This window comes from Mycobacterium sp. 1465703.0 (assembly GCF_001672975.1).
Lineage (GTDB): Bacteria > Actinomycetota > Actinomycetes > Mycobacteriales > Mycobacteriaceae > Mycobacterium.
Genome location: NZ_LZKU01000083.1, coordinates 1 through 41,402 on the forward strand (window position 1 = coordinate 1; position 41,402 = coordinate 41,402).

The window sequence follows — 41,402 nt, forward strand, 5'->3', positions numbered from 1 at the left end:
GCACACCGCCGAGGGCTGGTCGACGTCGTTCACCGGGGCCCAAATCGGCGCTGACGCAATGGAAACCTGGTCGCGAGGGCTGGAGCGATTCAACACCGCGCGCGCCAAATACAAGCCGGCCCAGTTCTACGACGTCGACTACAAGGAATTGATCGCCGACCCGATGGGTATTGTCGCCGATATCTACCGGCACTTCGGGCTGACGCTGACCGAAGAGGCCAAAGCCGCGATGGAAAAGACCCACGCCGACAGCCAGTCCGGCGAGCGGGCGCCCAAGCACACCTATTCGCTGGCCGACTACGGACTCAGCATCGAGACGGTCAAGGAGCGCTTCGCGGGGCTGTAAGTCACAGGACCCACAGGGGTTTCCGCGCCCGGGCAGCACCTCTTTTGCCCACCTTTGAGCGACAACGCCGTAGACGGTTCCGGCGCTGCCGTTTTGTCGCTCAAAGGTGGGCAAAACACCAAATGCTCTCGGGCTTGGGCGCAGGTGTGCGGACGGCCGGGCGCGGACGAATGCGGACGGCCGGGCGCGGACGGATGCGGGCGCGGGCGAACCGGACCGTCGCTCAGTCTTCGTCTGGACCGTTGTCCAGGTAGCCCTCGGCGACCGCATGTTCAATGCTGTCACCGAGTTTGGGGCATGACCGGGTGCGCGCGGTGTCGCCTCCGGACTCGCGACCAGGTTTCCATTGCGTCAGCGCCGATTTGGGCCCCGGTGAACGACGTCGACCAGCCCTCGGCGGTGTGCTGCGCCAGCGAGCACATCGAGGCCATGATCGTTTCGACCGGACGGTGAGTCTGGATCACCAATGCGTCGGGGTAGGTCGCCATCAATGCGTCCAAGGCGAACAGGTGGCTCGGATTTTTCAGCACCCAGCGTTTGTCGGCATCGTTGAGTCCGATCAGCTGAAGGTTCTTGCGGTGCCGCCGATATGACGGCGTCCAGTCCTGCTCGGCCAACCACTGCGCGTAACTCGGGATGTGCGCCAGCGTTTCGTAGGACACCGAATGCAGCGACTGGCGCAGCAGCTGCCAGCACTCCTCCAGCTCGTATGCGGCCATGAAATGCAAGCCGGTGTAGCCGGGGTTTTCCTGGTGGTGCTGGGTGAATTGCGCGTCGAGTTGACGATACAGCGGGTGCGACTCCCAGGTCTCGCGCGGCGGGCGGGGCTGCGGGAATTCAGCCAGCCACATGTGCAGGCCCTGGTGTGCGGGATCGGCCCCCAACAACCGGTGCAGCGCCGTAGTCCCGGTGCGCACCAGGCCGGTGACGAAAATGGGACGTTCGATGTTGACGTCGGCGTACTGCGGGTACTGCTTCCAAGCGGACTCGGACAGCAACCGCGCCACCAGCGCGCCGCGCAGAAAGAAGCGATTCATCTTGCTGCCCAACACGGTTAGGCCGGCTTCGGTCCGGTAGGAGTCCAGCAGCACTCCCAGCGCCTCGCGATAGTTGTCATCGTCGACGCCGAAGTCATCGAGCCCGGTCAGCTTGGTAGCCGATGCGTGCAGCTCGTCGACGGTCCCGATATCGGTGCGACCGGACATCAGACGTGGTACTCCCCGCAGTTGACGTCCAGCGTCTGCCCGGTAATGCCACTGGACAGATCGCTGGCCAGGAACAGAATGGCCGACGCCACTTCTTCTTCGGTGGGCAACCGCTTGAGGTCAGAATTTGCCGCCGTAGCCGCATAGATCTCGTCGACCGTGGTGCCGTACTTGCCCGCTTGGTGCTCGAAGTATGCCTGCAAGGTATCGCCCCAAATATAGCCCGGAGCAACGGAATTGACCCTAATGCCCTTTTCACCCAGCTCGGTGGCCAGCGATTGGGACATGGAAAGCAGGGCCGACTTGGCCATCTTGTAGGCGCCGTATTTGGCCTGCGAGTGACGCAGCACCATGGAGTTGACGTTGACGATTGATCCCTGCGACGTCTCGAGCGCGGGCGTGAAAGCCTGGATAAGTCGCAATGCGCCCAGCGCACTGAGCTCGATCGCGTCGCGGATGTGCTGAAAACTGGTGCCGGCCAACGGCTTCATCGACGGCACCCTGAACGCGTTGTTGATCAGCACGTCGACCTTGCCGTAGCTGGCCATGGTGGTCTCGACCAGGTAGGCCACCTCGTCGTCATCGGTGATGTCGGTGCGCACCGCCAACGCCTTGCGGCCGGAGTCGTTAACCTGCTTGGCAACCTCGTCCAGCCGTTCGACGGTCCGCGCCGCCAGCACCAAGTCAGCACCATTGCCGGCACATCGGTGTGCCAGCGTGGTACCGAGACCCGGCCCGACGCCACTGATGACCACTACCTTGCCGTCGAGCATCCCTGACATCGTCACCCCAGCATCCTTGCCGCAATTTGTTGTTGGCGCAGCGTAATTCGCGCACGCCATTCGTCGTCGGAAATCTTGTTGTGCTCGAAGTACGGCAGCGTTGTCGGTACGGCGTCCACGTCGACCAGTTCGACAGTGGGGCCGTCGGCTTCGGTGAGCTGACGCGAAACCCGCTGCCAGCGGAATTGCAGAATGCCCTTACGGTGGCCCAGCGTCTCTACCCAGTTGGTCACGCCCGGGTTCTGGTCAGCGACGACGATGCGTACCTTGCCGTCCGGATCCGCTTGCGCCTGAGTGTTGTTCAGCGACGTCTGGTGATTGATGTAGTCCAGCGAGATGTACCACAGGCTGCCCAGCTGGAAGCCGAGATAGGGCGCATCGGTAACCGGAATGGTGATCACCAGCGCCTGGTCGGGCCGCAGCTCGTAGTGGCCCACCGACGAGTACTGGGTCGCCAGTCCGCCGGGTGTCAAACGGGGCGCGACCATCGTGTTCACCGGAATGTTGAAGTAGAACCACTGCGGAAACTGCAGCCACGTCTTCACCCGATTGACGAGTTGCCTTCCCGCTGTGGCATAACGCTTTTCGATGGTCTCACGAGTCAGCGGCGGCGGCGCGGTACCCGCGGTGTCCAACCGGGAGATGGCCAGCGTGCCGCGCTGCGCCGCCCAGTCGCCGTACACCTCGCGGATGACCAGTTGCCCGGGACTGGTGGGCCGCACCCGCCACTCGAAGCTGCCGTCGGCAGCGATCTGCAGTTCCCGGTCGTCGAACGCGGCCTGGCTGGCGGGCACATTGTCGTCGGTGTACTCACCGCCGAGCAGCTGGAAACTCAGGTCGGTGGTGGTGCCGCGGCGGCCGGTGACCACGTAATCGTGATCGGCGTGCACCCGGGTGCCGAAGTACAGCGTGTCCGGATTGTCCAGACCCATCTTGGTGAACGGCCCAGTACCCGACTGCAGGAACGGATGGTCGCGCTCGTAGTCGAACGACAGATGAATACACCCGGCGATGCAGCCCGCCAGGTACTGCAGCCCTTCGAGCAGGTCGGCTTCGGTCTCGATGTGAGGGGCCGCGGCCACCAACTTTTCGGCTTCGGCGATGGCGGAGGTGAGCGGGCCCGAGACGGATTCAGAGAACACGCCTAGACGCTAGAACGTGTTCTACTTTTTCGTCAATGGCGAACGTTCCCGCGCGTCGGCCGCGCGGTTCAACGACGAGGCGGGCTCGCTAGGGTGGGCAGGCGTGCGACAGGTCGATCAGGTGCTGGCGCACGTCGGGATGCCGGTTCAGGTAGTCGATGACGTTGCCGTTACCGCCCTCCGCCTGCGACTTGGCCTGCAGCTGCTGGTGGAGGTCGGGATGGCGCTGCAGGTACGAGTCGATGGATGCGCCCACGTCCTGATTGCACGGTTGGGCGCTGGCCACCGGCAGCGCGATCATCGTCGCAGCGGTAGCGGTTAACAGCCCCCCGGCGAGCAGGCCGACTTTCTTCGATGTCGTGCTCATACCACGTGAGAATACTCGCGATAGCTATGCGCGGCCTGTGCGGCGCGTCGCCGAATCCGCAGGCTATGTAGTAGCTGCGGCGCCGCTTTGTTGTTCGCGCTTGATTTGCAGCGCGATGTCGATGAGCTGATCTTCCTGGCCACCGATGAGTTTGCGCTGACCGGCGCGGTGCAGCAGCTCGTGAGCCGGGACCCCGTAGCGCTCGCCCTGACGGATGGCGTGCTTGAGGAAGCTCGAATACACCCCGGAATAGCCCATGATCAGGGCGTTGCGGTCGAGCAGGCACTCGGCGGGCATGGCCGGGGCGACCACCTCTTCGGCGGCGTCGGCGATGTCGAAGAAGTCGATCCCGGTCTTGACCCCGATCTTGTCGAACACCCCGATCAGCGCCTCGACAGGCGCATTGCCGGCACCGGCGCCGAACCGCCGGCACGAGCCATCGATCTGCTTGGCGCCCGCCCGGACGGCTTCGACACTGTTGGCCACGCCGAGCCCGAGGTTCTCATGGCCGTGGAAACCCACTTGGGCGTCGTCGCCGAGTTCGGCGACCAGTGCCGCGACCCGATCACGCACACCCTCGAGGACCAGCGCTCCAGCCGAATCGACCACGTAGACGCACTGGCAGCCGGCGTCGGCCATGATGCGAGCCTGGGCGGCCAGCTTCTCGGGCGAAATGGTGTGGCTCATCATCAAGAACCCGACGGTTTCCAGGCCGAGTTCGCGGGCCAGGCCGAAGTGCTGGATAGACACGTCTGCCTCGGTGCAGTGGGTGGCGATCCGGCAGATCGAGCCGCCGTTGTTCTGGGCCTCTTTGATGTCTTCTTTGGTCCCGACTCCGGGCAACATAAGAAAGGCGATCTTGGCTTCTTTGGCGGTCTCGGCGGCGAGCTTGATCAGTTCCTGCTCGGGCGTCTTGGAGAACCCGTAATTGAAGCTGGAGCCACCCAGGCCGTCGCCGTGCGTGACCTCGATGACCGGCACTCCCGCGCCGTCCAGGGCGGCCACGATGGCGCCGACCTCGTCCTTGGTGAACTGATGACGCTTGTGGTGGGAGCCGTCCCGCAACGACGTGTCGGTCATCCGAACGTCCCAGATCGGATTGAAGAAGATGTCGGTACTCATGCCTGCGCTCCTCCGGCCGTCGCGCTCAACGACTCCTTGGCGATCTCCTCGCCGACCTTGGTCGCCGCGGCGGTCATGATGTCCAGATTCCCAGCGTAAGGCGGCAGGTAGTCGCCCGCACCCTCCACTTCGACGAACGTGGTGACCAGCGCCTGGCCGCCGGAGTTGATCGACGGGTCGTCGAACTGCGGGTCGTTGAGCAGCCGGTATCCGGGCACATAAGTCTGCACCTCGGCCACCACGTCATGGATGGACTTTGCGATCGCATCCCGGTCGGCGTCCTCGGGGATGGCGCAGAAAATGGTGTCGCGCATGATCATCGGCGGGTCGGCCGGGTTCAAGATGATGATCGCTTTGCCGCGCTTGGCGCCGCCGATGGTCTCCACGCCCCTGCTGGTGGTCTTGGTGAACTCATCGATGTTGGCCCGGGTGCCGGGGCCGGCCGACAGCGAGGCGACCGACGCGACGATCTCGGCGTAGGGCACGCCACCTATGTCGGCGACGGCACGCTGGACCGCGTACACGATCGGGATGGTCGCCTGCCCGCCGCAGGTGATCATGTTGACGTTCGGCGCGTCCAGATGCTCGCGCAGGTTGGCCGGCGGGATCACCGCGGGACCCACCGCGGCCGGCGTCAAATCGATGGCCCGGATCCCGGCGGCCTCATACTTGGGTGCGGCATCGCGGTGCACGTAGGCACTGGTCGCCTCGAACACCAGGTCGGGCTTCTCCGACTGCGCCAATAGCCAGTCCACACCCTCGTGGGTGGTCTCCAAGCCCAGCTTGCGGGCCCGGGCCAAGCCTTCGCTTTCCGGGTCGATACCCACCATCCAGCGGGGTTCCAGCCAGTCCGATCGAAGCAGCTTGTAAAGCAGGTCAGTGCTGATGTTCCCCGACCCGACAATGGCCACAGTCGCCTTAGTCGGCATGATGCTCCTTTTCGAAGCTTTGAGATTTAAGTTAGTCGATTTAATTCGAGCCTATTCGAACGATAACCGCACCGAACCGAGGCCCGCGAAGTCGGCGACGAAGTCGTCGCCGGGGTGGGCGTCGATCGCCTTCGTGCAGGATCCGGGCAGCACCAGGTCGCCCTTGCGTAACCGGACGCCGAAGCCGTCCACCTTGCGAGCCAGCCAGGCCACCGCCGTGACCGGATTGCCCAGCACCGCGTCGGTACGGCCCTCCGCGACGACCTCACCATTGCAGCGCAGCGTGGCGTCGATCCCCTTGATGTCGATGTCGCGGGGGGAAACGCGCGCCTCACCGATCACGAAACCCGCGGACGAGGCGTTGTCGGCGATGGTGTCGCACAGTTCGATCTTCCAGTCGGTGATCCGGGTGTCGATCAACTCGATGGACGGCACCAGCGCCTCGGTGGCCGCCAGCACGTCGTCCTCGGTGCAACCGGCTCCCGGCAGGTCTGCGTTGAGGATGAAACCGACTTCGACCTCGACCCGGGGGTACAGGTAGCGGTTCGCCTTGACCGGGGTGTCTTCGAACAGCTGCATCTCGTCGAGCAGGTGTCCATAGTCCGGCTCGTCGACGCCCATCATTTGCTGGATCGCCAACGAGGACAGTCCCACCTTGTGGCCCAATACCCGGGCCCCCTCCGCGACTCTCTGACGGATATTGATCAGCTGAATCTCGTAGGCGTCGACGACGTCGATGTCCGGATAGGCGGTGGTTAGCGGGGCGATCGGCTCGCCGCTCCGCTCGGCTTGCGCCAAGTCGGCAGCCAGCTCGTCGCGGGTAGCAACACTGAGCATTTTTCCAAGTCTCCTCGTACGGTCGACCGGGCAAGTAGCGGCCGCCCTGGGCAATTCTATAACGTGTTCTACATGTCAGCGCAGGAGTACGACGTCGTCGTGGTCGGAAGCGGCGGAGCCGGCATGGTGGCTGCCCTTACCGCCGCTCACCGGGGTCTTTCCACCATAGTCATCGAGAAGGCCCCGCACTTCGGCGGTTCCACAGCTCGCTCAGGCGGCGGTGTTTGGATCCCAAATAACGAAGTGCTCAAGCGTGACGGAGTCCGCGACACCGCCGAGGCCGCCCGCACATATCTGCACGGGATCGTCGGCGATGTCGTCGAGCCGGAACGCATCGACACGTACCTGCAACGCGGGCCGGAAATGCTGTCGTTTGTGCTCAAGCACACCCCCTTGAAAATGTGCTGGGTGCCGCGTTACTCGGACTACTACCCCGAGTCGCCGGGCGGGCGCGCTGAGGGCCGATCGATCGAGCCCAAGCCGTTCGACGCGCGCAAGCTCGGCCCCGACGAGTCCGGCCTGGAGCCGGCGTACGGCAAGGTGCCGCTGAACGTCGTCGTGATGCAACAGGATTACGTGCGGCTGAACCAGCTCAAGCGCCACCCGCGCGGCGTGCTGCGCAGTCTGAAGGTGGGTGCGCGCACCATGTGGGCCAAAGCGACCGGCAAGAACCTCGTCGGCATGGGCCGGGCGTTGATCGGGCCGCTGCGGATTGGGTTGCAGCGGGCCGGAGTTCCGGTGGTGCTCAACACCGCTCTTACCGACCTGTACGTCGAAGACGGTGTGGTGCGGGGGATCTATGTGCGCACCGCCGGTGAATCCGAGTCGGGTGAGCCTCAGCTCATCCGGGCGCGCCGTGGCGTGATCCTCGCCAGTGGCGGTTTCGAGCACAACGAACAAATGCGGGTCAAGTACCAGCGCGCGCCCATCACCACCGAGTGGACCGTGGGCGCGATAGCCAATACCGGCGACGGGATTCTGGCAGGTGAAAAGCTTGGGGCTGCATTGGATTTGATGGAAGACGCCTGGTGGGGGCCGACCGTCCCGCTGGTGGGTGCACCGTGGTTCGCGTTGTCCGAGCGCAATTCGCCGGGGTCGATCATCGTCAACATGTCGGGCAAGCGGTTCATGAACGAATCGATGCCCTACGTCGAAGCCTGCCATCACATGTACGGCGGGGAATACGGTCAGGGCCCCGGCCCGGGCGAGAACATTCCCGCGTGGCTGGTGTTCGACCAGCAGTACCGGGATCGTTATATCTTTGCCGGATTGCAGCCCGGACAACGTATTCCGCGCAAGTGGCTGGAGTCAGGGGTCATCATTCAGGCCGACACGCTGACGGAGTTGGCACAGAAGGCCGGCCTTCCGGCAGACGAACTCACCGCGACCGTGGAACGTTTCAACGGCTTCGCGCGCTCCGGCGTCGATGCCGACTATCACCGCGGCGAGAGCGCCTACGACAAGTACTACGGTGACCCGACGAACAAGCCGAACCCCAACCTCGGCGAGATCAGTCACGCGCCGTACTACGCGGCCAAGATGGTGCCCGGCGACCTGGGCACCAAGGGCGGCATCCGCACCGACGTCCACGGCCGGGCGCTGCGCGACGACGGCAGTATCATCGAAGGCCTTTACGCCGCGGGCAATGTCAGCGCTCCGGTGATGGGCCACACTTATCCCGGTCCGGGTGGCACCATCGGCCCGGCCATGACGTTCGGCTACCTGGCGGCGTTGCACATCGCGGAGGAGTGCTGAGATGCCCATCGACGTAGACGTAGCACTGAATGCTGAGCTGGATCCCATCGAATTCTCTTGGACCAGCAGTGATGTGCAGCTCTATCACCTCGGGCTGGGCGCGGGCGCAGACCCGATGGACGCCCGAGAGCTGCGCTATCTGATCGACGACACCCCGCAGGTTCTGCCGACGTTCGGGAATGTGGCCGCCACATTCCATGCCACCAAGCCGCCGACGGTGCGGTTCCCCGGCATCGACATCGAATTGAGCAAGGTGCTGCACGCCAGTGAGCGGGTCGAGGCGCCGGCTCCGTTGCCGCCGTCGGGCTCGGCCAAGACCGTCACCCGGTTCACCGACATTTGGGACAAGGGCAAGGCCGCGGTGATCTGGAGCGAGACGACGGTCACCGCACCGGATGGCACGCTGTTGTGGACGCAGCGGCGGTCCATCTTCGCCCGCGGCGAAGGCGGATTCGGCGGCGAACGCGGTCCGTCGACGTCGGACGGCGCGCCCGACCGGGCTCCCGATCTCGAGGTCGACGTGCCGATTCTGCCGCAGCAGGCGCTGCTCTACCGGCTGTGCGGTGACCGCAATCCGCTGCACTCAGATCCCGAATTCGCCGCTGCTGCAGGCTTTTCCCAGCCCATCCTGCACGGGCTGTGCACGTATGGCATGACCTGCAAGGCGATCACCGACGCGCTGCTCGACGGCGACGCCGGCGCAGTGGTGGCCTACGGCGCGCGCTTCGCCGGGGTGGCCTTCCCCGGCGAAACACTCAAAGTCGGCATCTGGAAGGACTCAACGTCTTCTGAACGCCGCTTCCTGGCCAGCGTTGTCGCGCCTTCCCGCGACAACGCCGTCGTCCTCTCCGGCGTCGAACTCGTCCCGGCTTAGGGGCTTTTTGCCGAGCGCCTTCTCTTGCCGAATGTGCGGCTTGCCGCACACTGGGTCTCGGATGTGCGGCTAGCCGCACATTCGCCGGGCCAATGCGCCACGCACACGGCTGATGATTTCTGCGGGTCGGTCCCCCGCGACCACTCGCACGACAATCCAGCCGAGCCGCTCGAGCGTTTCCAGTCGCCGGAGATCCCAGGTGTATTGCTTCCGGTCACGACGATGCTGCTCACCGTCATATTCGACGGCCACCTTTAGGTCTTCCCATCCCATGTCCAGATATGCGATCGCACTGCCGAATTCATTCAGCACCGGAATCTGTGTTTGCGGTCTGGGCAAGCCTGCCCGGATCAACACGACGCGTAACCATGACTCTTTCGGAGACTGCGCACCTGAATCGAAGAGGTCGACGGCCTGACGTACTCGAGCAGTACCTCTGCGCCCCAGGTATCGACGGGCTAGCAACTCAATATCGGCGGCTTTGATCTCGGTAACCCGGGCAAGTGCATCAATTGCCGCTACCGCTGTCATGAGCGGATACCAACACCCGATGTCCAGCGCCGTCCTGACTGGCGAAGTGACCGGCATGCCGGCCACTAGCTCGATCTCGTCCTGCTCGATGCGGTCTCGGTGGGTCCGCAATCCCAACGGGCTCCGGGGATTGTCGTGAATCAAGTCCACTACCGGCGCGTCGTCGGCCCACTTGCTGCCGTGTAGCGCGGCAGCGGCGAAACCTGCGACCACACCTCGATACCCGGTCCACAGCCAGCCGGCTTTCGTGCGGAGTTCGGCTGTGATCTCGACGTCGCGCTCCACATAGATGTCGGGGAACAGTCGATGAAAGCGCGTAGCTAGTTGCGACTTGGTCAACACCCCAGCAGCGATAGCCTCGCTGCCAATCAAAGGCCCCACCATGAGCACGCAGCGTCGCATGAGGAGCCGCAGGCGTCACTTCAGTCGTCGAGTGTGCGGCCAGCCGCACCGTCGGCGTCGAGTGTGCGGCTGGCCGCACACTCGAGGCAAACCTCGCTAGCCGAGGATCAAGCCGGAGGTCGGCACGCCGGTGCCGGCGGTGACGAGGACGTGCTCGACGTCGGGCACCGGATTCACCGAGGTGCCCCGCAGTTGCCGCACACCCTCGGCGATTCCGTTCATGCCGTGGATGTAGGCCTCGCCGAGCTGACCGCCGTGCGTATTGATCGGCAGCCGCCCACCGATCTCGATGGCGCCGTCCGCGATGAAGTCCTTAGCTTCACCCTTGCCGCAGAATCCCAACTCCTCCAACTGAATCAGGGTGAACGGGGTGAAGTGGTCGTAGAGCACGGCGGTCTGGATATCGGTCGGCTTCAGACCGGATTGCTGCCACAGCTGCTGGCCCACGACGCCCATTTCGGGCAGGCCGAGCTCCGGCCGGTAGTAGCTGACCATGGTGTACTGGTCGGGGCTGGACCCCTGCGCCGCCGCCTCGATGATCGCCGGCCGCTGCTTGAGGTCCCGCGCCCGCTCGGGAGACGTCACCACGATCGCTACCGCACCGTCGGTCTCCTGACAGCAGTCCAGCAGCCGCAGCGGCTCCGCGATCCACCGCGAATTCTGATGGTCCTCAATGGTTATCGGCTTCTCATAGAAATACGCCTTCGGGTTCTTGGCCGCATGCTTGCGGTCGGCCACCGAAATCGCGCCGAAGTCGCGGCTGGTCGCACCGGACAGATGCATATAGCGCTGGGCGATCATCGCGACCTGCGCGGCCGGCGTGGAAAGCCCGTGCGGGTAGGAGAACGAATTGTCCGCCGCCGTCGAATCGGCTTGGACGCCAGCGTTACCCACCAAACGGGTCTGCACCTGTCCGAACCGCATGCCTGAGCGTTCGTTGAATGCCCGGTAGGCGACGACGACGTCGGCCACTCCGGTGGCCACGGCGATCGCCGCCTGCTGCACGGTGGCGCACGCGGCGCCCCCTCCGTATCCGATCTGCGAGAAGAACTTCAGGTCACCGATGCCCGTCGCACGTGCCACCGCGGTTTCGTTGTTGGTGTCCATCGTGAAGGTGGTCAAGCCGTCGACGTCCGACGGGCTCAACCCGGCGTCGTCCAACGCGTCCAACACCGCCTCGGCGGCCAGCCGGAGCTCACTGCGGCCGGAGTCCTTGGAGAAGTCGGTGGCGCCGATGCCGACGATTGCGGCCTTGCCCGACAACATCTAGGAACCCCCGATCGTCAGCGTCACATTCGCGATCACATGGTCGCCGAGGCTATTGCGGCCGAACACCTTTAGCGTGATGAGGCCGTCTTCGACGGCGGTCACCTCACCGGAGAATGTGACGGTGTCGTAGGCGTACCAGGGCACCCCGAGGCGCAGCCCTATCGACTTGATCAGCGCCGTCGGCCCCGCCCAATCGGTGACGTACCGCTGCACCAGCCCGGTATCGGTGAGGATATTGACGAAGATGTCCTTGGAACCCTTGGCCTGCGCCAGGTCACGGTCATGGTGAACGTCCTGAAAGTCCCTGGTCGCCAAGGCCGTTGAGATGATGAATGTCGGTGAACCGTGCAGCTTGAGTTCGGGCAGAGTGGTGCCCACTTCGACAACAGCTGCGCTCATGCTTCGTCTCCCATGGGCTCCCAGGCGTACAGGCTCCACTCCGGGCCGGACTCACCGGCCGGGAAGTCGATATAGGTTGCGCGGACCGGCATTCCGATCTTGATCTCGGCATGGTCGACGTTGCGCAGCTCGCCGAGCATGCGCACGCCCTCTTCCAGCTCGATCAGCGCGATCACGAACGGCAGCGTGCGACCGGGCACCTTCGGCGCGTGATGCACCACGAAGCTGAACAGCGTGCCACGGCCGCTGGCCACGGCGTAGTCGATCGGCTCGGACTTGTCCTGCCACACCGCCGGTACCGGCGGGTGCTGCAGGGTGCCATCGGCGAGGCGCTGGATACGCAACTCGTGGGCTTTGACGCCCTCCCAGAAGAAGGCGGTGTCGCGTGACACCGCCGGACGCATCATGGCGTCGGCGTCCAGGTCCTGCGGGACGGATCCGGTGGCGCCGGAATCCTCTCGTGGCCTGAATTTCAGGATGCGCCAGGCCATCTCGGCGACGTCCTCGTCACCGACCCGCCAGGTGATGTGCTGGTTGATGAACCAGCCCTCGCCGAGCCCGGTCTGCTTGGGTCCGACCACGTCGCGCATCTCGGAGTGGACGGTGACCTGCTCGCCGGGACGCAGATACCGATGATAGGTCTGCTCGCAGTTGGTCGCGACCACCCCGATGTAGCCGGCCTCGTCGAACAGCTGCATGATCGGGCCCATCGGGTCGTCGGTCGGGCGTTCGCCGCCCAGGCCGAACATCGTCCACACCTGAATCATGGCCGGTGGGGCGACGATTCCTGGGTGGCCGGCGGCCTTGGCGGCCGCCTCGTCGACGTAGATCGGGTTGCGGTCGCCGAGCGCTTCGACCCAGTTGTTGATCGTCGGCTGGTTCACCGGATCCCGCGCCGCACGCGGCTTGGCGACGACGGTGGCGGTGATTTCCGCGACCGCTTCTTTGATATCAGTCATCGAGGCACCCTCGGCACCTTGAGTCCGGATGCGGCGATCATCTCGCGCATCACTTCGTTCACGCCGCCGCCGAAAGTGATGACCAGGTTGCGCTTGGTTTGCGAGTCCAGCCAGTTGAGCAGATCGGCGGTGTCCGAATCGGCGGGGTTGCCATACTTGCCGACGATCTCCTCGGCGAGTCGGCCGATGTATTGGATGCGCTCCGTGCCAAAGACTTTCGTCGATGCAGCATCGGCCACGTTGATGTCTTCGCCCGCGGCGGCCACCTGCCAGTTCAGCAACTCGTTGATCCGCCACATCGCATGGATCTCACCGAGCGCTCGCTTGACGTCCTGATGGTCGATCGGTGTGACCCCGTCGCTACCCGGCTTCGACGCCCAGGCGTGCAGTCGGTCGTAGATGCCGGCGGTACGCCCCGCCGGACCGAGCATGACCCGCTCGTTGTTGAGCTGGGTGGTGATCAGCCGCCAGCCGCCGTTCTCCTCACCGACCAGCATGTCCGCAGGCACCCGCACATCGTTGTAGTAGGTGGCGTTGGTGTGGTGGGCGCCGTCGGACAGGATGATCGGCGTCCAGGAGTAACCCGGATCCTTGGTATCGACGATCAGGATCGAAATGCCCTTGTGCTTCACGGCTTCGGGATCGGTGCGGCAGGCCAGCCAAATGTAGTCCGCGTCGTGGGCTCCGGTGGTGAAGATCTTCTGCCCGTTGACGATGTACTCGTCGCCCTGACGAACGGCGGTGGTGCGCAGCGAAGCCAGATCGGTCCCCGCCTCGGGCTCGGTATAGCCGATGGCGAAGTGGACCTCACCGGCCAGGATGGCCGGCAGGAATTTCTTCTTCTGCTCGTCGCTACCGAACTGCTGCAGAACCGGGCCGACCGTCTGCAGCGTCACAGCGGGCAGCGGCACGTCGGCCCGATGCGCCTCGTTGACGAAGATCGACTGCTCGATCGGGCCGAAGCCCAAGCCGCCGAACTCCTTTGGCCATCCGACGCCGAGCTTGCCGTCCTGACCCATCCGCCGAATCACCGCGCGATAGGCCTCGTTGTGGCGATCCTGCTCCATCGCCTTCATCTCGTCGGACGAGATCAGGTTCGAAAAGTATTCGCGTAGTTCCGCTTGCAGCTGACGCTGTTCGGGAGTCAGATCTATGAACATTGCGCTCCCACCAGATCGAGACGATGAGACGAACCGCCCAGCAGCCGGGACAGGTCCTTGACCGTGGAGTAATACCGGTGCATCGGATAAGTGATGTCCATCCCCATGCCACCGTGCAGGTGATGACAGATCTGCATCACCGGCGGCGCCTGGGAGGTGATCCAATAGCCGAGGACGTCCAGGTCGTCTTGTACTTGAGGGGCGGATCCGCCCCTTTCGGACAGCCCCCAGGCGACCGCCTTCGCCACCAAATCGATGGTGCGCGAGGCGATGTAGACCTCGGCGAGCTGGGCGGCCACGGTCTGGAACGTCGACAGCGGCTTGCCGAACTGCTTGCGGTTGGCCACGTAGTCGGCGGTCAGCCGCAGCGCCCCGGCCACCAGCCCATCGGCGTAGGCGCCGATGGCCGCCAGCGCCAACTGGTTGACCCGCGGCGCCGTCGCGCCGGCCAAAACGTCGGAGTCTTCGACCGCGACGTCGGCGAAGGTGACCGTGTACTCCTCGGAGTCGTTCGACGTCGGAGTTTGAACCATCTGCACGCCGGCGGTCTTGGGCGACACCACGACGACAGCGTTGTCGGCGGTGACGATCATCCAATCCGCTTGTCCGGCATAGCCAACACCGATCTTGGTGCCCGACAACCGGCCATTGGCGAAGGTCGTCGAGGGCCGGTCCGGCAGTGCGGTTCCCGGCTCGTTGAGCGCGGCGGTCAACACGGCCCCCTTGGCGACGCCGCCGAGGAATCTGTCCTGCTGCTGGTCGGAGGTTAGGTCAAGCAGCGGCAGGACGCCGAATCCCAGCGTCGCCAGGGCCGGCGTAATCGCGCCGTGGCGACCGATCTCGGTCAGCACGGTGGCGACCTCGGGCAACCCCACCCCGTCGCCGCCGAGTCGCTCGGGCACCGCCAGCGCCGTCACGCCGCCACTGACCAATGCGTCCCAACTCAATTCGCGCTCGAACACCGAAGTGACGACGTCGGCGACGGCCTGTTGCGTCGCGGTCAGGTCGAAGTCCATCGACGTTTCTGATGCCATATCAGTGCGCCACCGGGCACTTGCCGGTGTAGTCGACCTGCCAGTGCTTGATGCCGTTGAGCCAGCCGGACCGCAACCGCTCGGGTGTCGAGATCGACTTCAGATCCGGCATGTGGTCGGCCACCGCGTTGAAGATCAGGCTGATCGTCATCCGGGCCAGGTTCGCTCCGATGCAGTAATGGGCACCGGTACCACCAAAGCCCACGTGCGGGTTGGGGTTTCGCATGATGTTGAAGCTGTGCGGGTCTTCGAAGACCTCTTCGTCAAAGTTGGCCGAGCGGTAGAACATGACCACCCGCTGGCCCTTCTTGATCTGCACACCCGACAGCTCGTAGTCCTCCAGCGCGGTGCGCTGGAACGCGGTGACCGGGGTGGCCCAGCGGACGATCTCGTCGGGCGCGGTCTCGGGGCGCTCTTTCTTGAACAGCTCCCACTGGTCGGGGTTCTCCGCGAACGCGATCATGCCGTGCGTGATCGAGTTCCGGGTGGTCTCGTTACCGGCCACCGCCAGCATCACCACGAAGAAGCCGAATTCGTCGTCGGAGAGCTTCTCGCCCTCGATGTCGGCCTGGATCAGCTGGGTGACGATGTCATCGCCGGGGTTCTTGGCACGCTCCTCGGCCATCTTCATCGCGTACATGATCAGCTCGGCCGACGACATCGCGGGATCGATGTGCGCGTACTCGGGGTCTTCGTTGCCGGTCATCTCGTTGGACCAGCGGAAGATCTTGTCCCGGTCTTCCTGCGGGACGCCCAGCAGACCCGCGATGGCCTGCAGCGGCAGCTCGCAGGAGACCTGCTCGACGAAGTCGCCGGTACCCGCCGACGCCGCGGTCTTGGCGATGTTCTGAGCACGGGCGTCCAGTTCGTCACGCAACCGGCCGATGGCCCGCGGGGTGAAACCACGCGAGATGATCTTGCGCAGCCGGGTGTGGTGCGGCGCGTCCATGTTGAGCATGACGTTGCGCTGCAGGTCGATTTGCTCGCGGGTCATCTCCTGCGGCCACACCGGAATGGCGCAGTCCTGCTGCGACGAGAAGATGTCGCTGCGCACGGAGATCTCTTTGACGTCCTTGTGCTTGGTGATGGCCCAATAGCCTTTGTCACCGAAGCCACCTGTACCGCCTGGAACGTCCACCCAGTAAATCGGCTCGGACTTGCGCACTTCGGCCAACTCGTTGACCGGCAGGCCCTTGACAGTGACGTCCGGATCGAGAAAGTCAAACCCGGGCGGAAGATTCGGACTGGGCACGCTAACTTCTCCTAACTACAGTCCTCGATGACTTGCGACCCCAGGACACTAGCTGTCCTAGTGATGCTCTGGTGCCAGTAAAACATGCCTCCACCGCAGACAAAAGGCGGCGGCGCATCGTCGCTTGTCATAGTAATGAAACGTGTTCTAGCCTGGCGTCATGGGTAACCCGGTAATCGTCGAAGCCACTCGCAGCCCGATCGGCAAACGCAACGGATGGTTGTCAGGCCTGCATGCCACCGAACTGTTGGGTGCGGTCCAGAAGGCGCTGGTCGAAAAGGCGGGCATCGACGCCGGCGACGTCGAACAGGTGATCGGTGGCTGCGTGACGCAGTTCGGCGAGCAGTCCAACAACATCAGCCGGGTTAGCTGGCTCGTCGCCGGCCTGCCGGAGCACGTCGGCGCCATGACCGTGGACTGCCAGTGCGGCAGCGGCCAGCAGGCCAACGGCCTGATCGCCGGGCTGATCGCGGCGGGTGCCATCGACATCGGTATCGCCTGCGGAATCGAGGCCATGAGCCGCGTCGGACTCGGCGCCAACGCCGGCCCGGACCGCAGCATCCTGCGGCCCGCGTCGTGGGACATCGATCTGCCCGATCAGTTCACCGCGGCCGAGCGAATCGCCAAGCGGCGCGGCATCACCCGGGAAGACATCGACGAATTCGGCTTGGCCTCCCAGACCAAGGCCAAGCAGGCCTGGGAAGAAGGGCGTTTCGACCGCGAGATCTCCCCGATCGAGGCCCCGGCGCTGGACGAGAACAAGCAGCCGACGTCCGAGCGCGTCACCATCAGCCGCGACCAGGGCTTGCGCGAGACCACGCTGTCGGGCCTCTCCGCGCTCAAGCCGGTCCTCGAAGGTGGGATCCACACGGCGGGAACGTCGTCGCAGATCTCCGACGGCGCCGCGGCCGTGCTGTGGATGGACGAGGACAAGGCCAAGGCTCTGGGCCTGCGGCCGCGCGCCCGCATCGTCAGCCAGGCGCTGGTCGGCGCCGAGCCCTACTACCACCTGGACGGGCCGGTGCAGTCGACGGCGAAGGTGCTGGAAAAGGCCGGCATGAAGATGGGCGACATCGACATCACCGAGATCAACGAGGCATTCGCTTCGGTGGTGCTGTCCTGGGCGCGGGTGCATGACCCGGACATGGCCAAGGTCAACGTCAACGGCGGCGCCATTGCGCTGGGGCACCCGGTGGGCAGCACCGGCAGCCGGCTGATCACCACCGCGTTGCACGAACTGGAGCGCTCCGACCAGACCACCGCGCTGATCACGATGTGCGCGGGCGGTGCCCTGTCGACCGGCACCATCATCGAGCGCATCTAGCTCTTGATCCCTTCTGCCTTTCTGGTGAGCGTCTCCGACGAAAGCCGCATCGCCGCGGCGCAGTCCTACATCGACGCGCTGGTCAGCCATGACGGCGACGCTGTTCCGTTCGCCGCGCGCTGCACTCGCGTCGAGCAGGGCATCAAAAACGGCTTCTCCGGAAACCATCTGCGGCGCAGCCTCAATCGCGGGCTGCAGTATCGGTTGCTCGCGGACACCACACCGCCGGACTACCGCATCGACGGCGACCAGGTTCACGCGGTGTACCGGGTGCTGACCAAGGCGGCGTTCGGCGGCCGCCGGCTCGCCGCGCACGTCACCGAGACCTTCGTGATTCCGGCCGAAAGCGCCACTGGCAAAGCCGAAATTCACCACATCGAGGTTCGCTTCCAACCCTTCATTCAGCGGTAACGACGCGGCCCGCAACGCGGGGTGGGGAGGAGCCGGCCAGATCGAACACAGAGGAACAGCATGCCGAAAGCGAAGCCGCGCGCACTGAACTCGCCGTGGGTCAGCTTCATCATCAAGTGGATGGCCAAGAGCAACGCATGGATCTACAAGCGCAGCAACGGAAAACTCGGCAACACTTTCCAGAAGGCTCCGGTCGCGCTACTCACCACCACCGGCCGTAAGACCGGTGAACCGCGGGTGAGCCCGCTGCTCTATCTGCGCGAAGGCAACCGGGTGATACTGGTCGCCTCCAAAGGAGGCAGCGACAAGCATCCGCAGTGGTACTTCAATCTCAAGGCCAATCCCAAAGTGTCGGTGCAGATCAAGGATGAGGTGCTGCAGCTGCAGGCCCGTGATGCCAGCGAGGCCGAACGCGCGGAGTACTGGCCGAAGTTGGATGCCATGTATCCCTCGTTCGACGACTACCGGGCCTGGACCGATCGGGTCATCCCGATCATCATCTGCGACCCCTAAGTTTCCATTTCGCCCGGGCTGGGAATCATCTGGGCACGATGTCCGACGGTCGCTGGGTTCGCAACTCTCGCCCGATTGCGCTGCTGCTCAGGTATTTCGCGCGCGCCCATATCTCGGTGTACCGGCGAACCAACGGCAAGCTCGGCGCCAAACTACTGCGGTTTCCGGCGGCGTTGCTGACGACGACCGGACGCAGGTCGTGCCAGCCGCGAACCACCGCGACCCTCTACCTGCGCGACGGTGATCGGGTGATCCTGCCCGCGTCCTTTGGCGGATATACCCGCCCTATCGCAAGTACCGAGAGACCGCCGACCGGGTCATCCCGCTGGTGGTGTGCGAACCGCGCTAGGCGCCGTAGACCGGGACCGGCCGACGCGCCTTGGCGAGCAGATCGGCGACGACGCGACCCAGTTCGGCGGGATCCCATTTCGCGCCCTTGTCGATCTCCGGTCCGTGCGCCCAGCCCTCGGCCACCCGGATCTTGCCGCCCTCGACCTCGAACACCTTGCCGGTGACGTCCCGTGATTCAGCGCTGCCGAGCCAAACCACCAGGGGCGAAATGTTTTCCGGGGCCATGGCGTCGAAGTCCTGATCCTGGGTCGCCATCATCTCGGCGAACACCGTCTCGGTCATTCGGGTGCGCGCCGATGGCGCGATGGCATTGACGGTGACGCCGTAGCGACCCATCTCGGCCGCTGCGACGAGCGTAAGCGCCGCGATGCCGGCCTTGGCGGCGCTGTAGTTGCCCTGTCCGACGCTGCCCTGCAGGCCGGCACCCGAACTGGTGTTGATGATCCGCGCGTCAACGGTTTTGCCCTCTTTGGACAGGCCGCGCCAGTACGCTGCGGCGTGGCGCATTGTGGCGAAGTGCCCCTTGAGGTGCACGGCGATGACGGCGTCGAACTCCTCCTCGCTGGTGTTGGCCATCATCCGGTCGCGCACGATGCCGGCGTTGTTCACCAAAACGTCCAGCCCGCCGAAGTTTTCGACGGCGGTCTGGATCAGGCTCGCCGCCTGATCCCAATCGGCGATGTTTGATCCGTCGGCGATGGCTTCGCCGCCGGCCGCGGTGATTTCGTCGACGACGCTCTGGGCAGCGCTGCCGCCGCCGGCCGGGGAGCCGTCCAGGCCCACCCCGATGTCGTTGACCACCACCCGCGCGCCTTCTTCCGCAAAGGCCAGCGCGTGCGCGCGACCGATGCCGCCGCCCGCTCCGGTGACGATGACGACACGGCCGTCAACCACTCCCATAGTTCTTGTCTCCTCTACTTGATCGCGTTGGCGTTCGTGGTGGCCAGATAGTGCGGCGGCTCGCCACCGCCGTGCACCTCTAACGAGGCTCCGCTGATGTAGGACGCCGCAGCGGAGGCGAGAAAGGCTGCGGCCCAACCGATATCGGCAGGCTCTGCCAGCCGGCCGAGCGGTACGTTCTTCGAGATCGCGGCGATGGAATCGGCGTCCCCGTAGAACAATTCGGACTGCTCGGTTTCCACCATGCCGACCACACAGGCGTTGACCCGAACCTTCGGCCCCCACTCCACGGCCAGCGTCTGGGTGAGGCTTTCCAGCCCCGCCTTGGCCGCCCCGTAGGCGCCGGTGCCCGGGGAGGGCCGTCGCCCGCTGAGACTGCAGATGTTGACGATCGATCCGCCCTGCGGCTGGTTTTGCATGTGAGCGTTCGCGTGTTGCGAAACCGAAAGCGCGCCAATCAGATTCAACTCGATGATCTTACGGTTGAACTTGGCGCTGGACTCCGCGGTCAACACGTAGGGCGATCCCCCGGCGTTGTTGACGACGACGTCGAGTCGCCCGTGCCGGTCCGCGATGGTGTCGATCAACTCCCTGACGGCGTCGTCGTCGCGAACATCGCAGGAGTGGAACTCATACGGGAGTCCCTCGACCGCGCGCCGTGCGCAGGTGATGACGGTGGCGCCCTGCTGGGCGAAGACGGCGCTGATACCGGCGCCCACCCCGCGCACTCCGCCGGTGACGAGGACAACCCGCCCGGCCAGCCCCAAGTTGATGGCGTCGGATGCTTCGGCGCGAGTCACTGTGCTAGCGTACCAAGCAAGTGCTTGCTTAGGTAGTTACCCCCCACAAGGAAGTGGCACCTTGCCCATCACATCCACCACCACCGAACCGGGCATCGTCGCGGTTACCGTCGACTTCCCGCCCGTCAACGCCATCCCGTCGCGCGGCTGGTTCGACCTCGCCGACGCCATCACCGCCGCCGGCCAAGATCCGAACACCCACGTGGTGATCCTGCGCGCCGAGGGCCGCGGCTTCAATGCCGGGGTCGACATCAAGGAGATGCAGCGCACCGAGGGATTCACCGCGCTGATCGACGCCAACCGCGGCTGCTTCGCCGCCTTCCGCGCCGTCTACGAATGCGCGGTGCCCGTCATCGCCGCGGTGAACGGATTCTGTGTGGGCGGCGGCATCGGGCTGGTCGGCAACTCCGATGTCATCGTGGCCTCCGAGGACGCCACCTTCGGGCTGCCGGAGGTGGAACGCGGTGCGCTTGGTGCCGCCACCCACCTGTCCCGGCTGGTGCCCCAGCACCTGATGCGACGGCTGTTCTTCACCGCCGCCACGGTGGATGCCGCCACCTTGCACCACTTCGGCTCGGTGCACGAGGTGGTCCCGCGCGACGAACTGGACGAAGCCGCCCTGCGGGTCGCGCGCGACATCGCCGCCAAGGACACTCGCGTCATCCGGGCGGCCAAAGAGGCGCTGAACCTGATCGACGTGCAACGAGTCAACTCCAGTTACCGCATGGAGCAAGGCTTTACGTTCGAGCTCAATCTCGCCGGGGTGTCCGATGAGCATCGTGACGCCTTCGCCGGTACGACGAAGGGTGAGAAGTCGTGAGCGACAAGAGAACCACCCTCGACGAGGCCGTTGCGCAATTGCGCAGTGGCATGACGATCGGTATTGGCGGCTGGGGGTCGCGACGCAAGCCGATGGCGTTCGTGCGCGCCCTGCTACGCACCGACATCACCGACCTGACCGTGGTCACCTATGGCGGGCCGGACCTGGGTCTGCTGTGTTCGGCCGGCAAGGTCAAGCGCGTCTACTACGGCTTCGTCTCGCTGGACTCACCGCCCTTCTACGACCCATGGTTCGCCAAGGCCCGCGCCAACGGCGCGATCGAGGCCCGGGAGATGGACGAAGGCATGCTGCGCTGCGGTCTGCAAGCCGCCGCACAGCGCCTGCCGTTCTTGCCGATTCGGGCCGGGCTGGGCAGTTCGGTGCCGGACTTTTGGGAGGGCGAGCTGCAGACGGTGACCAGCCCGTATCCGGCACCAGAGGGCGGGCACGAGACGCTGATCGCGATGCCGGCGCTGCGCCTGGACGCCGCGTTCGCCCACCTCAACCTCGGTGACGCGCAAGGCAATGCGGCCTACACCGGCATCGACCCATATTTCGACGACCTGTTCCTGATGGCCGCCGACAAGCGCTTCCTGTCGGTGGAGCGCGTGGTTTCCACCCAAGAGTTGGTCAAGGCGGTACCGCCGCAGGCGCTGCTGGTGAACCGGATGATGGTCGACGCAGTGGTGGAAGCCCCCGGCGGTGCCCACTTCACCACTGCCGCACCGGATTATGGCCGTGACGAGAAGTTCCAGCGGCATTACGCCGAGGCGGCCTCGACGGATGACGGCTGGCGGCAGTTCGTGCAAACATTCCTGTCGGGTAGCGAAGAGGACTATCAAACTGCCGTGCGCGCTTTCAAAGAGGAGGCCTCTTCATGAGCGGCGAAGCGATCACCCGGCCCGAGGTCTGCGCCGTCGCGTGCGCCGAATTGTTCCGCAATGCAGGCGAAATCATGGTCAGCCCGATGACGAACATGGCCTCGGTCGGCGCGCGGCTGGCCCGCCTGACCTTCGCACCGGACATCCTGCTGACCGACGGTGAGGCGCAATTGCTGGCCGAAACCCCGGCGCTGGGGGCCTCCGCCCCCGTCGAGGGCTGGATGCCGTTCGGCCGGGTTTTCGAAACTTTGGCCTGGGGTCGGCGTCATGTGGTGATGGGCGCCAATCAGGTTGACCGGTTTGGCAATCAGAACATCTCCGCGTTCGGCCCGCTGCAGCAGCCCAAACGTCAGATGTTCGGTGTTCGCGGTGCACCCGGCAATGCCATCAACCACGCGACCAGTTACTGGGTCGGCAACCACTCCAAGCGGGTGTTCTGCGAAAAGGTCGACATCGTCTGTGGAATCGGTTGGGACAACGTGGACGCCGACAATCCGGCGTTCCGCTTCGCCAACACGTACCGGGTGGTATCCAACCTCGGCGTGTTCGACTTCGGCGGGCCCGAGCGCAGCATGCGGGCGGTCTCGCTGCATCCCGGCGTTTCGGCCGATGAAGTGCAAGAGAACACCTCGTTTGAGATTCACGGCCTCGACGGCGCCGCGGAGACCAGGTTGCCGACCGAGGACGAGCTGCGCCTGATTCGTGAGGTGATCGACCCGAAGGCGCTGCGCGACAGAGAGATACGTTCATGAAGCTGCGCACGCCGCTGACCGAACTGGTCGGTGTCGAGCACCCGGTGGTCCAAACCGGGATGGGCTGGGTGGCGGGCGCCCGGCTGGTGTCGGCCACCGCCAACGCCGGCGGGCTGGGCATTCTGGCCTCGGCCACCATGACGCTGGACGAATTGGCGACGGCCATCGCCAAAGTCAAGGCAGCCACGGACAAACCGTTCGGGGTGAACATCCGCGCCGACGCCGCCGACGCGGGCGACCGCGTCGACCTGATGATCCGCGAGGGCGTCAAGGTGGCGTCTTTCGCGTTGGCCCCCAAGCAGGAACTCATCGCCCGGCTGAAAGATGCCGGCGCGGTGGTGATTCCGTCGATCGGCGCGGCAAAGCACGCCCGTAAGGTCGCCGCCTGGGGTGCCGACGCCATGATCGTGCAGGGCGGCGAGGGTGGTGGGCACACCGGGCCGGTCGCCACGACACTGCTGCTGCCCTCGGTGCTGGACGCCGTGCAGGACAGCGGGATCCCGGTGATCGCTGCGGGCGGATTCTTCGACGGGCGCGGGCTGGCCGCGGCGTTGAGTTACGGCGCCGCCGGCGTGGCGATGGGCACCCGCTTCCTGCTGACTTCGGATTCAACGGTGCCCGACGCGGTGAAACGCCGTTACCTTGAGTCGGCGCTAGACGGCACGGTCGTCACCACCCGCGTCGACGGCATGCCGCACCGGGTGCTGCGTACCGGCCTGGTCGAGAAGCTGGAAGGCGGTTCGCCGGTGCGCGGTCTCACCGCTGCTGTGCGCAATGCCGCCAAGTTCAAGCACATGTCGCAGATGACCTGGCGGTCGATGATCAGCGACGGCCTGGCGATGCGCCACGGCAAGGAGCTGACCTGGTCGCAGGTGGTGATGGCGGCCAACACCCCGATGCTGTTGAAAGCCGGCCTGGTTGACGGCAACACCGAGGCCGGAGTGCTGGCCTCCGGGCAGGTAGCCGGCATCCTCGAGGACCTGCCGTCCTGCGCGGAGCTGATCGACTCGATTGTTCGCGACGCAATCAAGCACCTGCAAGCGGCATCCGGGCTGGTGGAAGGACCGTAACCGGGCGGGCCAAACCGCTTGATGAAGCTTATGGCTTCAGTCTCGATTAATTAAGCTATAATCTTCAAATGGTCGGGATGAAGCTTGATTCTTCACCACGGGCGACGCTCATCGGCGATGTCGTCGGTTCCCGGCGCACCGCCGACCGCTCGGAGCTGCACCGGGTTTTGGCGAGCGCCCTGCAGCACATCGTCGGCGATGCGATCGATCCGCCGGCCTTCACCGTCGGCGACGAGTTTCAAGGCAGCTACCCGACAGTGGGCGCTGCGATCGACGCCGCCCTGTTGCTGCGGCTGGCAGTCGGCCCCGAAATCGATGTCCGGTTCGGTATCGGCTGGGGCGCCGTCACCATCCTCGATGCCGACACCGGAATCCAGGACGGTCCGGGCTGGTGGACCGCGCGGGAGGCCATCCAGCAGACCGCACAGGCTCAGCGGCAACCCGGCTTCGCGCTGGTACGCACGACGTTCCGGGCAGATGGCAACACGCGCGGCGACGCCGCCGGTATCAATGCGGCGCTGCTCTGTCGGGACCATCTGCTTGGATCACTCGATGAGAGATCGTTGCGGATTGTGAAGGGATTGATGACGGGTCGGACCAAAAAGGAACTCGCCGCCGACGAGGGCATCAGCCCGTCGGCGGTGTCCCAGCGCGCGAGCCGCGATGGACTGGATCTCATTGTCCTTGCCAGCCAATACCTTCGGAGCCTGCCATGAGCGCCGTCGCGGTCTTCCTCACCGCGCTCGGAGTCGCCGACCTCTGCCGGCGAGCGGTCCGCGCGGTTTGGCCGGCGCTACTGATCGGACCGGTCGTGGTACTGGCCTGCGCGGTGCTGGCTGCACTGTGGCATGCCGGCGACGTCGCGCTGCTGGTAGTCGCGGCCGCGGCGGTGACCGTTTGGGAATGGCTATGTGCGCGAAGCGAACACAGCGGCAGACAGCAACTCGCCCCCTTGGCCGTGTTCGGCTGTGCGCTGGCGCTGCTGGTCGTGCTGTCCGGCTGGTCCTCGCCGGCCAACGGTGTCATCGCGCGGTGGTCGGCCTGGGTCCACCTGCCGCTCAGCCATGTCACGCCCACCCGGCTGCTGATGATCCTCGGTGTGGTGCTGGTCCAGTTCGCCACCGCGAATCAGCTGGTGCGCTTGGTGCTCGGCTCGGTCGGCGCGGTGCGACCGGCCGGCGAGCCGCAGCCATCGGACCGGCTCAAGGGCGGCAGGTTGCTGGGACCGATGGAACGCCTGCTGATCCTGAGCCTTGGCATCGGCGGACAGGTGGCCGCGGCCAGCGCGGTCGTCGCCGCCAAGGGCATCATCCGGTTTCCGGAATTGAACGCTCAAACAAACCGCGACAACGGCGTCGGCATCGACGAAGTGACCGAGTACTTCTTGGTCGGCAGCTTCGCGAGCTGGCTGCTCGCCCTGGGCGGCATCGGCCTGGTTGTGACAACCCAGTAAGGGGCGGCCGGCCGGGAACTCCCTTGCGCGAGTGTGCAATTCACGACACAACACGCCCTTGACGCGTCATGGATTGCACGCTCGGCAGCTACGGGCGCCACCCAGCGGCGTTCATCGCGGCGACAACCCGCGCGATGAAGGTCCCTTGCCGATAGCGCAGAAGTTGACTGCTCACCCTGATAATCGTCCAGCCCAAGTCGAGCAATGCGCTGTGCCGATCGATGTCGCGGTCACGCTGCGCGGGGTCGGTCCAATGTTGCGGTCCGTCGTACTCGATGCCGACCCGCAAATCGTCATAGCCCATGTCGATGCGCGCGACGAAATCCCCGTATTCGTCGCAGACCCTGAGCTGAGTTTGCGGCGCAGGCAATCCCGCGCCGATCAACGCCAGCCTGGTTCGCGTCTCCTGCGGAGATTCCGCGCCCGCGTCGACGAGCGGCAATGCCGCACGAAGCCGCAGCAGCCCGCGCGTGCCGCGATGTTCGGCGATGACGGCCTCGATGTCGTTGATCTTGACGTCGGTGGCATTGGCCAGCGCATCGAGCCGCTGGACAGCGTGCAGTCGCGAAGATGTCCACCGCCCCACGTCAAAAGCCGTGCGCGCTGGGCTGGTTACGGGCATACCGTCGACCGTGACCACTTCCCCCGGAAGCAGAGTTTCAATGTGTACAGCAATGCCGGCCGGTGGGCGACGATTGTCGTGGATCAGCTCGGCCAGTGACGGACTTACCCACTTGGCGCCGAGCAGCGCTGCCGCCGAGTTCCCGGCGATGACGGCCTTACGTCGCGACCACAGCCATGCCGCCTGCGCGCGTTCGCGCGCGGTCAGTTCGATGCCGCCGGCGCTGTAGACACCCGGATAGACCGCCTCGTAGAGCAACCGCGTTGCCCGCTCCGGCATAGCGTTGCGGGCCAACGCCTCCCGCACCAGAAAGAGTTCGGCCATGTCGGCATGCTGCCAACCCCCACCGACAACACCGCGAATGTGCAATTCGCGACGCGACGCGCCGTCGACGCGTCGCGGTTTGCACGCTCGGCGCGAAGAGGAGACCTACAGCCGCTCGATGATCGTGACGTTGGCCGTGCCGCCGCCTTCGCACATCGTCTGCAGGCCATAGCGACCGCCGATGCGCTCCAGCTCGTTGAGCATGGTGGTGAACAGCTTGGCACCGGTGGCACCCAGGGGATGGCCGAGCGCGATCGCACCCCCGTTGGGGTTGACCTTCTCCGGGTCGGCCTTGATCTCCTTGAGCCAGGCCAAAACCACCGGCGCGAACGCCTCGTTGATCTCGACGGTGTCGATGTCGTCGATGGTCAGCCCCGCCTTGTCCAGCGCGTAGCGGGTGGCCGGGATCGGACCGGTCAGCATGAAGACCGGGTCGGCGGCGCGAGCGCTGATGTGGTGGATGCGGGCGCGCGGCGTCAGATTGTGCTCCCTGACCGCCTTTTCGGACGCCAGCAGCACGGCACTGGCACCGTCGGAGATCTGGCTGGCCATGGCCGCTGTCAACCGGCCCCCCTCGACCAGCGTCTTGAGGACGGCCATCTTCTCCAGCGACGACTCGCGGGGACCCTCGTCAACCCGGAACGGGCCGGATTCGGTTTCCACAGTGATGATTTCGTTGTCGAAGTGGCCGCCACGGATCGCCGCGAACGCGCGCTCGTGGCTGGTCAGTGCGTAGCGCTCCATCTCTTCGCGGGACAGGTTCCACTTTTCGGCGATCAGCTCCGAGCCGCGGAATTGCGAGATCTCCTGGTCGCCGTAGCGGTGCAGCCACTGCTTGGATTCATTGGTCGGCGAGGTGAATCCGAACTGCTCCCCCACCGTCATGGCCGACGAGATCGGGATCTGGCTCATGTTCTGCACGCCGCCGGCGACGATCAGATCGGCGGTGCCGGACATGACCGCTTGTGCGCCAAAGGAAATCGCCTGCTGGCTGGAACCACACTGCCGGTCGACGGTCACGCCGGGAACCTCTTCGGGATAGCCGGCGGCTAGCCACGAGAGCCGGGCGATATTGCCGGCCTGCGCGCCGATGGCATCGACACAGCCCGCGATCACGTCGTCAACGGCGGCGGGGTCGACGTCGACCCGGTCGAGCAGTCCGCGCCATCCCAGGGCGCCTAAATCCACCGGATGAATCCCGGCCAGCGATCCGCCGCGCTTGCCGACCGCGGTACGTACAGCGTCGATGACGTACGCCTCAGGCATCTTTCAGACTCCTTCTTTGGTGATCCCGCCAAGAACGATGGCGAGGTATTGCTGACCGACTTGCTCCGCGGTGAGCGGTCCGCCCGGCTGATACCAGCGCACCGACACCCACGTGGTGTCCCGAATGAAGCGATAGATCAAATCGACGTCCAGGTCGGGCCGAAAGCAGCCCTCCTGCACGCCCTGATTGAGCAACTCCAGCCACATCTTGCGCTGTTGCCGGTTCATGTCCTCGATGTAGGAGAACCGGGGCTGGGATAACAGCCGTTGGGCCTCGTCCTGATAGATGACGACCTGCGCATGCCGGTGCTCGATCGCCTCGAACGACGCCATGAACAATCCTTTGAGCCGCTCCAGCGGGTTAGCCTCGCTGTCGACGATCTCGCGGTAGCGGGCGAACAACCAATCCAGGAAACTCCGCAACAACTCGTCGACCATCTCCTCTTTCGAGGAGAAGTGGTGATACAGGCTGCCGGACAAGATGCCGGCGCTGTCGGCGATGTCGCGAACGGTGGTGGCCCGCAATCCACGCTCGGCGAACATGGTCGCGGCAAGCTCCAGTAGCTCGTCTCGCCGGCTGTTGGCCTGACCGGGCACTCGGTCCACCCGATCAGAGTATCAACCAAGCGCTTGCTTGGCCAGTCGGCGCGTCACGGATGCTGGCTGGATACCGAGATGACCTCGCCGGTCAGGTAGCTGGAGTAGTCGCTGGCCAGAAAGGCAATGGTGGCCGCGACCTCCCACGGCTCGGCGGCCCGTCCGAAGGCTTCACCGGCCGACAGCCGATCCAGCAGTTCGGACGATGACGTCTTCTCCAAGAACTTGTGTCGCGCAATGCTCGGCGACACCGCGTTGATCCGCACGTCATATTCGGCGGCTTCGATTGCGCTGCAACGAGTTAACGCCATCACACCCGCCTTGGCGGCCGCATAGTGTGATTGTGAATGCTGGGCCCGCCAGCCCAGGACGCTGGCGTTGTTGACGATCACCCCGCCGTGCGGCGCGTCGCGGAAGTAGCGCAGCGCCGCGCGAGTGGCGCGAAACACCGACGTCAATGTGACGTCCAGAACGCGATCCCATTCCTCGTCGGTCATGTCCACCACCGGCGTCTGGCCGCCCAGTCCGGCGTTGTTGACCAGGACGTCGACGCGCCCCATCCGGGCGGTGGCGGACGCGAACAGAGCATCGATCTGCGCGGTCGACGTCACGTCGCACAGCACGCTTTCCACCCGGCCCTGCCCGAGCGCGGTGAGCTCGTCGGCGGTCTCGCCCAGCCGTCGTTCGTGGTGGTCGGAGATCACCACGTCGGCTCCCTCGGCGAGCGCCCGTCGCGCCGTCGCCGCACCGATGCCGGTGCCTGCGGCGGCGGTGACGACCACCACCTTGCCCTGCAGAAGTCCGTGTCCGGCAATCTCTTTCGGAACTTCGGACAGACTCATCCTTTGACCTCTCGAGGTAGGCCGAGCACCCGCTCGGCAATGATATTGCGCTGGATCTCGTTGGATCCGCCGTAGATGGTGTCGGCGCGGGTGAACAAATACAGCCGCTGCCATTCGTCGAACTCACCTTCGGACAGCGTCAGCCCCGGCTTGCCGATGACATCCATGGCAAGCTCACCCAGATCGCGATGCCAATTGGCCCACAACAACTTCGACACGTTGTCCTGGCCGGGCTGCTCGACGTCCATGGTGGCCAACGCGTAACTGCGCATGGCCCGCAGGCCGGTCCACGCCCGGGTCAGCCGCTCACGGATGAACGGGTCGTCGGCGGCACCGTTGCGCCGGGCGAGCTCGGCCAGATTGGAAAGCTCACGAGCGTAACGGATCTGCTGCCCGAGAGTCGACACACCGCGCTCGAAGGTCAGCGTGCCCATGGCGACCCGCCAGCCGTCCCCAGGCTCGCCGACCACCAGGCCGGCCTCGGTGCGGGCGTCGTCGAAGAACACCTCGTTGAACTCCGCGGTGCCGGTGATCTGAACGATCGGGCGGACTTCCACGCCCGGCTGATTCAGCGGCACCAGCAGATACGACAACCCGGCATGGCGCTTGGAGCCCTTCTCGGTGCGCGCGACCACGAAGCACCATTGCGACAGGTGCGCCAGCGAAGTCCAGACCTTCTGGCCGTTGATCACCCACTCGTCGCCGTCGAGCTCCGCGGTGGTCGCCACGTTGGCCAGGTCACTGCCGGCGCCGGGCTCCGAATATCCCTGGCACCACAGCTCGGTGACATCGAGGATCTTCGGCAGAAAACGCTGCTGTTGCTCGGGCGTACCGAACGCGATCAGCGTCGGACCGAGCAGCTCCTCGCCGAAGTGGTTGACCTTGTCCGGGGCATCGGCCCGCGCGTACTCCTCATAGAAGGCCACCCGGTGCGCGGTGGAAAGCCCCCGGCCGCCGTGCTTCTCCGGCCAGCCCAGGCAGGTCAGCCCGGCCTTGGCGAGATGCTGATTCCATGCCCGGCGCTCCTCGAACGCCTCGTGCTCGCGACCGGGCCCACCCAGACCCTTGAGAGCTGCGAAGTCGCCGACCAGATTGTCGGCGAGCCACTGACGGACCTCCGCCCGGAACTCCTCGACGTCCTGCATGCCCTGTAGGCTAACCTACCAAGCACTTGCTTTGTCAGCCTGGCGACGATGCGCGCCGCGCGGCGGCGTGCGGAGGAGCCGGGCAGTTAGACGAGAGGCAATGATGACCGACGATCCGCGCACGGTACCTGTGGCGCTGGATCGTTTCGCGCGCCAACTGCCCGATCATGACGCGTTGATCACCGACGAGCGATCCTTCACCGCCGCCCAACTGCGCGACGAGGTGCACCGGGCGGCCGCCGCCCTGATCGATCTGGGGGTGCAGGCCGGCGACCGGGTGGCGGTTTGGTCGCCGAACACCTGGCATTGGGTGGTGGCCTGCCTGGCAATTCATCACGCCGGGGCCGCGATGGTGCCGCTGAACACCCGCTACACCGCCGCCGAGGCCAGCGACATCCTGGCCCGCACCGGCGCGCCGGTGCTGTTCGGGATGGGCCAATTCCTCGGCAACGACCGCATCGCCGACCTGGACCGTGCCGCGCTGCCCGCGCTCCGGCACATCGTGCGGATACCGATCGACGCCGAGGACGGGACGTGGGACGAATTCACCGGCCACGGCAGCGACCTGGACGCGGTGATCGCCCGTGCCTCGGCCGTCGCACCCGATGACGTCAGCGACATCCTGTTCACCTCCGGAACGACCGGGCGCAGCAAGGGTGTGCTGTGCGCGCACCGGCAATCGCTGTCCGCTTCGGCGTCGTGGGCCGCCAACGGCAAGATCACCAGCGACGACCGCTACCTGTGTATCAACCCGTTCTTCCACAACTTCGGCTATAAGGCCGGCATCCTGGCCTGTCTGCAGACCGGCGCGACGCTGATCCCCCACCTGACCTTCGACCCGCTGCGCGCGCTGCAAGCCATCGAGCAACACCGCATCACCGTGTTGCCCGGACCTCCCACCATCTACCAAATCCTGCTGGACCATCCGGCCCGCCACGAATACGACCTGAGCTCACTGCGATTCGCGGTGACCGGCGCCGCGACCGTGCCGGTGGTATTGGTCGAGCGCATGCAGTCCGAACTCGACATCGACATCGTGTTGACCGCCTACGGGCTGACCGAGGCCAACGGCATGGGAACGATGTGCCGCGCCGACGACGACGCGGTCACGGTTGCCACCACGTGCGGACGCCCGTTCGCCGGCTTCGAATTACGCATCGACTCCCAGGCACCCGAAGAATCGGGCGAGGTGTTGTTGCGCGGCCCCAACGTGATGCTGGGCTACCTGGACGATCCGGAGGCCACCGCCGCCGCCATCGACGCCGACGGATGGCTGCACACCGGCGACATCGGCGTCGTTGATGGGGCCGGCAACCTGCGCATCACGGATCGGCTGAAAGACATGTACATCTGCGGTGGATTCAACGTCTACCCCGCCGAGGTCGAGCAGGTGCTGGCCCGCCTCGACGGCGTGGCCGACGCCGCCGTTATCGGAGTCCCCGACGAGCGACTCGGTGAAGTCGGCCGGGCGTACCTAGTGGTCCGCCCCGGCGTCGAACTCGACGAGCAATCTGTGATCGCTTACACCCGTAAGCATCTGGCGAACTTCAAGGCACCGCGCTCGGTGCGGTTCGTCGACGCGTTGCCGCGCAATGCGGGCGGCAAGGTGGTCAAACCACAACTGCGAGAGATGGCCTGAATTGGATCTGGAACTAGACGAAGAGACGCGAGCCTTCCAGGCCGAGGTCCGGGAATTCCTGTCGGCCAACGCCGATTCGATCCCGACGAAGTCTTACGACAACGCCGAAGGCTTTGAGCAGCACCGGCGTTGGGACCGCGTGCTGTTCGACGCCGGTTTGTCGGTGATCACCTGGCCGAAGAAGTACGGCGGCCGCGACGCACCGCTGCTGCACTGGGTGGTGTTCGAGGAAGAGTACTTCCGGGCCGGTGCGCCGGGCCGCGCCAGCGCCAACGGCACCTCGATGCTGGCGCCGACGCTGTTCGCGCACGGCACCGAAGAGCAACGGGACCGGATCCTGCCGAAAATGGCAAGCGGCGAAGAGATCTGGGCGCAGGCATGGTCGGAGCCCGAGTCCGGCAGCGACCTGGCATCGCTGCGGTCCACCGCCACCCAGACCGACGGCGGCTGGCTGCTCAACGGCCAGAAGATCTGGAGCTCGCGAGCGCCGTTCGCCGAGCGGGGTTTTGGGCTGTTCCGCTCCGACCCCGGCGCCGAGCGACACAACGGCCTGACGTACTTCATGTTCGATCTGAAGGCCGACGGCGTCACCGTGCGGCCCATCGTTCAACTGGGCGGCGACACCGGCTTCGGCGAGATCTTTCTCGACGACGTCTTCGTGCCCGACGAGGACGTGATCGGTACCCCGCACGATGGCTGGCGAGCGGCCATGAGCACCTCGAGCAACGAGCGCGGCATGTCACTGCGCAGCCCGGCCCGCTTCCTGGCCACCGCGGAACGTTTGGTGCAGCTGTGGAAGGACGGCGGCTCGCCCCCCGCATTCGCCGACCGGGTCGCCGATGGCTGGATCAAGGCGCAGGCCTACCGGTTGCAAACCTTCGGCACCGTGACCCGGCTGGCCCTCGGCGGTGAGCTGGGCGCCGAATCGTCGGTCACCAAGGTGTTCTGGTCTGACCTCGACGTCGAATTGCACCAGACCGCGCTCGACCTGCTCGCCGCTGACGGAGAACTGACCGGCCGGTGGACCGAGGGCCTGCTGTTCTCGTTGGGCGGCCCGATCTACGCCGGTACCAACGAGATTCAGCGCAACATCATCTCCGAGCGGTTGCTGGGTCTGCCGCGCGAGAAGTCCGGGGGCAAGAAGTGAAATTTGCGCTAGACGAACAACAGCGTGACTTCGCGGCCAGCATCGACGCCGCGCTCGGTGCGGCGGACTTGCCCGGCGCGGTGCGCGCGTGGTCCGCCGGTGATACCGCGCCGGGCCGCAAAGTGTGGGAGCAGTTGGCCAACCTGGGCGTCACCGCCTTGGCCGTGCCGGAGAAATTCGACGGCATCGACGCGCACCCGGTCGATCTGGTGGTCGCCCTCGAGCGTCTCGGACGGTGGTGTGTGCCCGGCCCGGTGACCGAATCCATCGCTGTGGCACCGGTATTGCTCGCCGAGGACCAACGCTGCGCCGAATTGGCCTCCGGTGAGCTGATCGCGACCGTCGCGCTGCCCCCGCAGACGCCGCGCGCCGTGAACGCGGACGTGGCCGGGCTGGTGCTACTGGCCGGCGACGCCGGTGTCGCCGAGGCGACACCGGGTGACGCCCACGAGTCCGTCGATCCCAGCCGCCGGCTCTACGAGGTGACCCCGACCGGCGCGGCGTGGCACGCAGATGTCAAGCGCGCCTACGAGTTCGGCGCCCTGGCCACCGCGGCACAGTTGATCGGCGCGGCCGAGGCGCTGCGTGACGGTGCCGTGGACTACGCCAAGCAGCGCACCCAGTTCGGCCGGGTGATCGGGTCGTATCAGGCGATCAAGCACAAGCTGGCCAACGTGCACATCGCCATCGAACTAGCCCGGCCGCTGGTGTACGGTGCTGCCCTGACACTGGACCCGCGCGATGTCAGCGCGGCCAAGGCCGCAGCGTCCGAGGCGGGGCTGTTGGCGGCGCGATCGGCTTTGCAAACCCACGGCGCAATCGGTTTCACCCAGGAGCACGATTTGTCGCTGCAGCTGCTGCGGGTGCAGGCATTGCGATCCGCGTGGGGCACGCCGGAGGAACATCGGCGGCGAGTGCTGGAGGCGCTATGAGTGAAGAACGGCAGCTGCTGGCCCAGACCGTCGCGGCCCTGGTCGCCAAGCACGCTGGTCCGACGGCGGTGCGCGTGGCCATGGAATCCGACCGCGGCTACGACGAATCGCTATGGCAACTGTTGTGCGAGCAGGTCGGCGCCGCCGCCCTGGTGATACCCGAGGAGTTGGGTGGCGCGGGCGGCGAATTAGCCGATGCCGCAGCCGTTTTACAGGAGCTGGGTCGCGGGCTGGTGCCCTCCCCGCTGCTGGGCACCACACTGGCCGAGCTGGCGTTGCTGAGCGCGCCCGAGCCGGACGCCGCAACGCTGGAACGCCTCGCCGAGGGTGCCTCGATCGGGGCGCTGGTACTCGATGCCGGCTATGTGGTCAACGGCGATATCGCCGATGTCGTGGTCGCCGTCGAGGATGGCCGGCTGAGCAGGTGGTCGCGGTTCAGGGCGGAGCCCGTCACCACCATGGACCCGACCCGGCGGCTGGCGCGGGTGAAGGCGGAGCAGACCGAGCCGATCGGCACCGACCCGGGCCTGGCGGACATGGCGGCAATCCTATTGGCCGCCGAGCAAATCGGCGCTGCCGAACGCTGCCTGGAACTGACCGTCGAATACGCAAAGGATCGAGTGCAATTCGGCCGGCCGATCGGCAGCTTTCAGGCGCTCAAGCATCGGATGGCCGACCTGTACGTCACCGTGGCCGCGGCCAAGGCCGTCGTCTCCGACGCATGCGAGGACCCCACCCCCACCAACGCCGCCGCTGCCCGCCTGGCCGCCACCGAAGCGCTGAACACCGTGGCCGCCGAAGGCATCCAGTTGCACGGTGGTATCGCGATCACTTGGGAACACGACATGCACCTGTACTTCAAACGTGCCCATGGCAGCGCGCACCTACTGGATTCGCCGCAGCAGCTGCTTATCCGACTGGAATCCGAGGTACTCAACACGCCGTGACCGACCGTGTCTCGCTGCGCGCCGGCATCCCACCGTTTTACGTGATGGATGTGTGGCTGGCTGCCGCGGAACGCCAGCGCACGCACGGTGACCTGGTCAATCTGTCGGCGGGCCAGCCCAGCGTGGGTGCGCCCGAACCGGTGCGAGCGGCCGCGGCGGCCGCCGTGCATTCCAACGAGCTGGGTTACTCGGTGTCGTTGGGCATCCCCGAGTTGCGTGCCGCCATCGCCGCGGACTACCAACGTCAGCACGGGCTGGACGTCGAACCGGACGCGGTGGTGATCACCACGGGCTCCTCCGGAGGCTTCCTGCTCACCTTCCTGGCCTGCTTCGACGTCGGCGATCGAGTGGCACTGGCCAGCCCCGGTTACCCGTGCTACCGAAACATCTTGTCGGCCTTGGGATGTGAGGTGGTCGAGATCCCGTGCGGGCCGCAGACCCGCTTCCAGCCGACCGCGCAGATGCTCGCCGAACTGGACCGACCAGTGCAGGGCGTCATCGTGGCAAGCCCGGCCAACCCCACCGGAACGGTCATCACACCGGCGGAGCTGGCCGCCATCGCGTCGTGGTGTGATGCTTCCGGTGCGCGGCTGATCAGTGACGAGGTCTATCACGGCCTGGTGTACGACGGCGCGCCGCAGACCAGCTGTGCGTGGCAGACATCGCGAAACGCCGTGGTAGTCAACAGCTTCTCGAAGTATTACGCGATGACGGGCTGGCGGCTGGGCTGGCTGCTGGTGCCGACCGAGTTGCGCCGCGCGGTGGATCGCCTCACCGGGAACTTCACCATCTGCCCGCCGGTGTTGTCACAACTCGCCGCAGTCGCGGCCTTCACCCCGGAGGCGACCGCCGAGTCCGACGGCCACCTGCACCAGTACGCGACCAACCGTTCACTGGTCCTGGATGGGCTGCGCGGCATCGGCATCGAGCGCCTGGCGCCCACCGACGGCGCCTTCTATGTGTACGCCGACGTTTCGGAATTCACCGAAAACTCGATGGAATTCTGTTCAAAGCTGTTGGAAGAGACCGGAATTGCGATTGCACCCGGCATCGACTTTGACACCACCCACGGAAACTCGTTCGTGCGGCTGTCATTCGCGGGCCCGACGAACGACATCGAGGAAGCCCTGCGACGGCTCGGCCCGTGGCTTTCGGCCCGCTAGCGCAAACAGGCGATGGGCCTAGCCGTCGAGCACCTGCTCGATGCGCGCCTGTAGCGCGCCCGGCTCGCCGATACCCGCAATGTCGATGCCGAACCGCTCACTGAGCACGTCGAGCACCGCCGCCGCATCCTCGAGACGGATTTTCTCGCTGCCGTCGGCGCGGTGGATGGTCAGGTTCCGCCCGGCCAGGTTGTAGCGGGCGTCCGCGGTGGTCAGGGCAACCATCAGACCGGTCACGAACATCGACGACGGGTGGGTGGACACATACCAGCTGCCCACCCTCAGATCGACCTGTGGCACGGTCTGGGTGCCGAATATGTACAGCGATTGCCACTCATCCCGAACCAGGGCTTGCAGGATCAGGCCGTCACCGCGGTCTTTCAGCCGGTACGGCTCGTGCGTGGTCTGTTGGATGTTTCCGGTCTGCAAGCGGATGGGAGACGTCAGGGTCTGGCCGCCGAAACCGACGTCGACCAGAAAGGTCCCCTGCGAGCCCGGGAACGTCACCGCCAACACGGTGTGCGTCTGGGCCCCTAACGACGCATCCGGCGGCTGCATCCACACCACCCGGCCGGCCAGCCGCCGCACCCGGAACCCGATCTCGGCCAACACATAGCCCATCAGGCCGTTCTGCTCGTAGCAGTAACCACCGCGGCGCCGGTGCACCAGCTTGTCGGTGAGGGCTTGCGGGCTCAGGTCGTCGACCGGCGCTCCCATCAGCGGATCGAGGTTCTCGAACGGGATCGAACCGGTGTGGGCGGCCATCAGATCCTGCAGCACATCGAGGTTCGGCTCGGCGGGACCGCGATAGTTGATTCGGTCGAAGTACGCGTCCAGGTCCAGCGTCATGACACCATTCTCCGGCCTTGGGCCGTCCGCCGAGGCGGCGGGCGTCGGCTCCGGTTGTTTCGTTCTTGTCGAATGGGGCAACCCGCCGAAATGGGGCTTAGCGCTTCCCACACCGACACGGAGTCCATCATGAACAGCAACACCATCGTCTGGATCGTCATCGCAGTTGTGGCCGTCCTCGTGATTGTCGCCCTCATCCTCGCTGCCCGCAGCGCGACCAGGCGGCGCCGCCTGCGGGAGGCCGAGGAGATTCGCGAACAGGCCAACCTGGAAACCGCCAAGGTCGAGCGTCGCGAGGCGCTGGCCACCGAGACCGCGGCGAAAGCCCGTGCCGCGCAGGCCGAGGCCGACGCCAAGGCGGCGGAAGCGGCCCGGTTACAGAATCGCGCATCGGCGCATCAAGACGAAGCGATGTCTTCGCGTGAACAGCTCGACGAGCAGCGCAAGCGTGCCGACAGCCTTGACCCGAGGGTGAAGTCCGACCGTGCCGGCGACGAAGCTGCCTCCGACCGCGACGCCGCGTGGAGCCAGGAGCAGCCGATCCCGGACAACTCCCCCACGGTGAACCTGTCCGGAAATGACCCCGACGCCGGGAGGCACCGCGGCGCGTCCACCTAGAAAGTCACTACAGCCAGGTGTCCTGGGTGGTGGTGGTCAAAAACGCTTCCAGGTCGTCGCGCCACTGCGCCGGCGTCGTCTTGTCCGGTTCGATACCGGTGTATTCCCCGCGGTAGAACAGCAGCGGCCGTGGCTTGATCTTGGGAGCTTCCGAAAGCGATTGCACCGCACCGAAAACCACGAAGTGATCGCCGCCGTCGTGCGCGGAGGCCACCGTGCAGTCGATGAAGGCCAGTGAACCGTCGATGATCGGTGAACCGAGTTCGGAAGGGTGCCAGTCGATCCCGGCGAACTTGTCGGGCTCCTTGGAGCCGAATCGGGCCGAGACGTGTTTCTGGTGCTCGGTCAGCATGTTGACGCAGAACCGGCCGCTGGCCTCGATGGCCTTCCATGACCGGGACACCTTGGTCGGGCAGAACAGCACCAGCGGTGGATCCAGCGACAGTGCCGCGAAGGATTGGCAGGCGAAGCCGACCGGGACGTCGTCATGCACGGTGGTGATGATGGTGATCCCGGTGCAGAACTGACCCAGCACGCTGCGGAACGTGCGCGGGTCGATCGGCGCGGCAGTCATGGCCTTGAAACTAACCCTTGAAGCCGACGCTGAAGTCGTGGCCCCACAGGCTGATCGCGGTGCTCTCCCGTGCGATCCAATCGTCGTCTTGAACTTGTCTTCCCTCGCAACCGAATTCGACGTCGAATCCGCTGGGTGTCTTCATGTAGAAGGACAGCATCAGGTCGTTGACGTGGCGGCCCAGGGTCGCCGACATCGGCACCTTGCGGCGCAGCGCCCGGTCCAGGCACAGACCCACGTCGTCGGCTTCTTCGACCTCGACCATCAGGTGCACAATGCCGCTGGGGGTCTGCCCGGGCATGAAAGCCAGGCTGTGGTGACGGGGGTTGCAGCCCAAGAACCGCAGCCAGGCCGGCGGCCCGTCGGCGGGCCGGCCGACCACCTGTGGCGGCAGCCGCATCGAGTCGCGCAGCTTGAAGTCCAGCACATCGCGGTAGAAGTGCAATGTCTCTTCGTCGTCACGGGTGGTCAGCCCGTACGGCCACAAGTTCGTCACCGCCGAGCAGGGCCTGGGGCACGTGGTGCTGACCACCCGGCGGTGCTCGAGGGCGGCGCCGTGGAAGACCTCCAGGCAGTTGCCGGACGGGTCGGAGAACCGGATCATCTCGTCCACCCGGCGATCGGCCAGTTCGGCGGCGGTGGCCTCCTTGTACGGGGTGCCCTCGACGTCGAGCCGGTTCCGGATCTCTTGCAGGCCCGCGGCATTCGCGCATTCCCAGCCGGCTTCGATGAGCCGGTCCTGCTCGCCGGGCACGATCACCAGCCGAGCCGGAAAGTCGTCCATCCGCAGATACAGCGCACCTTCGGTGGCGCCTTTGCCCTCGACCATGCCGAGGACCTTCAAGCCGTAGTCACGCCAGGCCGCCATGTCGGTGGCCTCGATACGCAGATAGCCCAGAGAGCGGATGCTCATCGCGCACCTCCTAGGAAATCAATGGTGAGCTTGTTGAACTCGTCAAACTTCTCCACCTGCGCCCAGTGCCCACATTGCCCGAAAACGTGAAGCTGTGCACGCGGAATGGTTTTCAGCGCGACCAGTGCACCGTCCAGCGGGTTGACCCGGTCCTCGCGCCCCCAGATCAGCAGCACCGGCTGACGCAGCCGGTGCACCTCACGCCACATCATGCCGAGCTCGAAATCTGCTCCGGCGAACGACATTCCCATTGCCCGGGTCGCCGTCAGCGATTCGGGTGTACTGGCCAACTCGAAACGCTGCTCGACCAACTCGGGGGTGATCAGTTTCTGGTCGTAGACCATCACCCGCAGAAACGCCTCGAGGTTTTCGCGCGTCGGCTCGGCGGAGAACTTGCCCAGCCGTTTGACGCCCTCGGTCGGGTCGGGGGCGAACAGGTTCACGCTCACCCCGCCGGGCCCCATCAGCACCAGGCGTCCGGCCCGGTCCGGGTAGTCCAGCGCGAACCGGACCGCGGTACCACCGCCAAGCGAATTGCCAATCAGCGGAACACGTCCCAGGCCCAACTGGTCGAACAGGCCCTTGAGCGCGCGCGCCGCGTAGTGGTTGAACTGTCCGTGCTCAGCGCGCTTGTCGGAGTGGCCGTACCCCGGCTGATCGACGGCCAGCACGTGGAACCGCTGCGCCAGCACCGGAATGTTGCGGGAGAAGTTCGTCCAACTCGCCGCGCCCGGGCCGCCACCGTGCAGCAGCACGATGGTCTGCTCGTTGCCGACACCGGCCTCGTGGTAGTGCAATTTCAGCGGACCGTCGACGTCGACCTCTGCGAAGCGCGAAGTCGACTCGAAGGTGATCTCTTCGGTTGCCGAGGCCATCAGACCATGGTGTCGCCGGGCGGCAACCCGAACTCGTTGTTCCCGAAGATCTGGTACGCCCGCTCGGGGTCGTTGGCCGCGTGCACCCGCCCGGCGTGCGCATCGCGCCAGAACCGTTGCACCGGTTGGTCATTGCCCAGGGCCGTGGCACCCGACGCCTCGAACAACCGGTCGATGGAGGCGATCGCCCGCCCGGTGGCGCGCACCTGGTCGCGGCGAGCGCGGGCCCGCAGGTCGAACGGGATGTCCTTGCCGGCCGACAACAGCGCGTACTCGTCGGCGACATTGCCGCTCAACTGGCGCCACGCCGCGTCGATGTCGCTGGCCGCCTCGGCGATGCGCACCTTGGCGAACGGGTCGTCCTTGGCCTTCTCGCCGGCGAACGCCGCGCGCACCCGCTTGCCCTGATGCTCGACGTGCGCGTCGTAGGCGCCGTATGCCATGCCGACGATGGGCGCCGAGATGGTGGTGGGATGCATTGTGCCCCATGGCATTTTGTAGACCGGGGCGGTGTTGGTCCGATACCCGCCGGCGGTGCCGTCGTTCATCGCCTTGTAGGACAGGAAGCGGTGCCGCGGTACGAAGACATCCTTGACGACGACGGTGTTGCTGCCGGTGCCGCGCAGACCGACGACGTGCCACACGTCGTCGATGCGGTACTCGCTGCGCGGGATCAGGAAGCTGCCGAAGTCGACCGGCCGGCCGTCCTTGATCACCGGACCACCGAGGAACGCCCAGGTGGCGTGGTCACACCCCGAGGACCAGTTCCATGAACCGTTGACCAGATAGCCGCCGTCGGTCACCACGCCCGCACCCATCGGGGCATACGACGACGAGACCCGGGTGGTGGGGTCCTCGCCCCAGACCTCCTCCTGCGCCTGCTGGTCGAACAACGCCAGGTGCCAGTTGTGCACGCCGATGATGGAGCTCACCCAACCGGTGGAACCACACGCGCTGGCCAGCCGCCGTACCGCCTCGTAGAACAGCGCCGGATCGCACTGCAACCCACCCCACTGCTCGGGCTGCAACAGGGTGAAGAACCCCACCTCCTGAAGATCCTGGACGGTCTCGTCGGGCAGCCGGCGCAGGTCTTCCGTCGCCTGAGCGCGTTCCCGAATCTGCGGAAGCAGATCATCGATGCCAGCCAGAACCGACTGCGCATCACGCTGTTGAATGGACGTCACTTAGGTTTGCCTCCTGCGCCAGACTTACTCAGCGGACTTACACCAGAGACTAGAACATGTTACAGAAAAGTGGATTCGTATCGCTACCAGCCGCAGGAATACCCTGCTCGACACAAATCGGAACG

43 protein-coding genes and 3 pseudogenes are annotated in these 41,402 nt (G+C 65.6%); 19 read left to right on the plus strand and 27 right to left on the minus strand.

The window, feature by feature from the left end; translation table 11 throughout:
• Positions 1 to 346, plus strand: a 346-nt coding sequence (locus A5625_RS07810; protein WP_197515997.1) for a sulfotransferase, incomplete at its 5' end; no start/stop codon positions are given.
• A gap of 223 nt (positions 347 to 569) precedes the next feature.
• Here A5625_RS07810 and A5625_RS30020 read toward each other — a convergent pair.
• From A5625_RS30020 to A5625_RS07845, 8 genes and pseudogenes are all read right to left on the minus strand, one after another.
• Positions 570 to 680: pseudogene (locus A5625_RS30020) on the minus strand (hypothetical protein); the annotation flags it as partial.
• Positions 655 to 1,551: pseudogene (locus A5625_RS07815) on the minus strand (sulfotransferase); the annotation flags it as partial. The pseudogenes A5625_RS07815 and A5625_RS30020, both read right to left, overlap by 26 nt.
• Positions 1,551 to 2,333, minus strand: coding sequence for an SDR family oxidoreductase (locus tag A5625_RS07820; protein ID WP_066991155.1), 783 nt, complete (start codon positions 2,331 to 2,333; stop codon positions 1,551 to 1,553). The gene A5625_RS07820 and the pseudogene A5625_RS07815, both read right to left, overlap by 1 nt.
• 2 nt (positions 2,334 to 2,335) lie before the next feature.
• Positions 2,336 to 3,475: a hypothetical protein gene (locus A5625_RS07825; protein WP_066991159.1), complete on the minus strand. Its 1,140-nt coding sequence runs from the start codon at positions 3,473 to 3,475 to the stop codon at positions 2,336 to 2,338.
• An 88-nt stretch (positions 3,476 to 3,563) separates the two neighbouring features.
• Positions 3,564 to 3,842: a hypothetical protein gene (locus A5625_RS07830; protein ID WP_066991162.1), complete on the minus strand. Its 279-nt coding sequence runs from the start codon at positions 3,840 to 3,842 to the stop codon at positions 3,564 to 3,566.
• Positions 3,843 to 3,905: 63 nt separating this feature from the next.
• Positions 3,906 to 4,964 (minus strand): 4-hydroxy-2-oxovalerate aldolase, encoded by a 1,059-nt coding sequence (dmpG, locus tag A5625_RS07835; protein ID WP_066991165.1) that lies wholly within the window; start codon positions 4,962 to 4,964, stop codon positions 3,906 to 3,908.
• Entirely contained in the window at positions 4,961 to 5,893 is a 933-nt protein-coding gene (locus tag A5625_RS07840) for an acetaldehyde dehydrogenase (acetylating) (protein WP_066991168.1), read from the minus strand. Before A5625_RS07840 ends, dmpG begins: the two co-directional genes overlap by 4 nt.
• Positions 5,894 to 5,944: 51 nt before the next feature.
• The gene (locus A5625_RS07845; RefSeq protein WP_066991172.1) at positions 5,945 to 6,730 is read right to left on the minus strand and encodes a 2-keto-4-pentenoate hydratase; all 786 of its coding nucleotides are present in this window, start codon (positions 6,728 to 6,730) and stop codon (positions 5,945 to 5,947) included.
• A gap of 72 nt (positions 6,731 to 6,802) precedes the next feature.
• On the opposite strand from A5625_RS07845, the gene kstD reads away from it, so the two are divergent.
• Together kstD and A5625_RS07855 are read left to right on the plus strand one after the other, a co-directional pair.
• A complete protein-coding gene (gene kstD / locus A5625_RS07850; protein WP_066991268.1) occupies positions 6,803 to 8,485 on the plus strand; it encodes a 3-oxosteroid 1-dehydrogenase in 1,683 nt (560 codons plus the stop codon).
• Between the two features lies 1 nt (position 8,486).
• On the plus strand, positions 8,487 to 9,359 hold the full coding sequence (locus tag A5625_RS07855; protein WP_066991175.1) for a MaoC family dehydratase: 873 nt from the start codon (positions 8,487 to 8,489) through the stop codon (positions 9,357 to 9,359).
• 69 nt (positions 9,360 to 9,428) lie between these two features.
• On the opposite strand, the gene A5625_RS07860 is transcribed toward A5625_RS07855, so the two are convergent.
• The 7 genes from A5625_RS07860 to A5625_RS07890 all read right to left on the minus strand — a co-directional run bounded on the left by A5625_RS07860 (position 9,429) and on the right by A5625_RS07890 (position 16,365).
• A complete protein-coding gene (locus A5625_RS07860) occupies positions 9,429 to 10,274 on the minus strand; it encodes an endonuclease domain-containing protein (RefSeq protein WP_066991270.1) in 846 nt (281 codons plus the stop codon).
• A 114-nt stretch (positions 10,275 to 10,388) separates the two neighbouring features.
• The gene (locus A5625_RS07865) at positions 10,389 to 11,558 is read right to left on the minus strand and encodes a lipid-transfer protein (protein ID WP_066991178.1); all 1,170 of its coding nucleotides are present in this window, start codon (positions 11,556 to 11,558) and stop codon (positions 10,389 to 10,391) included.
• Positions 11,559 to 11,960, minus strand: a complete 402-nt coding sequence (locus A5625_RS07870; protein WP_066991181.1) for a MaoC family dehydratase — start codon at positions 11,958 to 11,960, stop codon at positions 11,559 to 11,561.
• The gene (locus tag A5625_RS07875) at positions 11,957 to 12,919 is read right to left on the minus strand and encodes a bifunctional MaoC family dehydratase N-terminal/OB-fold nucleic acid binding domain-containing protein (protein ID WP_066991184.1); all 963 of its coding nucleotides are present in this window, start codon (positions 12,917 to 12,919) and stop codon (positions 11,957 to 11,959) included. The genes A5625_RS07870 and A5625_RS07875 overlap by 4 nt, the downstream gene beginning before the upstream one ends.
• Entirely contained in the window at positions 12,916 to 14,079 is a 1,164-nt protein-coding gene (gene fadE29, locus A5625_RS07880; protein WP_066991187.1) for an acyl-CoA dehydrogenase FadE29, read from the minus strand. Before fadE29 ends, A5625_RS07875 begins: the two co-directional genes overlap by 4 nt.
• Positions 14,070 to 15,095 (minus strand): acyl-CoA dehydrogenase family protein, encoded by a 1,026-nt coding sequence (locus A5625_RS07885; protein WP_066991273.1) that lies wholly within the window; start codon positions 15,093 to 15,095, stop codon positions 14,070 to 14,072. The genes fadE29 and A5625_RS07885 overlap by 10 nt, the downstream gene beginning before the upstream one ends.
• 19 nt (positions 15,096 to 15,114) lie before the next feature.
• Positions 15,115 to 16,365 (minus strand): cytochrome P450, encoded by a 1,251-nt coding sequence (locus tag A5625_RS07890; RefSeq protein ID WP_066991189.1) that lies wholly within the window; start codon positions 16,363 to 16,365, stop codon positions 15,115 to 15,117.
• Positions 16,366 to 16,525: 160 nt separating this feature from the next.
• On the opposite strand from A5625_RS07890, the gene A5625_RS07895 reads away from it, so the two are divergent.
• The 4 genes and pseudogenes from A5625_RS07895 to A5625_RS28215 all read left to right on the plus strand — a co-directional run bounded on the left by A5625_RS07895 (position 16,526) and on the right by A5625_RS28215 (position 18,962).
• The gene (locus A5625_RS07895) at positions 16,526 to 17,689 is read left to right on the plus strand and encodes a steroid 3-ketoacyl-CoA thiolase (RefSeq protein WP_066991194.1); all 1,164 of its coding nucleotides are present in this window, start codon (positions 16,526 to 16,528) and stop codon (positions 17,687 to 17,689) included.
• A gap of 21 nt (positions 17,690 to 17,710) precedes the next feature.
• On the plus strand, positions 17,711 to 18,100 hold the full coding sequence (locus A5625_RS07900) for a hypothetical protein (protein WP_197516015.1): 390 nt from the start codon (positions 17,711 to 17,713) through the stop codon (positions 18,098 to 18,100).
• A gap of 60 nt (positions 18,101 to 18,160) precedes the next feature.
• Positions 18,161 to 18,613 (plus strand): nitroreductase family deazaflavin-dependent oxidoreductase, encoded by a 453-nt coding sequence (locus A5625_RS07905; RefSeq protein WP_066991200.1) that lies wholly within the window; start codon positions 18,161 to 18,163, stop codon positions 18,611 to 18,613.
• Positions 18,614 to 18,651: 38 nt separating this feature from the next.
• Positions 18,652 to 18,962, plus strand: a pseudogene (locus A5625_RS28215) (nitroreductase/quinone reductase family protein).
• Here A5625_RS28215 and A5625_RS07915 read toward each other — a convergent pair.
• Positions 18,959 to 19,864, minus strand: a complete 906-nt coding sequence (locus A5625_RS07915) for an SDR family oxidoreductase (RefSeq protein ID WP_066991207.1) — start codon at positions 19,862 to 19,864, stop codon at positions 18,959 to 18,961. The pseudogene A5625_RS28215 and the gene A5625_RS07915 sit on opposite strands and share 4 nt — an antisense overlap.
• 14 nt (positions 19,865 to 19,878) lie before the next feature.
• Positions 19,879 to 20,664, minus strand: coding sequence for an SDR family oxidoreductase (locus tag A5625_RS07920; protein WP_197516014.1), 786 nt, complete (start codon positions 20,662 to 20,664; stop codon positions 19,879 to 19,881).
• 61 nt (positions 20,665 to 20,725) lie between these two features.
• On the opposite strand from A5625_RS07920, the gene echA20 reads away from it, so the two are divergent.
• The 6 genes from echA20 (at position 20,726) to A5625_RS07950 (ending at position 25,640) form a co-directional block, all read left to right on the plus strand.
• Positions 20,726 to 21,484 carry a (7aS)-7a-methyl-1,5-dioxo-2,3,5,6,7,7a-hexahydro-1H-indene-carboxyl-CoA hydrolase gene (gene echA20 / locus A5625_RS07925; RefSeq protein ID WP_066991210.1) on the plus strand — a complete coding sequence of 253 codons (759 nt, stop codon included), beginning with the start codon at positions 20,726 to 20,728 and terminating at the stop codon, positions 21,482 to 21,484.
• A complete protein-coding gene (gene ipdA, locus A5625_RS07930) occupies positions 21,481 to 22,365 on the plus strand; it encodes a cholesterol ring-cleaving hydrolase subunit IpdA (protein WP_066991213.1) in 885 nt (294 codons plus the stop codon). Before echA20 ends, ipdA begins: the two co-directional genes overlap by 4 nt.
• Entirely contained in the window at positions 22,362 to 23,117 is a 756-nt protein-coding gene (gene ipdB / locus A5625_RS07935) for a cholesterol ring-cleaving hydrolase subunit IpdB (protein ID WP_066991216.1), read from the plus strand. The genes ipdA and ipdB overlap by 4 nt, the downstream gene beginning before the upstream one ends.
• Complete coding sequence (gene ipdC / locus A5625_RS07940) at positions 23,114 to 24,187, plus strand: (3aS,4S,5R,7aS)-5-hydroxy-7a-methyl-1-oxo-octahydro-1H-indene-4-carboxyl-CoA dehydrogenase (protein WP_066991219.1); 1,074 nt, start codon at positions 23,114 to 23,116, stop codon at positions 24,185 to 24,187. The genes ipdB and ipdC overlap by 4 nt, the downstream gene beginning before the upstream one ends.
• Positions 24,188 to 24,264: 77 nt before the next feature.
• Positions 24,265 to 24,903 (plus strand): SatD family protein, encoded by a 639-nt coding sequence (locus A5625_RS07945; RefSeq protein ID WP_066991279.1) that lies wholly within the window; start codon positions 24,265 to 24,267, stop codon positions 24,901 to 24,903.
• Positions 24,900 to 25,640: a hypothetical protein gene (locus tag A5625_RS07950; protein WP_066991222.1), complete on the plus strand. Its 741-nt coding sequence runs from the start codon at positions 24,900 to 24,902 to the stop codon at positions 25,638 to 25,640. Before A5625_RS07945 ends, A5625_RS07950 begins: the two co-directional genes overlap by 4 nt.
• Positions 25,641 to 25,728: 88 nt before the next feature.
• On the opposite strand, the gene A5625_RS07955 is transcribed toward A5625_RS07950, so the two are convergent.
• The 5 genes from A5625_RS07955 to ipdE1 form a co-directional block, all read right to left on the minus strand.
• Positions 25,729 to 26,586: an endonuclease domain-containing protein gene (locus tag A5625_RS07955; protein ID WP_066991225.1), complete on the minus strand. Its 858-nt coding sequence runs from the start codon at positions 26,584 to 26,586 to the stop codon at positions 25,729 to 25,731.
• Between the two features lie 105 nt (positions 26,587 to 26,691).
• Entirely contained in the window at positions 26,692 to 27,852 is a 1,161-nt protein-coding gene (fadA6, locus tag A5625_RS07960; protein ID WP_066991228.1) for a steroid 3-ketoacyl-CoA thiolase FadA6, read from the minus strand.
• A 3-nt stretch (positions 27,853 to 27,855) separates the two neighbouring features.
• Entirely contained in the window at positions 27,856 to 28,458 is a 603-nt protein-coding gene (kstR2, locus tag A5625_RS07965; protein ID WP_156748036.1) for a TetR family transcriptional regulator KstR2, read from the minus strand.
• A gap of 44 nt (positions 28,459 to 28,502) precedes the next feature.
• Entirely contained in the window at positions 28,503 to 29,291 is a 789-nt protein-coding gene (gene ipdF, locus A5625_RS07970; protein ID WP_066991231.1) for a (5R,7aS)-5-hydroxy-7a-methyl-1-oxo-2,3,5,6,7,7a-hexahydro-1H-indene-carboxyl-CoA reductase, read from the minus strand.
• Positions 29,288 to 30,436, minus strand: coding sequence for an acyl-CoA dehydrogenase IpdE1 (ipdE1, locus tag A5625_RS07975; RefSeq protein ID WP_066991234.1), 1,149 nt, complete (start codon positions 30,434 to 30,436; stop codon positions 29,288 to 29,290). Before ipdE1 ends, ipdF begins: the two co-directional genes overlap by 4 nt.
• 103 nt (positions 30,437 to 30,539) lie before the next feature.
• On the opposite strand from ipdE1, the gene fadD3 reads away from it, so the two are divergent.
• From fadD3 to A5625_RS08000, 5 genes are read left to right on the plus strand one after another with little or no spacing between them, the layout of a single operon-like run.
• The gene (fadD3, locus tag A5625_RS07980; RefSeq protein WP_066991285.1) at positions 30,540 to 32,075 is read left to right on the plus strand and encodes a 3-((3aS,4S,7aS)-7a-methyl-1,5-dioxo-octahydro-1H-inden-4-yl)propanoate--CoA ligase FadD3; all 1,536 of its coding nucleotides are present in this window, start codon (positions 30,540 to 30,542) and stop codon (positions 32,073 to 32,075) included.
• Between the two features lies 1 nt (position 32,076).
• A complete protein-coding gene (locus tag A5625_RS07985) occupies positions 32,077 to 33,222 on the plus strand; it encodes an acyl-CoA dehydrogenase family protein (RefSeq protein ID WP_066991237.1) in 1,146 nt (381 codons plus the stop codon).
• Positions 33,219 to 34,154, plus strand: a complete 936-nt coding sequence (locus A5625_RS07990; RefSeq protein WP_066991240.1) for an acyl-CoA dehydrogenase family protein — start codon at positions 33,219 to 33,221, stop codon at positions 34,152 to 34,154. Before A5625_RS07985 ends, A5625_RS07990 begins: the two co-directional genes overlap by 4 nt.
• The gene (locus A5625_RS07995) at positions 34,151 to 35,101 is read left to right on the plus strand and encodes an acyl-CoA dehydrogenase family protein (protein WP_066991244.1); all 951 of its coding nucleotides are present in this window, start codon (positions 34,151 to 34,153) and stop codon (positions 35,099 to 35,101) included. The genes A5625_RS07990 and A5625_RS07995 overlap by 4 nt, the downstream gene beginning before the upstream one ends.
• Positions 35,098 to 36,264 carry a pyridoxal phosphate-dependent aminotransferase gene (locus tag A5625_RS08000; protein WP_066991247.1) on the plus strand — a complete coding sequence of 389 codons (1,167 nt, stop codon included), beginning with the start codon at positions 35,098 to 35,100 and terminating at the stop codon, positions 36,262 to 36,264. Before A5625_RS07995 ends, A5625_RS08000 begins: the two co-directional genes overlap by 4 nt.
• 18 nt (positions 36,265 to 36,282) lie before the next feature.
• On the opposite strand, the gene A5625_RS08005 is transcribed toward A5625_RS08000, so the two are convergent.
• Positions 36,283 to 37,113, minus strand: a complete 831-nt coding sequence (locus A5625_RS08005) for an arylamine N-acetyltransferase (protein WP_066991250.1) — start codon at positions 37,111 to 37,113, stop codon at positions 36,283 to 36,285.
• 129 nt (positions 37,114 to 37,242) lie between these two features.
• Between A5625_RS08005 and A5625_RS08010 the strand changes: the two genes are divergently transcribed.
• Positions 37,243 to 37,731, plus strand: coding sequence for a hypothetical protein (locus A5625_RS08010; RefSeq protein ID WP_066991287.1), 489 nt, complete (start codon positions 37,243 to 37,245; stop codon positions 37,729 to 37,731).
• Positions 37,732 to 37,738: 7 nt separating this feature from the next.
• Here the strand turns inward: A5625_RS08010 and hsaB are convergent, their stop codons facing one another.
• Genes hsaB through hsaA form a run of 4 tightly spaced genes read right to left on the minus strand, consistent with a single transcriptional unit; the run spans position 37,739 to position 41,277 of the window.
• Complete coding sequence (hsaB, locus tag A5625_RS08015) at positions 37,739 to 38,305, minus strand: 3-hydroxy-9,10-secoandrosta-1,3,5(10)-triene-9,17-dione monooxygenase reductase subunit (RefSeq protein WP_066991253.1); 567 nt, start codon at positions 38,303 to 38,305, stop codon at positions 37,739 to 37,741.
• Between the two features lie 10 nt (positions 38,306 to 38,315).
• Positions 38,316 to 39,218, minus strand: coding sequence for an iron-dependent extradiol dioxygenase HsaC (gene hsaC, locus A5625_RS08020; RefSeq protein ID WP_066991256.1), 903 nt, complete (start codon positions 39,216 to 39,218; stop codon positions 38,316 to 38,318).
• On the minus strand, positions 39,215 to 40,093 hold the full coding sequence (hsaD, locus tag A5625_RS08025; protein WP_066991261.1) for a 4,5:9,10-diseco-3-hydroxy-5,9,17-trioxoandrosta-1(10),2-diene-4-oate hydrolase: 879 nt from the start codon (positions 40,091 to 40,093) through the stop codon (positions 39,215 to 39,217). The genes hsaC and hsaD overlap by 4 nt, the downstream gene beginning before the upstream one ends.
• A complete protein-coding gene (gene hsaA, locus A5625_RS08030) occupies positions 40,093 to 41,277 on the minus strand; it encodes a 3-hydroxy-9,10-secoandrosta-1,3,5(10)-triene-9,17-dione monooxygenase oxygenase subunit (RefSeq protein ID WP_066991264.1) in 1,185 nt (394 codons plus the stop codon). Before hsaA ends, hsaD begins: the two co-directional genes overlap by 1 nt.
• Between the last annotated feature and the right edge of the window lie 125 nt (positions 41,278 to 41,402).

Excerpts from the sequence above, each read along its gene's own strand:
- A5625_RS07820 (WP_066991155.1), bottom strand. The coding sequence starts at position 2,333 with ATGTCAGGGATGCTCGACGGCAAGGTAGTGGTCATCAGTGGCGTCGGG.
- A5625_RS07830 (WP_066991162.1), bottom strand. The coding sequence starts at position 3,842 with ATGAGCACGACATCGAAGAAAGTCGGCCTGCTCGCCGGGGGGCTGTTA.
- dmpG (WP_066991165.1), bottom strand. The coding sequence starts at position 4,964 with ATGAGTACCGACATCTTCTTCAATCCGATCTGGGACGTTCGGATGACC.
- A5625_RS07840 (WP_066991168.1), bottom strand. The coding sequence starts at position 5,893 with ATGCCGACTAAGGCGACTGTGGCCATTGTCGGGTCGGGGAACATCAGC.
- A5625_RS07845 (WP_066991172.1), bottom strand. The coding sequence starts at position 6,730 with ATGCTCAGTGTTGCTACCCGCGACGAGCTGGCTGCCGACTTGGCGCAA.
- kstD (WP_066991268.1), top strand. The coding sequence starts at position 6,803 with ATGTCAGCGCAGGAGTACGACGTCGTCGTGGTCGGAAGCGGCGGAGCC.
- A5625_RS07855 (WP_066991175.1), top strand. The coding sequence starts at position 8,487 with ATGCCCATCGACGTAGACGTAGCACTGAATGCTGAGCTGGATCCCATC.
- A5625_RS07860 (WP_066991270.1), bottom strand. The coding sequence starts at position 10,274 with ATGGTGGGGCCTTTGATTGGCAGCGAGGCTATCGCTGCTGGGGTGTTG.
- A5625_RS07865 (WP_066991178.1), bottom strand. The coding sequence starts at position 11,558 with ATGTTGTCGGGCAAGGCCGCAATCGTCGGCATCGGCGCCACCGACTTC.
- A5625_RS07870 (WP_066991181.1), bottom strand. The coding sequence starts at position 11,960 with ATGAGCGCAGCTGTTGTCGAAGTGGGCACCACTCTGCCCGAACTCAAG.
- A5625_RS07875 (WP_066991184.1), bottom strand. The coding sequence starts at position 12,919 with ATGACTGATATCAAAGAAGCGGTCGCGGAAATCACCGCCACCGTCGTC.
- fadE29 (WP_066991187.1), bottom strand. The coding sequence starts at position 14,079 with ATGTTCATAGATCTGACTCCCGAACAGCGTCAGCTGCAAGCGGAACTA.
- A5625_RS07885 (WP_066991273.1), bottom strand. The coding sequence starts at position 15,095 with ATGGACTTCGACCTGACCGCGACGCAACAGGCCGTCGCCGACGTCGTC.
- A5625_RS07895 (WP_066991194.1), top strand. The coding sequence starts at position 16,526 with ATGGGTAACCCGGTAATCGTCGAAGCCACTCGCAGCCCGATCGGCAAA.
- A5625_RS07905 (WP_066991200.1), top strand. The coding sequence starts at position 18,161 with ATGCCGAAAGCGAAGCCGCGCGCACTGAACTCGCCGTGGGTCAGCTTC.
- A5625_RS07915 (WP_066991207.1), bottom strand. The coding sequence starts at position 19,864 with ATGGGAGTGGTTGACGGCCGTGTCGTCATCGTCACCGGAGCGGGCGGC.
- ipdB (WP_066991216.1), top strand. The coding sequence starts at position 22,362 with ATGAGCGGCGAAGCGATCACCCGGCCCGAGGTCTGCGCCGTCGCGTGC.
- ipdC (WP_066991219.1), top strand. The coding sequence starts at position 23,114 with ATGAAGCTGCGCACGCCGCTGACCGAACTGGTCGGTGTCGAGCACCCG.
- A5625_RS07945 (WP_066991279.1), top strand. The coding sequence starts at position 24,265 with ATGAAGCTTGATTCTTCACCACGGGCGACGCTCATCGGCGATGTCGTC.
- A5625_RS07950 (WP_066991222.1), top strand. The coding sequence starts at position 24,900 with ATGAGCGCCGTCGCGGTCTTCCTCACCGCGCTCGGAGTCGCCGACCTC.
- A5625_RS07955 (WP_066991225.1), bottom strand. The coding sequence starts at position 26,586 with ATGGCCGAACTCTTTCTGGTGCGGGAGGCGTTGGCCCGCAACGCTATG.
- fadA6 (WP_066991228.1), bottom strand. The coding sequence starts at position 27,852 with ATGCCTGAGGCGTACGTCATCGACGCTGTACGTACCGCGGTCGGCAAG.
- ipdF (WP_066991231.1), bottom strand. The coding sequence starts at position 29,291 with ATGAGTCTGTCCGAAGTTCCGAAAGAGATTGCCGGACACGGACTTCTG.
- ipdE1 (WP_066991234.1), bottom strand. The coding sequence starts at position 30,436 with ATGCAGGACGTCGAGGAGTTCCGGGCGGAGGTCCGTCAGTGGCTCGCC.
- fadD3 (WP_066991285.1), top strand. The coding sequence starts at position 30,540 with ATGACCGACGATCCGCGCACGGTACCTGTGGCGCTGGATCGTTTCGCG.
- A5625_RS07995 (WP_066991244.1), top strand. The coding sequence starts at position 34,151 with ATGAGTGAAGAACGGCAGCTGCTGGCCCAGACCGTCGCGGCCCTGGTC.
- A5625_RS08005 (WP_066991250.1), bottom strand. The coding sequence starts at position 37,113 with ATGACGCTGGACCTGGACGCGTACTTCGACCGAATCAACTATCGCGGT.
- A5625_RS08010 (WP_066991287.1), top strand. The coding sequence starts at position 37,243 with ATGAACAGCAACACCATCGTCTGGATCGTCATCGCAGTTGTGGCCGTC.
- hsaB (WP_066991253.1), bottom strand. The coding sequence starts at position 38,305 with ATGACTGCCGCGCCGATCGACCCGCGCACGTTCCGCAGCGTGCTGGGT.
- hsaC (WP_066991256.1), bottom strand. The coding sequence starts at position 39,218 with ATGAGCATCCGCTCTCTGGGCTATCTGCGTATCGAGGCCACCGACATG.
- hsaD (WP_066991261.1), bottom strand. The coding sequence starts at position 40,093 with ATGGCCTCGGCAACCGAAGAGATCACCTTCGAGTCGACTTCGCGCTTC.